Source organism: Empedobacter stercoris (assembly GCF_025244765.1).
Taxonomy (GTDB): Bacteria; Bacteroidota; Bacteroidia; order Flavobacteriales; family Weeksellaceae; genus Empedobacter; species Empedobacter stercoris.
The window spans coordinates 2,492,228-2,549,898 of sequence record NZ_CP104209.1 but is presented as its reverse complement, the minus strand read 5'-3'; the positions used below and the strand labels follow the sequence as shown (position 1 = coordinate 2,549,898).

55 protein-coding genes (1 of these 55 cut by a window edge) are annotated in these 57,671 nt (G+C 32.4%); 22 read left to right on the top strand and 33 right to left on the bottom strand.

Features of this window, described 5'->3' with window-relative positions; translation table 11 throughout:
• Positions 1-283, bottom strand: partial view of a head GIN domain-containing protein gene (locus NZD85_RS12080; protein ID WP_260542007.1) — the start only. It extends 470 nt beyond the left edge of the window; 283 of the gene's 753 nt are visible here — the first part of the coding sequence; it begins with the start codon at positions 281-283; its stop codon lies off the left edge, out of view.
• A 113-nt stretch (positions 284-396) separates the two neighbouring features.
• Between NZD85_RS12080 and NZD85_RS12075 the strand changes: the two genes are divergently transcribed.
• The 4 genes from NZD85_RS12075 (at position 397) to NZD85_RS12060 (ending at position 3,007) form a co-directional block, all read left to right on the top strand.
• The gene (locus NZD85_RS12075; RefSeq protein WP_171621866.1) at positions 397-1,161 is read left to right on the top strand and encodes an exodeoxyribonuclease III; all 765 of its coding nucleotides are present in this window, start codon (positions 397-399) and stop codon (positions 1,159-1,161) included.
• 10 nt (positions 1,162-1,171) lie between these two features.
• A complete protein-coding gene (locus NZD85_RS12070) occupies positions 1,172-1,687 on the top strand; it encodes a hypothetical protein (RefSeq protein ID WP_260542004.1) in 516 nt (171 codons plus the stop codon).
• A gap of 80 nt (positions 1,688-1,767) precedes the next feature.
• Positions 1,768-2,241, top strand: a complete 474-nt coding sequence (locus tag NZD85_RS12065; protein ID WP_260542002.1) for a GNAT family N-acetyltransferase — start codon at positions 1,768-1,770, stop codon at positions 2,239-2,241.
• A gap of 115 nt (positions 2,242-2,356) precedes the next feature.
• Complete coding sequence (locus NZD85_RS12060; RefSeq protein WP_225542175.1) at positions 2,357-3,007, top strand: peptidase associated/transthyretin-like domain-containing protein; 651 nt, start codon at positions 2,357-2,359, stop codon at positions 3,005-3,007.
• Positions 3,008-3,163: 156 nt separating this feature from the next.
• Here the strand turns inward: NZD85_RS12060 and NZD85_RS12055 are convergent, their stop codons facing one another.
• The 9 genes from NZD85_RS12055 to kdsB all read right to left on the bottom strand — a co-directional run bounded on the left by NZD85_RS12055 (position 3,164) and on the right by kdsB (position 11,471).
• The gene (locus tag NZD85_RS12055; RefSeq protein WP_260541997.1) at positions 3,164-3,688 is read right to left on the bottom strand and encodes a DUF4136 domain-containing protein; all 525 of its coding nucleotides are present in this window, start codon (positions 3,686-3,688) and stop codon (positions 3,164-3,166) included.
• A gap of 67 nt (positions 3,689-3,755) precedes the next feature.
• On the bottom strand, positions 3,756-4,271 hold the full coding sequence (locus tag NZD85_RS12050) for an NUDIX domain-containing protein (RefSeq protein ID WP_171621862.1): 516 nt from the start codon (positions 4,269-4,271) through the stop codon (positions 3,756-3,758).
• A 17-nt stretch (positions 4,272-4,288) separates the two neighbouring features.
• Positions 4,289-5,176, bottom strand: coding sequence for a site-specific tyrosine recombinase XerD (gene xerD, locus NZD85_RS12045; protein ID WP_171621861.1), 888 nt, complete (start codon positions 5,174-5,176; stop codon positions 4,289-4,291).
• Positions 5,177-6,760 (bottom strand): S41 family peptidase, encoded by a 1,584-nt coding sequence (locus NZD85_RS12040; protein ID WP_188319210.1) that lies wholly within the window; start codon positions 6,758-6,760, stop codon positions 5,177-5,179.
• Complete coding sequence (locus tag NZD85_RS12035) at positions 6,761-7,204, bottom strand: deoxycytidylate deaminase (RefSeq protein WP_171621859.1); 444 nt, start codon at positions 7,202-7,204, stop codon at positions 6,761-6,763.
• A gap of 8 nt (positions 7,205-7,212) precedes the next feature.
• The gene (locus NZD85_RS12030) at positions 7,213-9,174 is read right to left on the bottom strand and encodes a site-specific recombinase Gcr (protein WP_171621858.1); all 1,962 of its coding nucleotides are present in this window, start codon (positions 9,172-9,174) and stop codon (positions 7,213-7,215) included.
• A gap of 107 nt (positions 9,175-9,281) precedes the next feature.
• Positions 9,282-9,965: a LolA family protein gene (locus NZD85_RS12025; protein WP_171621857.1), complete on the bottom strand. Its 684-nt coding sequence runs from the start codon at positions 9,963-9,965 to the stop codon at positions 9,282-9,284.
• Between the two features lie 65 nt (positions 9,966-10,030).
• Entirely contained in the window at positions 10,031-10,582 is a 552-nt protein-coding gene (locus NZD85_RS12020; RefSeq protein WP_171621856.1) for an HNH endonuclease, read from the bottom strand.
• Positions 10,583-10,727: 145 nt separating this feature from the next.
• The gene (gene kdsB / locus NZD85_RS12015; protein ID WP_260541994.1) at positions 10,728-11,471 is read right to left on the bottom strand and encodes a 3-deoxy-manno-octulosonate cytidylyltransferase; all 744 of its coding nucleotides are present in this window, start codon (positions 11,469-11,471) and stop codon (positions 10,728-10,730) included.
• A 199-nt stretch (positions 11,472-11,670) separates the two neighbouring features.
• Between kdsB and NZD85_RS12010 the strand changes: the two genes are divergently transcribed.
• From NZD85_RS12010 to NZD85_RS11995, 4 genes are all read left to right on the top strand, one after another.
• The gene (locus tag NZD85_RS12010; RefSeq protein WP_171621854.1) at positions 11,671-12,462 is read left to right on the top strand and encodes a DUF3822 family protein; all 792 of its coding nucleotides are present in this window, start codon (positions 11,671-11,673) and stop codon (positions 12,460-12,462) included.
• A complete protein-coding gene (locus NZD85_RS12005; protein ID WP_260541991.1) occupies positions 12,438-12,980 on the top strand; it encodes an RsmD family RNA methyltransferase in 543 nt (180 codons plus the stop codon). Before NZD85_RS12010 ends, NZD85_RS12005 begins: the two co-directional genes overlap by 25 nt.
• 133 nt (positions 12,981-13,113) lie before the next feature.
• Positions 13,114-15,342, top strand: a complete 2,229-nt coding sequence (locus NZD85_RS12000) for a TonB-dependent siderophore receptor (RefSeq protein WP_260541989.1) — start codon at positions 13,114-13,116, stop codon at positions 15,340-15,342.
• Positions 15,343-15,461: 119 nt separating this feature from the next.
• Positions 15,462-15,950 carry a TlpA family protein disulfide reductase gene (locus NZD85_RS11995; protein WP_260541987.1) on the top strand — a complete coding sequence of 163 codons (489 nt, stop codon included), beginning with the start codon at positions 15,462-15,464 and terminating at the stop codon, positions 15,948-15,950.
• Positions 15,951-16,019: 69 nt separating this feature from the next.
• Here NZD85_RS11995 and NZD85_RS11990 read toward each other — a convergent pair whose 3' ends face one another.
• The 4 genes from NZD85_RS11990 to NZD85_RS11975 form a co-directional block, all read right to left on the bottom strand.
• The gene (locus tag NZD85_RS11990) at positions 16,020-16,967 is read right to left on the bottom strand and encodes an FKBP-type peptidyl-prolyl cis-trans isomerase (protein ID WP_260541985.1); all 948 of its coding nucleotides are present in this window, start codon (positions 16,965-16,967) and stop codon (positions 16,020-16,022) included.
• A gap of 41 nt (positions 16,968-17,008) precedes the next feature.
• Positions 17,009-17,635: a hypothetical protein gene (locus tag NZD85_RS11985; protein WP_260541983.1), complete on the bottom strand. Its 627-nt coding sequence runs from the start codon at positions 17,633-17,635 to the stop codon at positions 17,009-17,011.
• Positions 17,636-17,652: 17 nt separating this feature from the next.
• On the bottom strand, positions 17,653-18,741 hold the full coding sequence (gene dnaX / locus NZD85_RS11980; protein WP_260541981.1) for a DNA polymerase III subunit gamma/tau: 1,089 nt from the start codon (positions 18,739-18,741) through the stop codon (positions 17,653-17,655).
• Positions 18,742-18,822: 81 nt separating this feature from the next.
• Positions 18,823-20,454, bottom strand: a complete 1,632-nt coding sequence (locus tag NZD85_RS11975; protein WP_225542186.1) for an ABC1 kinase family protein — start codon at positions 20,452-20,454, stop codon at positions 18,823-18,825.
• A gap of 242 nt (positions 20,455-20,696) precedes the next feature.
• Between NZD85_RS11975 and rpsA the strand changes: the two genes are divergently transcribed.
• The 3 genes from rpsA (at position 20,697) to NZD85_RS11960 (ending at position 24,212) form a co-directional block, all read left to right on the top strand.
• Complete coding sequence (gene rpsA / locus NZD85_RS11970) at positions 20,697-22,526, top strand: 30S ribosomal protein S1 (RefSeq protein ID WP_171621846.1); 1,830 nt, start codon at positions 20,697-20,699, stop codon at positions 22,524-22,526.
• Positions 22,527-22,723: 197 nt separating this feature from the next.
• Positions 22,724-23,191 (top strand): Lrp/AsnC family transcriptional regulator, encoded by a 468-nt coding sequence (locus NZD85_RS11965; protein WP_210766915.1) that lies wholly within the window; start codon positions 22,724-22,726, stop codon positions 23,189-23,191.
• Positions 23,192-23,204: 13 nt separating this feature from the next.
• Positions 23,205-24,212 (top strand): EamA family transporter, encoded by a 1,008-nt coding sequence (locus tag NZD85_RS11960; RefSeq protein ID WP_171621845.1) that lies wholly within the window; start codon positions 23,205-23,207, stop codon positions 24,210-24,212.
• A 66-nt stretch (positions 24,213-24,278) separates the two neighbouring features.
• On the opposite strand, the gene ribB is transcribed toward NZD85_RS11960, so the two are convergent.
• From ribB to smpB, 6 genes are all read right to left on the bottom strand, one after another.
• Entirely contained in the window at positions 24,279-25,403 is a 1,125-nt protein-coding gene (ribB, locus tag NZD85_RS11955; RefSeq protein ID WP_225539734.1) for a 3,4-dihydroxy-2-butanone-4-phosphate synthase, read from the bottom strand.
• Positions 25,404-25,412: 9 nt separating this feature from the next.
• Positions 25,413-26,873, bottom strand: coding sequence for an LptF/LptG family permease (locus tag NZD85_RS11950; RefSeq protein ID WP_171621843.1), 1,461 nt, complete (start codon positions 26,871-26,873; stop codon positions 25,413-25,415).
• Between the two features lie 3 nt (positions 26,874-26,876).
• Positions 26,877-27,506 carry a LolA family protein gene (locus NZD85_RS11945; protein WP_260541975.1) on the bottom strand — a complete coding sequence of 210 codons (630 nt, stop codon included), beginning with the start codon at positions 27,504-27,506 and terminating at the stop codon, positions 26,877-26,879.
• Between the two features lie 33 nt (positions 27,507-27,539).
• Entirely contained in the window at positions 27,540-30,077 is a 2,538-nt protein-coding gene (locus NZD85_RS11940) for an FtsK/SpoIIIE family DNA translocase (RefSeq protein ID WP_260541973.1), read from the bottom strand.
• A 207-nt stretch (positions 30,078-30,284) separates the two neighbouring features.
• Positions 30,285-31,787 carry an OmpA family protein gene (locus NZD85_RS11935; RefSeq protein WP_171621840.1) on the bottom strand — a complete coding sequence of 501 codons (1,503 nt, stop codon included), beginning with the start codon at positions 31,785-31,787 and terminating at the stop codon, positions 30,285-30,287.
• A 66-nt stretch (positions 31,788-31,853) separates the two neighbouring features.
• The gene (gene smpB / locus NZD85_RS11930) at positions 31,854-32,306 is read right to left on the bottom strand and encodes an SsrA-binding protein SmpB (RefSeq protein ID WP_171621839.1); all 453 of its coding nucleotides are present in this window, start codon (positions 32,304-32,306) and stop codon (positions 31,854-31,856) included.
• Positions 32,307-32,372: 66 nt separating this feature from the next.
• On the opposite strand from smpB, the gene NZD85_RS11925 reads away from it, so the two are divergent.
• Positions 32,373-33,995: an ABC-F family ATP-binding cassette domain-containing protein gene (locus NZD85_RS11925; protein ID WP_188319217.1), complete on the top strand. Its 1,623-nt coding sequence runs from the start codon at positions 32,373-32,375 to the stop codon at positions 33,993-33,995.
• A 249-nt stretch (positions 33,996-34,244) separates the two neighbouring features.
• On the opposite strand, the gene gyrB is transcribed toward NZD85_RS11925, so the two are convergent.
• From gyrB to NZD85_RS11910, 3 genes are all read right to left on the bottom strand, one after another.
• Positions 34,245-36,188, bottom strand: coding sequence for a DNA topoisomerase (ATP-hydrolyzing) subunit B (gyrB, locus tag NZD85_RS11920; protein WP_260541967.1), 1,944 nt, complete (start codon positions 36,186-36,188; stop codon positions 34,245-34,247).
• A gap of 193 nt (positions 36,189-36,381) precedes the next feature.
• On the bottom strand, positions 36,382-37,011 hold the full coding sequence (rsmG, locus tag NZD85_RS11915; RefSeq protein WP_260541966.1) for a 16S rRNA (guanine(527)-N(7))-methyltransferase RsmG: 630 nt from the start codon (positions 37,009-37,011) through the stop codon (positions 36,382-36,384).
• 3 nt (positions 37,012-37,014) lie between these two features.
• Positions 37,015-37,461 carry a GAF domain-containing protein gene (locus NZD85_RS11910; protein ID WP_225539731.1) on the bottom strand — a complete coding sequence of 149 codons (447 nt, stop codon included), beginning with the start codon at positions 37,459-37,461 and terminating at the stop codon, positions 37,015-37,017.
• A 98-nt stretch (positions 37,462-37,559) separates the two neighbouring features.
• Between NZD85_RS11910 and xrtF the strand changes: the two genes are divergently transcribed.
• Positions 37,560-38,102, top strand: a complete 543-nt coding sequence (gene xrtF / locus NZD85_RS11905; RefSeq protein ID WP_225539730.1) for an exosortase family protein XrtF — start codon at positions 37,560-37,562, stop codon at positions 38,100-38,102.
• Positions 38,092-38,538: an exosortase F system-associated membrane protein gene (locus tag NZD85_RS11900; protein WP_260541964.1), complete on the top strand. Its 447-nt coding sequence runs from the start codon at positions 38,092-38,094 to the stop codon at positions 38,536-38,538. The genes xrtF and NZD85_RS11900 overlap by 11 nt, the downstream gene beginning before the upstream one ends.
• A gap of 33 nt (positions 38,539-38,571) precedes the next feature.
• Here the strand turns inward: NZD85_RS11900 and NZD85_RS11895 are convergent, their stop codons facing one another.
• Both NZD85_RS11895 and rlmB read right to left on the bottom strand, forming a co-directional pair.
• Positions 38,572-38,889: a hypothetical protein gene (locus tag NZD85_RS11895; protein WP_260541963.1), complete on the bottom strand. Its 318-nt coding sequence runs from the start codon at positions 38,887-38,889 to the stop codon at positions 38,572-38,574.
• Between the two features lie 15 nt (positions 38,890-38,904).
• Positions 38,905-39,654 carry a 23S rRNA (guanosine(2251)-2'-O)-methyltransferase RlmB gene (rlmB, locus tag NZD85_RS11890; protein ID WP_171621831.1) on the bottom strand — a complete coding sequence of 250 codons (750 nt, stop codon included), beginning with the start codon at positions 39,652-39,654 and terminating at the stop codon, positions 38,905-38,907.
• A gap of 337 nt (positions 39,655-39,991) precedes the next feature.
• Between rlmB and NZD85_RS11885 the strand changes: the two genes are divergently transcribed.
• The 3 genes from NZD85_RS11885 to NZD85_RS11875 all read left to right on the top strand — a co-directional run bounded on the left by NZD85_RS11885 (position 39,992) and on the right by NZD85_RS11875 (position 43,968).
• Entirely contained in the window at positions 39,992-40,786 is a 795-nt protein-coding gene (locus NZD85_RS11885) for a thymidylate synthase (RefSeq protein WP_260541962.1), read from the top strand.
• An 88-nt stretch (positions 40,787-40,874) separates the two neighbouring features.
• The gene (locus tag NZD85_RS11880) at positions 40,875-43,409 is read left to right on the top strand and encodes a M1 family metallopeptidase (RefSeq protein WP_260541961.1); all 2,535 of its coding nucleotides are present in this window, start codon (positions 40,875-40,877) and stop codon (positions 43,407-43,409) included.
• A 67-nt stretch (positions 43,410-43,476) separates the two neighbouring features.
• Positions 43,477-43,968, top strand: coding sequence for a dihydrofolate reductase (locus NZD85_RS11875; RefSeq protein WP_260541960.1), 492 nt, complete (start codon positions 43,477-43,479; stop codon positions 43,966-43,968).
• Positions 43,969-44,039: 71 nt separating this feature from the next.
• On the opposite strand, the gene NZD85_RS11870 is transcribed toward NZD85_RS11875, so the two are convergent.
• From NZD85_RS11870 to NZD85_RS11845, 6 genes are all read right to left on the bottom strand, one after another.
• Positions 44,040-45,374: an MFS transporter gene (locus tag NZD85_RS11870; protein ID WP_260541958.1), complete on the bottom strand. Its 1,335-nt coding sequence runs from the start codon at positions 45,372-45,374 to the stop codon at positions 44,040-44,042.
• Positions 45,375-45,392: 18 nt separating this feature from the next.
• Positions 45,393-46,025 (bottom strand): bifunctional nuclease family protein, encoded by a 633-nt coding sequence (locus NZD85_RS11865; RefSeq protein WP_225539727.1) that lies wholly within the window; start codon positions 46,023-46,025, stop codon positions 45,393-45,395.
• Positions 46,026-46,134: 109 nt separating this feature from the next.
• Entirely contained in the window at positions 46,135-47,091 is a 957-nt protein-coding gene (locus NZD85_RS11860; RefSeq protein ID WP_260541957.1) for an electron transfer flavoprotein subunit alpha/FixB family protein, read from the bottom strand.
• 26 nt (positions 47,092-47,117) lie between these two features.
• On the bottom strand, positions 47,118-47,864 hold the full coding sequence (locus NZD85_RS11855) for an electron transfer flavoprotein subunit beta/FixA family protein (RefSeq protein ID WP_260541956.1): 747 nt from the start codon (positions 47,862-47,864) through the stop codon (positions 47,118-47,120).
• Between the two features lie 68 nt (positions 47,865-47,932).
• The gene (gene tatC, locus NZD85_RS11850) at positions 47,933-48,766 is read right to left on the bottom strand and encodes a twin-arginine translocase subunit TatC (RefSeq protein ID WP_171621823.1); all 834 of its coding nucleotides are present in this window, start codon (positions 48,764-48,766) and stop codon (positions 47,933-47,935) included.
• Positions 48,767-48,770: 4 nt separating this feature from the next.
• Positions 48,771-49,736, bottom strand: a complete 966-nt coding sequence (locus tag NZD85_RS11845) for a KpsF/GutQ family sugar-phosphate isomerase (RefSeq protein ID WP_260541955.1) — start codon at positions 49,734-49,736, stop codon at positions 48,771-48,773.
• Positions 49,737-49,900: 164 nt separating this feature from the next.
• On the opposite strand from NZD85_RS11845, the gene recQ reads away from it, so the two are divergent.
• From recQ to NZD85_RS11820, 5 genes are all read left to right on the top strand, one after another.
• Entirely contained in the window at positions 49,901-52,102 is a 2,202-nt protein-coding gene (recQ, locus tag NZD85_RS11840; RefSeq protein ID WP_260541954.1) for a DNA helicase RecQ, read from the top strand.
• A 66-nt stretch (positions 52,103-52,168) separates the two neighbouring features.
• Positions 52,169-53,704 carry a 2,3-bisphosphoglycerate-independent phosphoglycerate mutase gene (gpmI, locus tag NZD85_RS11835; RefSeq protein ID WP_260541953.1) on the top strand — a complete coding sequence of 512 codons (1,536 nt, stop codon included), beginning with the start codon at positions 52,169-52,171 and terminating at the stop codon, positions 53,702-53,704.
• A 24-nt stretch (positions 53,705-53,728) separates the two neighbouring features.
• A complete protein-coding gene (locus NZD85_RS11830) occupies positions 53,729-54,151 on the top strand; it encodes a BT0820 family HAD-type phosphatase (protein ID WP_260541952.1) in 423 nt (140 codons plus the stop codon).
• Positions 54,148-54,957: a type I methionyl aminopeptidase gene (gene map / locus NZD85_RS11825; protein WP_225542198.1), complete on the top strand. Its 810-nt coding sequence runs from the start codon at positions 54,148-54,150 to the stop codon at positions 54,955-54,957. The genes NZD85_RS11830 and map overlap by 4 nt, the downstream gene beginning before the upstream one ends.
• Before the next feature lie 34 nt (positions 54,958-54,991).
• The gene (locus NZD85_RS11820; protein WP_221411924.1) at positions 54,992-55,741 is read left to right on the top strand and encodes a class I SAM-dependent methyltransferase; all 750 of its coding nucleotides are present in this window, start codon (positions 54,992-54,994) and stop codon (positions 55,739-55,741) included.
• Positions 55,742-55,768: 27 nt separating this feature from the next.
• On the opposite strand, the gene NZD85_RS11815 is transcribed toward NZD85_RS11820, so the two are convergent.
• Together NZD85_RS11815 and NZD85_RS11810 are read right to left on the bottom strand one after the other, a co-directional pair.
• Positions 55,769-56,536 carry a GLPGLI family protein gene (locus NZD85_RS11815; RefSeq protein ID WP_260541950.1) on the bottom strand — a complete coding sequence of 256 codons (768 nt, stop codon included), beginning with the start codon at positions 56,534-56,536 and terminating at the stop codon, positions 55,769-55,771.
• An 18-nt stretch (positions 56,537-56,554) separates the two neighbouring features.
• On the bottom strand, positions 56,555-57,589 hold the full coding sequence (locus tag NZD85_RS11810; RefSeq protein ID WP_260541949.1) for a hypothetical protein: 1,035 nt from the start codon (positions 57,587-57,589) through the stop codon (positions 56,555-56,557).
• Positions 57,590-57,671: the final 82 nt, after the last annotated feature.

Here is a 57,671-nt window from a genome sequence, read left to right as displayed (position 1 = left end):
AAATACCTTTTTCTACTTCGGTTACAATTCTATCCAATATATTATCTGGGGCTTCAACAGAAATTTCGCCATCATAATTACCATCAGAAACCGTTACATTTATTGCACTACTGACATCAATTCCTTCAAAAGAAGAAATTTTCCGTACCTCTTTGATCGTATTATCACTTGCTTCTGCGCGATCTAAATAATTAGAAGCAGGAGATTTAGAATTTAAATCTACCGAACAACTCGCTAATCCAAACGAACTGACTATTAAAATGGGAAGAACAATGTATTTCATATTGATGCTTTTTATTATTAAGACGTATTAATTTCTAAAAAGTTACAAAAAATATTCACTTTATTTATCATTCTAAATCAATCCGTCATAAATATTTATTAATTTCGCTTTCTATGAAAATCATCAGTTACAATGTAAATGGAATTCGCGCTGCGATAACCAAAGGTTTGGTTGATTGGTTAGAAGCCGCACAACCAGATGTTTTTTGTATTCAAGAAACAAAAGCGATGCAAGAACAAGTAGACACAAAACCCTTCGAGGATTTGGGCTACCATATTTATTGGCATGCTGCAGAGAAAAAAGGATATAGCGGTGTCGCAATTTTTTCTAAAATAAAACCTAATCACGTACAAATCGGAACTGGAATAGATTATATTGACAGAGAAGGACGTGTTTTGAGGCTTGACTTTGACAATGTTTCCGTCATTAGTTTATATTTACCAAGTGGAACTAATATTGATCGATTAGATTTTAAATTACAGTTTTGTGATGATTTTAAGGATTACATCAAAGAGCTTAAAATATCACATCCTAATTTAGTAATTTGTGGTGATTACAACATCTGTCACGAAGCAATTGATATTCATGATCCTGTTCGTAACGCAAAAGTTTCGGGATTTTTACCCATCGAAAGAGAATGGATGTCAGCTTTTATTGATGAGTGTAACATGATTGATTCTTTCCGATATTTTGTAAAAGAACCTCATCATTATTCATGGTGGTCTTATCGAGCAAATTCTCGCAACAATAATAAAGGTTGGAGAATAGATTACAATATGGTAAGTACTACTTTAGAAGAAAAAATGACGCGTGCTACAATTCTACCAGATGCAAAGCACTCGGATCATTGTCCTGTTTTATTAGAGTTAGACGTTTAAGATTATAGAAATGAAAAAAATTGTACTTTGTTGTTTTACCCTTTTCGCAATTACAAGTTGCGTACCTCAGAAACAACACCAAGAATTAGAAATTAATTACTACAAAGCTTTAGACGATCAGTCGAATACATCGAAAGAGTTGAAATTAGCAAATCTTAAAATAGAAACTCTTGAAAAAGATTTAGCTAAAACGAAGAGTGAGTTGCACATCAAAGATACCGCTTTATCGAATGCGCAATCTATGATTAGAATTGCTCAAAAAGAACACGATACGAATTTGCAAGAATTGTATTCAGCTTTAAATAGTACTGGAGAAAAATCTAAACTTTTCTATGCGCAATTAAACGAAAAAGAAAAGCAAGTTGCCGAATTAACGCAAAAAGTAAACGATTTAGAAGCTAAGATTGATCAAAAAGATACAGAAATTTTCAATCTAAAAAGACAAATCTTGACATTGGAGATTAACCAAAAAGTTTCGGAAGCAACAGCTACACCTCCAAAAACTAAAACACCGAATAAAAAGTAACTATAAAAGTCTTATCTGAATTGGTAAGACTTTTTTTATTCTCTAAATCGAATTAACTTTGCATCAACTAAAACGTTTTAATGAAAGTTATTTGCGAAACAAAAAGTTTGGTATTACGAGAGTTTTTCGAAATTGATGCATTCGAATTATTTCAATTAAATTCGGACAAAGAATTGATGAAAATCGTTAATGAAAAACCTTATAAATCTGAAGACGAAGCAAAGTTTTTTATAGAAAGCATGGAAAAACATTACCAAGAGCATGGTTTTGGTCTTTGGGGTGTGCATGAAAAAAAGAGCGGACGATTTGTTGGATGGGGCGGTTTACGCCAAACTAAATATGGTCCTGTTATTAACATTCGTTTGAAACGTAAATTTCAAAACAAAGGTTATGGAACAGAAGTGCTAAATGCTATTGTGGATTACGCAAAAAATGAATTAAAATTGGATAAAATTGCTGCTAAAGCTAATGCGAATCAACCTGAAACATTGAAACTATTACAACAATCTAAACTTCAACAATCAGAGGAAAACGAATTGATTTTCAATTTATAAATAAAAAAATCTCTATTAATCACGAATTAGTATAAGTTAATCAGTTTTACATAAACATATAACGAAATTAAAAAAATTATAGTATTTTTAAAATTAATTAAAAATCATAATGATTATGAAAAACACTTTATTAATTGGAGCTTTTCTACACCTTAGTTTTTTTATTAATGCTCAATATGTTGAACCCGAAAAATCTGTAAAGGATGCTCAATTAAAAAAGCAAACTGAGATTATTACTCAACCCAAAACAAAATTTGATTCTATAGCCACTAAAAATATGCTCGCAATTGGTAATGGAAAAATTACTGGAGTTGCATTTACAAGAGCACGATCTAATTCTCATTTTGGTCTTAAAACAGGAAATAAAATATATGCAAATAAAATCAAAGTAATCTTATTTCCTGTAACACCTTATTTTAATGATTACTATACCTTATGGAAAGATAAAGCTAAACATAATCCAAAAAAAAATAGATTTGTTTATATGGAACCTGCTGCTTACAGATATAGAATAGAGGCTATTACCAATAGTAGTGGAGAATTTACATTTCCGAATATGAAACCTGGTAAGTATTATTTATATGGAACTTTAAATTATACTACAACTTTTTCAGGAAATCAATATACTGGAAGTGCATATAACGGATATGGAGGTAGAACAGATTATTATAAACCTTATGAATATTATAAAAATAGTAGCGAATTTCTTGAGTTATTTGTAGAAGTTAAATCTGACGGAGAAGAAGTAAAAGTTAAGCTAAAATGATATTGATAATTCGATCCTTGAATTAAATCATTTAAAAGAAGAAGTCTCACAACTTAATGATGTTAGGTAAAAATCTTCTATTTAAAACTTTTCTCAGATTGGAGTCTAAGAAAAAACACAAAAGAGACTGTTTTCTCAAATTGTGATACAGTCTCTTTATTTCTTTTTCGGTGGAAACTTTTGTAATAACTTGGTAACCCCTTTATGTATATTTGCTGCACGCGTTTCTGGAGAAGCCTTTAAAGGCATTTGAATTTTAAGTGTTCCTTCCCACACCAATCGACCAGCATTAGTCATCGAAATCATAAAGTTTTGATTCAACTTCTGTGACATGATCGGAATCCCGACAGAAACTCCTCCACCAAAACCGTAACCACCTGTTCCCATACCGATACCTACATTAGAATTTTGTTGTGTCGAAACAAATTCTTCTGGTTTAATATCAACCATTAAATTCCCTTCATTGGTTTTCTGAAAACCTCTATACAACATTCCTTTTTCGATTGAAGAAAATAATCGAGCAGAATCTAAATCATTTAAACCTAAATTCACTGATTGAGAAAACGTATAGGTCTTGTTCTGTTCAAAGTTAAAATTTCGATCATAATCAACCGCTACATTTTGCGTACTACATGAAACTATTGTTAGGAAAATAGCACTTAATAAAAGTATTTTATTCATTGTTTATTTTTTTAAGATGTGAAGCTGAAATATTATTTTTAAATGTTTCAATATCACATTATGTTAGTTATTTCAAAGAATTTATATACGTTTCAACTACTTTTCGTAATGAATCAAAACCGATATCACTTAAATTAATATCCTTAATAGCAATCCACTTTACAGCTGCAATTTCTTCTTTTTCAAGAATAATATCTTCGTCAGGAAAATCAGCAATAAAAGCTAAATCACAGGTCTTATAAGGGATTCCCTTGTATTCGTAATCATTGGGTTGCGAAATAAAATAGTTGAATTTTTCGATTGGAATTGTAATTCCTAACTCCTCCTCTATCTCGCGCTGGCATGTTCTTTCTGCCGATTCATCAGGATCTGTAAACCCTCCTGCCAAATCTAACATTCCTTTCTTTGGCTCTTTATTACGAACGGTAAATAAAATCTTATCTTCTCTTATTAGAATAACTGCCACAGCCGCAGCTACGTTTTGATAATAAACTAAATCGCAGTTGTTGCATGTCATTTTTCTAAAATCAAAGTGATTGATTGCATGTCCACAGTTAGGACAAAATTTGAATGATTTTATCATCTTATTTAGGTTGATGGTTATTTATTTCTTGGATGAAATTTGATAATCGCATCTCGAATAAATTCTTGATCAACATGCGTATAAATTTCTGTCGTCGTAATACTTTCATGTCCTAACATCAGCTGAATTGCACGAAGATCTGCTCCATTTTTTAATAAATGAGTGGCAAAAGAATGACGAAATGTATGTGGACTAATTGTCTTTTTAACTCCAGCAATTATCGACAACTCTTTTACAATTGTAAAAATCATGACACGTGTTAGATTTTTCCCTCGTCTATTTAGGAATAAAAAATCTTCGTATCCAACCTGAATAGGAATATGAATACGAATACTATCCTTGTACAAGTTAATATATTTTATCGTATAATCGCTTATCGGAACAAGTCTTTGTTTGTTTCCTTTTCCTATGACACGAATAAAACCATCGTCAAAAAAAAGATCAGAAATTTTAAGATTAATCAATTCCGAAACACGTAAACCACAACCGTATAGCACTTCTATAATAGCACGATTTCGCTGTCCTTCTGGTTTTGATAAATCAATTACTTCGATCATTTTATCAATTTCTTTTTCTGATAGTACATCAGGAAGTTTCATTCCTATTTTTGGTGTTTCGAGTAAAGAAGTTGGATTATCTTCTCTAAAATCTTCGAGTTGTAAGTAACCAAAGAAACTTTTCAGGCCAGATATTACACGTGCTTGCGAACGAACGCTATAATCGCTCGAGGCAAAATCGTGCACAAAATCCCTCAAATCATCTTGTGAATAATCTAATGGTTGTTTATCCGAATAATTAATTAATTTTTGAATATCGCGTAGATAACCTTCAATCGTATTGTCAGAAACTCTTTTTTCTAATTTCAGATACATTTGATAGTCATACAAAGCATCTTTCCACAGCATTTACTTCGTTATTTTTTCAAGTTCAAAAATACGCTTTATCATTTCATCTTCGGGCATCCAAACTTGATAAAATGCACGCGAACCATATAAACTACCTGCGATTGTTGCTTTCATATAGTTATCAACAGTTGTTGAAAACACAGGATTGAACTCATTAGAAGGAATTCCTAAAACACCTAAAAACTCATCTCTATACATTCCGGCACTAAAATATTTTAGAAAAATCGCCTCGTTATGAAACATAAAGAAATCGCGAATTGAATAGATTTTTTTAAATAAAAAATCATTAAAATAATTGGAGTCTTGGTTATAATACAGCCAATTTGCTACAGAATTTGTATCTAAAGCAACAAATTCGTCAGGTATAATTCCACCGCCACCATACACTTTTTTACCAGATGGCGCTGTAAACTCTAACTCTTTATTGATTTTGATTGAATCTTTATTGTATAGCTCTCCTGACTTCAATCGTTTGTATAAGTCATCGCTGTATTTTGCTGTTTTCTTATCGAATGGTTTTTGGATAGATCGTCCCGAAGGTGTGTAATAATTAGCAACCGTTAACCGAACTTTTGTGTCATCACCTAAATTAATTTCGCGCTGCACCAAACCTTTACCAAAAGAGCGACGCCCCACAATAATTCCTCTTCCATAATCTTGTAAAGCTCCTGCAACAATCTCACTCGAAGAAGCCGAATTTTCATCCATTAAGACATAAATTTTACCTTCTTCAAAAAGACCTTTATTGGTTGCGTAAATGTATTTTTTTCGTTTTTGTTTGTCTTGTGTATAAACAATCAATTCATTTTTAGTCAGAAACTCATCCGCTATTTCTTCTGCAATATGCATTAAACCACCAGGATTACCTCGTAAATCGAATACCAAGGTTTGCATCCCTTGATCTAACAAATCATTTAAACCTTGATGAACTTCTTTAGCCGAATTTTCAGAAAAACGGGTTAATTTTAGATACCCAATTTCGTTTGTCAACATATGTTTTCCTGTAACAGTTGGCAACGGAACAATTGTCCGTTTTATCGAAATTGTAAGAGGTTTCTCCTCTCTAATCACAGAAAGTTTAACCTCAGTCCCTTTTTTACCTTTCAATAGATTTTCTATCGTTTTGTTATCTTTACCGATTAACGACTGATTGTCTGCAGCTATTAATTGATCCCCAAATTGAAGTTTTCCAAAATTTGAAGTTCCAGGTAAAGTTCGTTCGATTACAATCGTATCATTCAACATTCGAAATTGCACACCAATCCCTACAAATTCACCTTTCAATTGTTCTTCAGCCTTTTGTACAGAAGCTTTGTCTATATATTTGCTGTGAGGATCTAATTTACCAACCATGTAGTTGATTGCATCATCCACTAAACTATCCGAATTAACATCGTTTACATATTCGTTGTCTATCAAAGAAACTAATCGACGAATTTTCTGTTCATTATCCGAATATTGCAAACCTACAATATCCTTGTTTTCATCGAACGCAAAGTCGTATTTTTTCCCAACCATAAATCCGATCAAGAAAATAATCAGTACGATTAATACGACATTAATAACTTTGAAAAAACTTCTCATTTACTTGTATAATTCTTCTTCTGTAATCTGTTGAATTGTTATTCCTGCTTTTTCTAAAAAATCTAACCCTGAAAGGTCTTTATATTGTTGAATGTAGACAATACGCTTTATACCTGCCTGTAAAATCAATTTGCTACAATCTGTACAAGGCGAAAGAGTAATGTACAAAGTTGCTCCTTCAGCAGATTGAGTTGACGTTGCACATTTCAGAATTGCATTTGCTTCAGCATGCAGAACATGCCATTTGGTGTTTCCTGCTTCGTCTTCACATTTGTTCTCGAATCCACTTGGTGTACCATTATAACCATCAGAAATAATCATTCGATTTTTAACAATAATTGCACCAACTTTTTTGCGTTCGCAATAGGATAAATTTGCCCACTCAAAAGCCATTTTAAGATAAGCTTTATCGTATCGTAATTGTTTGTCTAAATTTGTTTCCATCTTTCAGCTTATACTTCTTCTTTTCTTTTTGTCCAAAGAGGTGGAACAAAAAATGGGAGAGGATTACGAATAAATGCTTTTATAGTGTGTGCAATCATCGTAAAAATTTTATAAAAAGGAATATTATTTGATCTCATTGCCATCAACAGTGAAAATGTAAAACTCACCAAAAAGTTACACCAACCTACCATAAAGATTGCAATAAAACCAATAATCATAGGTCCAATATCAAAATGATATCCCATTCCTCCAATTCCGATTGCAAAGTTTCCTGAAACGAATGTAATATGTCGAATATCGAAAGGTTGTCCAGTGAAATCACCTATCAAAAAAGCACATCCCATCATAAAACCGAAAGCTACATTTCCGACCACTCCACCCAAATTTTTCTCAAACCAATTCGAAATTCTTCTTCTTCTACGTTCTGAGAATGATTTTTTTAGAATAGGATGATTGTAAATACGTTCAGGAATATTATGAAAGCGTTGACTGTTAATCGTCATTCCTGAAATTAATCCAGAAAGGAACAAGAAAACACCTGCTATAGCTCCAAAATAGAAAATATGCCAATCCATTATCACTACTTCTTCCCAATAATGATAAGCCTTAGAATACTTAATTACCTCGAAGCCTAAAATTTGATTCAACAAATAAAAAATCCCCAATGAAACTACGAAACCTGCTACAACATTTCCTAAAAAAGCAATCATTTGGCTTCTTACCAATTGTGCAAATAAGGTTGTAAAATCTTTGACATTTAGCTCCGATCCTGAGGTTGGCACGAGCGCACGAGCAAGTCGGGCAGCAGTCATAGAAGGTTGCTTTGTAGCCAGTGTCATATGAGTAAGGTAAATTGTACAAAAACCAACAGCGTAATTTATACTAAAGAAAAATGCTTTAAATAGCGGTGAAGTGTCAGGTATATTCCCTATTCCTGTTTTAATAAAACACAAAAAAGAAACGATTAAACCTCCACCACAAGCCGTCCAAAACATTTTATTGTATTCTTTGGCTGTTTGCGTGATATACTTCTCGCCTGTTTTTCCATTATGGTAAGTTACTAAAAATGTAATCAAATATACCGTAGAACTCAATTGATTGCTCATAAAATTCTTTGGCGCATAAAACTCAACCCATTTCTTAGTAGCAAAACTGTAAAAAGAAATCAAACCATGAAGCTTTAACTCATTGAAACTATTAAGTATTATTTGCAAACGTGCCAATTGTTGTTGCAAACGATTTATCTTTGAAGCTACTTTCAAGGAGATTCCTTTGTAATCTTTTTGAGTTAAAATGTCATTTAACAAATGTTTACATTTGGAAATACTTTCTTTAATTTCTAACATATCAAATCCAGCTTGTGGACTTTCAATAATGTTACTAATTTGCATTGAAAGTTTAGAGAATGGATTGTTCAAATAATTTACTTCATTACTATAACGCATCATTTCTTTGTCCGAAAACCCTCCCGTAATACGAACTGTAAGAATAGAAATAGCTTGTAAAAGTTGGTTTTGTATATTATTGGTATTCCCTTTAAAATTTTCTATTTCAACGTCTTGATACAAGACTTCGAAAAGTTTTTTCCATCGATCACGAGGAATTATTCGAATTGCTTGTAGATTTTTTGAATTGTAAAAAATTTCGTTCACAACAGAAGTCAATTCATTGTTATCCTCGATATCTGGCAAAAGCGAATCCATAATTTTTTTACGAAAAATAGAAAATAAATTATCTTCTAAATGAATTCCACTGTCTACTAAATAGCTTACGATATTAATTTTTCCGAATGTTTTTTGAAGTTCCTCTCGAAAAATTAAACGATAAGTTGAGTTATTTTGAAGTTTTGAGATTAAATCATCGATAAAAGAAATTGAATCTGGATAATCTTTTCTTGCTTTTTCTAATAACCTTAGTAAAAACCTCTTCTCGTATTTTCTATTTTGATCAAATATAGAGTCTAAAGCCATATTTTAATTTCTTCTTTAAGAGTACAAAAATAAAAAACTTATGTTACTAAGTTGTATAAATTAATCGAAATAAAAAAGTGATCCTTTGTTACGAATCACTTTTTTAGTTAGAATTTAAAATGTTTCTTATCAATGGCTGGATTAATTTTAATATCATTGAATTTTATGATATATTCTCCTCCTTCGGTAGGTTTTCCTACCACTTTTGTCGCAAAGGATAATCCATTGAATGTTTTAAAATTAGAGTAATAAAGGGTTTCTTCTTTATTCTTCTCCATTACAATTTCGTAAGAATTTTTATCAAAACAATAAATTGTTGAATTTGTATTTTTGGTTAATTCAACTTTATAACAGCTATTATTTTGATCATATTTATCTATGCCTAAGTATTTTATCTTAAATCCTTTTTGTTTATACTTTAAAATATCCGAATCAAAAGAGTCTGGTTTATAATTTTTTACAGCTACATTTTTCTTTGCAACTTCACTATAAGTCCACCCTATTTTGCCATCATAACCTTCATTTAATATTTCTTTTCCGTTCATCACAAACACCACTTTCTTGTTGTATGGTCGTTGGTGATAAACAATCATAGGATAAGAATCTCCTACATTAATGATGGCTTCTCCTTTTAGGATAATACTGTTCAAATTATTCCAAGCTGCTTCTCCTCCTGTTTTCTGAATATGATTTTCAATAATTTGTTCTGCTTCTTGTGCGTATGTTGCTACAGAAAATAACGAAATCATAAGCATACTAAATGTCAATTTCAACATAAGAACTTTTTTCATTTTTTTTGAATCTGTTGAACAAGATATAAAAACTAATTTAAAGTTCTATTATGAGAGAATGATTTTTAGTCTTTTTTAACTTCTATATGTGACCAGTTTTCACCTCTTAAAATACGGTAAACTTGTCCTTGAGAAATATTAAATTGTTTGGCTAAAGTAGAAATTTTAGTCTTTCTATTAGGATCGAGTAATTTCTTTTTCAAACGAATTACTTGTGCTTCTGTTAATTTACTATTCGGAATGCTGTCTAAACGAGAACGTCCCTTCATCATTCTAAATAAATGTTTGTTATGCTCTTTCCATTCTTCCAACGTTGCCCATTGCAAATTATTCATTGCATTGTTTAATTTATTATGGTCTAAATGAACGACATATTCTTTATTTTCTTTATTAGGCAAAAAAGTTTCCGCTACCATTTTGTGGACATATTTTGCTGTACGTTTTCCGTCTGCTTTTGTTACCCAAATTGCGCGATAACCATTATTGATAGCTCCTTCTAAAATTTTATATTTATCTTGTCCTGTGTATAATTTTTTAACAAGACCATCTTTTGATACCAAGAAAGATCTTTTTTCAATTAATCCTTCTGCTTCGTATTCTTTCCATGAATCACTCATAATCACTATTTTAACTTATTTCTTCATTTTACAACAACATTCATACCGAAATAATTATTTTAAAGTTAATTAACTTAATTATTTCATTTTCATCAATCAGAATAGTCGATTTGAGTGCAAATATAACGGATAATAACGAGTTAGATTATTTTTTAACAATAACGGATAAATATTCTTTTGCACGTTCTAAATCTTCAGGTGTATCAATTCCAACTCCAATTGATTCTGTTTCGATTACTTTGATTTTCATCCCATATTCTAAGTAACGCAATTGTTCCAATTTTTCTGCTTTTTCATTTTGACGCATTGCTAATTTAGAAAAGTTCAATAAAGCATTCTTTCTAAACGCATATATTCCTAAATGACGAAAATAATTTGGTGTAAAATTCGATTCGCGAGCAAATGGAATCGCTGAGCGAGAGAAATAAAGTGCAAAATCATTGATATCCGTTACCACTTTTACAAAATTTGGATTATTAATTGCTTCTTGTGTTGAAATTGCTTCTTTTAGTGTCGCTACATCTACAGTTTTTCCTATTTCTCCATCAAAAGAAGAAAGAATATCAGCCAAGGCTTTTTCATTAACAAATGGTTCGTCACCCTGAACATTCAAAATAATATCACATTCTATATTTTCGATCGCTTCAGCAATTCGATCACTTCCAGTTTCATGTTCTTTTATACTCATAATTGCTTTTCCTCCGTGGTTTACTATTTCTTCAAAAATCAATTTAGAATCTGTCACCACAAAAACATCATCAAACAAATTGGTTGCCACAACATTTTCGTAAGTCATTCGAATGACAGTTTTATTACCCAATAGTTGCATCAATTTCCCAGGAAAACGAGAAGCTGCATATCGTGCTGGAATAACGGCTATTTTTTTCACTACTTTTTATTTCAAATTTCTGTAAATTTAAGTAGATTCGGCTGAAATGCATTTTTATTCAACAAAATAATTGTAGTATCTTTACAGAAATAAATTTTCTGTATGAAGATTGCTTTCAAAATTTTGTTATTTTTGATTTCATTAGGATTGATTTTCATCTTAATCAGCGAGTTAAAAATTCAAGGATAAAGAAAAATTTATGTCAAAACCAACTCAACGTTCGTTAGCGATTTTATTATCACACGATATGCTTAGTTATATTACCAAAACAACCGACGGAATATCGACTTCGTATTCGGATGTGTATGACTATTCGGTGGATTTTACAAATCTTAACAAAACGGAGATTGAAATTGAACATGAATTGCGTTCTAATTTGACTCTATTGCAAGAATACGACCATGTGCACATTTGTTTTTTATCGACTACAATCAATGTCGTTCCCTCACATCTTTCGCACAAGCCTTTCGAAGATTTGTTATCTCTTTCGGATTATAGTCCTATCAAATTAGCAATTGATTGTCCATTAGAAAATGTAGATGCTTCTATTGTATACAACATTCATTATCCGTTAAAAGATATTTTGCTTTCTTTACCCAATTTGCAAAATGCTCGCTTGTATCATTCGGGCAAATTCTTGATTGATTATGGGTTGATTAATTCGAAAAACAATGAAGTTTACATCAATTTGATGCACCAAAAATTAGAAGTTTGTGTGTTAAGCAATGGAGAATTTATTTTTTATAATCTATTTGAAACAAAAACGAAAGAAGACTTTTTGTTTTACATTTTGTACACATTAAATCAATTAAATATTAGTTCAAACGAAGTTTCATTATATGCTTTTGGAGACGTTTTAACTTCACCAAATTACTACGAAACCTTAAAAAAATATGTTCGTCATATTTCGTTTAACGAAGATGATAAACAACTTGGACAATATTTTACATTATATAAATTATTCGAATGCGAATCATTTCAGGAACATTAAAAGGAAAACGAATCACTGCACCAAACAATTTACCGGTGCGCCCTACAACAGACTTCGCAAAAGAAGCTTTATTTAATATATTAAACAACGAATGGTATTTTGATGAAATTACTGTGCTGGATTTATTTTCAGGAATAGGTGGTATTTCATTAGAGTTTGCTTCTCGTGGAGCTAAGAAAGTAACTTCTGTAGATAACTTCTATGGTTGTGTAAAATTCTTAGACGAAACGGCTAAACAATTAAAATTAGATGATATCATTACAACTGTAAAAGGTGATGTTTTGAAATATTTAGATAAACAACCTATCAAAAAGTTTGATATTATTTTTGCTGATCCACCCTACGATTTAGATGAAGAAGCTTACAAAAAAATTCCTGATTTGGTAATGAACAACCAATGGTTAGAAGAAGGAGGAAATTTTGTATTAGAACATCCTTCTAATATTTCTTTTGTAGATCATCCAAATTTTATACAACACAAAAAATACGGAAACGTACACTTCTCTTTTTTCGAGTAAGACAAAAAATCTTAAAATATTTATCAAAATCGACTAATAGATGACATCTATCAGTCGATTTCTTTTTTTTATTTAGATTAAGTCTAATTAAATTTGCGTAAATAATTTTATTTAGATTAAATATAGATAACACATGAGAAAGAATATATATTTATTATCAACTCTTACACTACTTAGTTTATCAACTGCCTTTGCACAAGAAACTAAAAAAGAAAGAAAAGATTCTATCAACACTTTACAAGAAGTTGAAATTTTTGGAGATCGAGCAAAAAAACAACGAGGATTAGAAGCTATCACTCGTTTTCCTGTCACTCCTAATCAACAAATACAAACTATATCTACTATTTCAGAAAAATTAATTGAAGAGCAGGGCGCACTAACCGTTACTGATGCTGCTCGTAATGTACCAGGAGTTACCTTATTTGGTTCTTACGGAGGAAATAGAGAATCGATGTCGATTCGTGGATACAGAGGTACTCCTGTTTTAAGAAATGGAGTTCGTATGGATTCTGATTTTAGAACTGCTGGTGCAATAGCTGATATGCAAGGAATAGAATCTGTACAAGTAATAAAAGGATCTGCTGCAATTACTCAAGGAGTTGGTAATAGTTTAGGTTCTGCAGGTGGAGTTATTAATCTAGCTACAAAAACTCCACGTTTTATAAATGCAGGTAACATAGGTTTACGTGTTGGATCTTGGAATCAAGTTCGTACAACTTTTGATGTTCAACGCGTAGTTGATCAAGCAAAAACCTTTGCATTTCGCTTAAATGGTGCTTATCAACAAGGTGATAGTTATAGAGACATTGTAAATAATAAAAGATTCTATATACAGCCTTCTCTTGCCTGGAGACCTGATGAAAAAACTGAAATTATTGCAGAAATGGATTATTTAAATTTTGAAGGCGTTCCAGATGTAGGTACAGTAAATTTAAATAATGACTTTACACAAGCATTAGCTAACATGGGACATCGCTTCTTAGGTTTTGATACTGACTTTGACAAAAGTAAAGCAACAACATATTCATTACGTGCTACACGTCAATTAACTGATAAAATTAATATACGTGCCGCTTACTATGGCTCTATTAATGATAGAAATCAACAAAGTACATCTTTAGCAACAATTAAAGACAAAGCAGGTAATGTAGATAATTATGCTTTGAGAACAAGATCGTTAGGACATTCAACTAGAAATGATCGTAATACAACAGTTCAAATTGATGTAATGGGAAAAGATTTTCAAACTGGAATTCTTAAATGGAGTTGGCAAGCAGGCTATGATTACACAACTTATCGTGTAGATTCTCGTAGTGCTCAAATAGACTCAGGAAGAAAAGATAAGGATGGTAACCCTATAATGACATCTACTATTCCAGTTGTAGAAGATCCAATTAATGTACTACAAGATATCAATCATAAATTACCTAATAATTTTGATTTTTCTCAATTAACAATTAACACATCGAGTCCTATTGATAATGGTTATTACTACGGATTTATGACTCAACATCACCTTAATATTACTGATTATGTAAAAGTTGTTGGAGCTTTAAGATGGTCATATTCTGGTGTAAATTCAAAAGATGTTTTAGATCCAATGATTGGATTAATGGTTTCTCCTATTAAAAACATTAATTTATTTGGCTCATATACAACAACATCTTCTTTACGTTCTGCTTCAAACCCTTTACAAGGAGGAGGAACGGTTGGAACTTCTCGTACAAAACAATTTGAAACTGGTATTAAAACAGATTGGTTTAATGATAGACTTAGAGCAAACATTACATATTTCGATATGATTAATGAAAACTTAGCATACGAGATTGTAAATGGAAATACAAGAACTGGTGAATATCTTCTTGCAGGAGATTTAAAAAGAAAAGGCGTAGAAGTAGAAGTAACTGGACGTCCTTTACCAAATGTTCAAGTATTATTAGGATATTCATATTTAGATACACAATACCAAGGTTCTCCTACTTATGTAGATGGATCTCGTCCAATGAATGCTCCACGCAATACTGCCAATGCTTGGGTACAATACAAATTTCAAAAAACAAATACTTTTATTGATGGTTTATCTATATCAAGTGGCGTTTATTATGTTGGTTCTCGACCAGTTAATGACAGAAGCACATCAAAAGATGCACATGGAAATATAATGAATGGACAAGCTCCTTTCTTAATGCCAGAATACACAACGCTTAATGCACAAGTTGGATATTCAATGAAAAGATTTGATTTCCGATTATTCTTTAATAATATTACAGACGAAATTGGATACAACTCATACTACAGAGGAGGTTACATCAACCAAATCGATCCATTTAATATGGCTGCACAAGTTGTATTTAAATTCTAATTTCTTTTCTCAACTTTAAATTTTTAGCATTTTTAAAATAGGAAAACGACAGTTTTATTAACTGTCGTTTTTATTTTGAATAGAATTGATTAACTTCCGTCAAAATTTTTCTTAACAACATGAAAACAAAACTTACTGCTTTAGTCATATTCTTTTGTTCGATTTTTACATTCGCACAAACTGAAAATACATTAACAACTATTCCAGAATTTTCTTTTGTAAAAATGCAATCCGATGGAATTTTCGATTCAAAAGAAATCAAAAAAGGAAAACAAACTTTGATTGTTTTATACTCACCAACATGTATCCACTGTCAATTAGCGTTAAATCACTTTAACAACAATTACGAAGAACATTTCAAAAACACACAAATTATTTTAGTTTCCGAATACGAAGCAAAAGATGCTATTCCATTTTTAAATCAACATGCACCAAAATTTGTAAACAATAAAAATGTAGAATTATTATACGATTCTAATTATGAGTTTGGTCCTATTTTTCAACCAACTTCAATTCCTACATTCTATTTATTCGACAAAAATAAAAATCTTGTAACGATTAGAAAAGGCTCTGTTGAAGCCAATAAAATTTTTAATTATCTGAAATAAATTAAAATATAATGCATAAAAAAATCCCACTCATCGAGTGGGATTTTTAGTTTGTATGTAACCTATTGATTATTTACCTTGTTGAGCTTGCGCTTCGAATTGTTTTTGTAATTCTTTAATTTGCTCTTCTGATAAACCTTGTCCTTGCGCACCTGGTTGACCTTGTGGAGCTGGTTGACCTTCTTTAAAGTCTACTAATTCAACTTCGAATTCTAACGCTTGGTTTGGTCCAATTTGTCCACCTGGAGCTCCCATTTCACCGTAACCTAAGTTTGCAGGAATATAGAATTTGTATTTTGCGCCTTTAGACATTAATTGTAAACCTTCTGACCATCCTGGAATAACTTGATTCAAAGGAAATTCTACACCTCCTTTAGCTTCTGGATTTTTGTCTGTACTATCAAAAGTTTTACCAGTAGCTAAAATTTTACCAGTATATTTTACTTTAACAATACTATTAATGTTTGGTTTAGCACCTGTTCCTTCTTTTTCTACAACATAAACTAATCCTGAAGCAGTCGTTTTAGCACCAGAAGCTTTTTTCTTCTCGTCTACTAATTTTTTAGATTCGTCTGCATTTTTCTTTACCAAATTTTGTTGATGATTCTTTGCATAAGTATCTAAAATTCCCATTCCTGCTTCTTGTGTAATCAACAATTTTTTGTGACGTACAACATCCATAATCCCTTGAACAATAATATCCTTGTCCATTTGATCTAATTGTTGTTGGTTGATAACCGTCTCAATTTGTTGACCAACTTGCTGTCCAATCGCGTAAGATTCTCTACTCTCTTTTCCAGCTTTTAAATAATCTCTGATCCCTTTTTCTAATTGATCGTAGTTGATACTATCTGTCTCAACTAAACGTCCTCCAAGACCTTTGATTTGCTCACCAAGACCAGTTCCGAAAGCATAAGAAGCTTTTTGATCTTCGCTTTCTAATTTGTCTACAGATTTTCCTTTGTTACAAGACACTAACGACGCAACAACAAAAATCCCTAAAAGAACTTTTTTCATTATTTATAAAAATTTATTGCAAGTTTAATAAGAAACTTTCATTAATCATACAAATCTAACCCAAATTCTTCTTTTAATTTTAACAAAACAGGGTTTTTGTCTGATAATAGTTTAAATTTCTCTTTATTCGATAAGATATGATTTGTAGCTTCCTTCTCCGAAAATTTGATTTGAATCGTGAAATAATGATTCTTTAGAAATGCTCTTAAACTATTTCTAATTCGATCACGGTATTCCTCAAATTCCTGTTCAGATGAATGTGAAGAAAACTCGAAAATAATTTCATCCCCTTCCAAACCAAGCTCTGTTGTCATCAATGCATTATAAGACGGAATGTTATGTTCGATTTTCAAACGATCCAAGAATCTTTTCCATCCTTCATTTACTTGTTCTAATGTAAATTTTTCTCGTGGCAAATCATCTCGTAGTATTTCTTCTTGATGTTCTTGTACTTTTGCTCCAGGTAAAGCCATTTTCAAACTAAATGATGAATTACCGCTGATTTTAATTGGTTTTGAAGCACGTGTATATGCTTTGACCTCTTCCGAAATCACCGATTTTTTCACATTAAAATGTACCTGCGATTGAGACTCTTCATTTTGCTGTACCATGTTGTTTTGATGAACTGAAGGTACCGCAATTGTAGTCGTTTGTTGTTCTTTTGACAAATAAAAAGATGGAGGAACTATACTATACTTTTTTTTTTAAGACCGTTTTCTTCAGCAGTTAAAGATGCTAATTGCATCAAAGCAATTTCAACTGTTAAACGTGGATTCTTACTCGATTTGTAATTTAAATCTGCTTCATTACAGATTTCTATCGCACCAAATAAAAATGAAGCCGAACATTTTTGAGCATGTTCTAAGTATTTCGCTTTGATACGTTCTCCTACTTCTAACAAACTAACGGTATTAGCTGTTTTAGACATCAACAAATCGCGGAAATGTGCACCTAAGCCACAAATAAAAAGATGGGCATCAAATCCTTTATTTAAAATATCGTTCAGTTGCAACATTGCTTGTGGAATATCATTTTCCAAACACGCATCTGTCATCTTGAAATAATAATCGTAATCCAATACATTCAAGTTTTCTGCAACAGCGGAATACGTCAAATTTTTATTTGTAAAAGTTGCCATTCGGTCAAAAATCGACAACGAATCACGTAAAGCTCCATCTGCTTTTTGCGCAATCAAATGCAGCGCATCATCTTCGAAAGTTACTTGTTCTTTATCTGCAACATTTTTGAGATGTCCTTTGATATCTTCAACTCCTATTCGTTTGAAATCATAAATCTGACATCGAGAAAGAATCGTAGGAATAATTTTATGTTTTTCCGTTGTTGCTAAAATAAAAATAGCATGCGCTGGTGGCTCTTCTAATGTTTTCAAAAAAGCATTAAAAGCTGCTGTTGATAACATATGAACCTCATCAATAATATACACACGATATTTTCCAATTTGAGGAACAATACGTACTTGATCGATTAGATTTCGTATATCATCCACCGAATTATTTGATGCTGCATCTAACTCGAAAATATTGAAAGCAAAATCTTGATCACCTTCTACTCCATTTTCTTCGTTAATTTTACGTGCTAAAATTCTGGCGCATGTTGTTTTCCCAACACCTCTTGGACCACAAAATAAAAGTGCTTGTGGCAATTGATTAGACTTTATCGCTTGTTCTAAAGTATTTGTAATAGACGCTTGTCCAACTACATCTTCAAAATTTAGTGGGCGATATTTTCTGGCTGAAACAACAAAATTTTCCATACAAATGCAAATATAATAGTTTTAAGTTTCTTATAAAAATACTTTCTTTTTGATGCTTAATTTTAAAGTTAAATTTTAAATCTACTTTTTTCTAAAGACTAAAATAATAATACAACTCGCCGTAAAAACAGATAATAAATACCCAACCCAAGAAAGCATTGGCATGTCTAAAATCATGGGACGAACGGTTGTATTGGCTAACATACTTCCACCAATTCCAAAAGTTAATGTTAATAAAGCTAACACTATTTTATTGACACTGTCTTTTATTAGTTTCTGAATATTATCGATTTCATCAATCTTAAAATTAAGCGCTAATTTATCGTTGTTTATTTTTTCGATTAGCTTTAATGTATCTTCAGGTAAATCGTTGATTAAATCTTGAATATCCTTGAAATTATCAATCGTCTTTTTACTCAAATATTTAGGATGAAATTTCTGACGAGCTAATTTTATTGCATACGGACGCATCGAACGTTGTACATTAAGATCAGCATGCAATTGTTGACCAATCCCTTCTATAAGCGCAATTCCTCTTAATAAGATATAAACATATTCAGGTAATAACACATGATTACGCTGTAGAATATGATTAAATTTTTTGATGATTACCTGAACTTCAATGGTGTCAACTGTATTGTATTCTAAATAGTCAAAAATATCAGCAATATCACGTTCCAATTGTTTATCATTTTCGATATAATGTTTAATCGCCATTTTTTTGAGTGAACGAACAATACGTTTTGGATTTTTCAAACCAAAATCAATGACAACATTTTCTAATGCTTCTTTTTCGTTGATTGCTAAAATTCCCATCGAGCCAAAATCGATGAAAGCTATTCGACCGTCTTGCAAAATAAAAATATTACCTGGATGAGGATCGGCATGAAAAAAACCATCATCTAACAATTGTTTCAAATAAATATCAAACCCTTTTTGCACGATTTTTTTTGGGTCAAGTCCCAACGCTTCCAATTGCTCAACATCATTTACTTTAAAACCCTCGATTAATTCCATACAAAGAAAATTATTGTTCGAATAGTCTTCGTATGTTTTAGGCACGTAAACATCTTTACTTTTCTCGAAATTTTTTCTAAAACGTTCGATATTTTGAAATTCGTTCGTTAGAGAAAGTTCTTTTAGAATTGAATTTTCGAATGATTTTTCAATTTCAGAAATGAATAACTTTTGTAACTTCTCGTATTTCTTTTCTAAAAAAAGAACGATATCACGAATCAAGGCCAAATCTGATTCGATGATATGTTGAATGTTTGATCGCTTCACTTTGAACACGACTTTTTCACCATTCAATAATGTAGCGCGGTAAACTTGTGAAATACTGGCTGCAGCAAAAGGTTGTTGTTCTATTGAAAGAAAATGTTCGTCTGGTTCTATTCCAAATTCATCTTTTATTCTTTGATAAATATCAATCTCTTCAGGCGGGACATTATCTTGTAATTTTTTCAACTCTTCGACCAATGATTCAGGAACCAAATCTTTTCGATTACTTAATAATTGACCAAATTTTATATAGGTTGGTCCGAGTTCTTCCAAAGCCATTCGAAACCTTTGATTGAAAGAACTATTGAAGAAATCAGTATTTTGGTCAGAATGAAACAAATCATTTCCACGAGAAAGGATTTCTTCAAAACCATATTTAGAAACGACTTTTACGATTTTCGAAAAGCGTTTTATTTTCTTTAAACTATCCATAAGATTTAGATTCGTTTACAAGTTACAAATAAACAAACGTGTATTGAGTTTATAAAAACTTAAATTTCTTTGAGTTGAAGCGAAAATTATTCCAAAAAATTAATTTTTATTGTTTATCTTTGCACTCGCTTAAATGAATTAGGAATCAAGCGATTAATTATTAAGTTAAACATCTCTCGGTCATTTATTTGCATTTTAAGATTCCAAAAATAAAATTGATTGAGATACAAATTTTTAGAATTATGTCTAAAGAAACAAAACAAGAGGAGGTAAAAGAAGTTGTATTAAACACTCCAGTATTAGATGCGTCTGCTAATGCAAACGTAGCGCCAGAATCATTTGATTGGGAATCTTTCGAATCAGGATTAAACGAAGAAGATCGTAAAGAAAAAGCTGAATTAGAGCAAATGTACGATACAACTTTAGAAGACTTACATGAGAATGAAGTATTCAAAGGACAAGTTGTACGTATTACAGATAAAGAAGCTATCGTTGACATCAACTTCAAATCAGAAGGTGTTATTTCATTAAACGAATTCCGTTACAACCAAGATTTAAAAGTTGGAGATATCGTTGAAGTAATGGTTGATCAACGTGAAGATAAAAATGGACAATTAATTTTATCTCACAAAAAAGCTCGTACATTAAATGCATGGGATGCTGTGAACAAAGCACACGATTCTCAAGAAATCGTTAACGGTTACATCAAAGCTCGTACTAAAGGAGGTATGATTGTTGACGTATTCGGAATTGAAGCTTTCTTACCAGGTTCTCAAATCGATGTTAAACCAATCCGTGATTACGAACAATTCGTAGGAAAAACTATGGAGTTCAAAGTTGTTAAAATCAACCCAGAATTCAAAAACGTAGTTGTTTCTCACAAAGCGTTAATCGAGGCTGATATCGAAGTTCAGAAAAAAGAAATCGTTGCTCAATTAGAGAAAGGACAAGTATTAGAAGGTGAAGTTAAAAACATCACATCTTACGGTGTATTCGTAGACTTAGGAGGTGTTGACGGTTTAATCCACATTACAGACTTATCTTGGTCTCGTATCAACCACCCATCTGAAATCTTAGAAGATGGACAAAAAATCAACGTTGTAATCTTAGATTTCGACGAAGATAAATCTCGTATCCAATTAGGTATTAAACAATTAGAAGCTCACCCATGGGATGCTTTAGATGCTGATATCAAAGTTGGTGATAAAGTTAAAGGAAAAGTAGTTGTTTTAGCTGACTACGGTGCATTCGTTGAGGTTGCTCCAGGTGTAGAAGGTTTAATCCACGTTTCTGAAATGTCATGGTCTACTCACTTACGTTCTGCTCAAGATTTCGTAAAAGTAGGTGATGAAGTTGAAGCAGTAGTTTTAACTTTAGATAGAGAAGAAAGAAAAATGTCTTTAGGTATCAAACAATTAACGCCAGATCCTTGGACAGATATTACAACTAAATACCCAGTAGGTTCTACTCACAAAGGTAAAGTTCGTAACTTCACTAACTTCGGTGTATTCGTAGAATTAGAAGAAGGTGTTGACGGATTAATCTACATCTCTGACTTATCTTGGACTAAGAAAATCAAACACCCATCAGAATTCTGTGCAGTTGATGATATCTTAGACGTAGTAGTTTTAGAATTAGACGTAGAAGCTCGTCGTTTATCTTTAGGTCACAAACAATTAACTGAAAACCCTTGGGATCAGTACGAAGCTAAATATGCTGTAGGTACAACTCACACAGGTGTTGCAGTTGACGTATTTGACAAAGGTGCTACAGTTCAATTCGAAGATGCTGATGTTGAAGCTTTCGCTCCAGCTCGTACATTAGAGAAGGAAGACGGATCTCGTATCAAAAAAGGTGAAGAAACATCTTTCAAAGTAATCGAATTCAATAAAGAATTCCGTCGTGTAGTAGTTTCTCATACAGCAACTTTCCGTGAGGAAGAAGTTAAAGCTGAAAGAACTTCTAACAACAATAACAACAACAATTCATCTAACACAATTGAAACATCTACATTAGGAGATATCGATTCATTAGCTGCATTGAAAAAGAAAATGGAAGAAGGAGGAAACTAATTCTCTAACGGAAATTTTTAAATAACATAAGCTGTCCAGTATTGGGCAGCTTTTTTTTATGAAGAATGGTTTAATACTTGGCAGGAATACTGAATTTAATTTATGGTTTAAAATCATATCAAGAATAAAGTACATTTATTAATATATTTTTTGAATATTATTCAAAAAACCTTAATTTTGCAGTCGAAATGGAAAAAATAGAATTTAATTTAGACGCTACTGATTTGAAAATCATGCGATTAATGCAAGAAAATGCGCGTATTAATAATGCCGATATTGCAAGAGAATTGGGAATGGCACCTTCTGGTATATTAGAACGTGTAAAGAAGCTTGAAAACAAACAAGTTATTTTAGCTTATCATGCAAAAATAAATCCAGTGGCAGTTGGTCAAAAATTACTTTCATACATGTTTATCAAAACGGTAGATATTATCGGAGATGAAACAGTAGGAAAACAGCTTGCTCAAATTCCAGAAGTTTTAGAAGTTCATGATATCGCTGGAGATGATGGTTATTTAATCAAAGTAAGAACTTCTGATAACGAAGGTTTAGTAGAATTAATGCGTAAACACCTTAGCAAAATTGGTGGAATCACCTCTACACGAACAACTATCGTTTTACAAACAATAAAAGAAGAACAAAATATCGTTATACCAACGAATTAAAATTGAAGATTGAATGAAAGGGAATCAACCAAGCAAGTGGCTGATTATTGCAGCGTATTTCGTGGTTTATGTCGTTTGGGGGTCAACTTATTTTTTTATAGATAAGGCATTACATGGCTTTAGTCCATTTATTTTGGGCTCGTTTCGTTTTATTGGAGCGAGTACATTATTGATGGGGTATTGCAAATTAAAAGGCTATAAACTTTGGGATAAACAAATCGTAAAACAATGCATTTTTACGGGATTTATGTTACTTTTTATTGATATGGCCGGAATTATTTGGTCTGAGCAATTTTTACCAAGTGGAATTGTTGCGATTATGGCAGCTTCGGCAGCTATTTGGTTCATTGTATTAGATAAACCAAAATGGAAACAAAATTTTTCAAGTATTCCCACTGTATTAGGTGTACTGTTTGGTTTTATAGGTGTTTTGATGCTATTCTACGAACAAACGACTACTGTACACGCAGACGCAGATCAGCAATTCTTAAATATGATTGGATTGATTGTTTTAATCTTTTGTTCTATCGCTTGGACATTGGGTTCTTTGTATTCTAAATATGTGACGGACAAACAGAAAAAAGAAGTTACAAAACCAAAAGAAGAGTTGCATATCATGGTAAAAACAGCTTGGCAAATGATTACTGCTGGTGTATTATTCAATACTGTTGCCATATTCAATGGAGAGTATGCCAATTTCAATCTTGCGAATGTAACGACAGAAGATTGGTTAGCAATGGCTTATTTAACAACTTTTGGCTCTATTCTTGCATTTGGATCTTATGTTTGGCTGTTACAACATCGTCCAGCCGTAGAAGTTTCTACTTATGCTTACGTTAATCCAATTGTAGCAGTAGCGTTAAGTTATTTTTTCTCAGATGATGTCATAACTCATTTGCAGATCTATGGATTAGCAGTAATTTTATTCAGTGTTTTATTAATGAATTGGAATCTTTACAAAAACACAAAATCAGTTCAAAAAATTCTGCATCTTGTTTCTCGTAAACATTATGCCCATTAAATATTATGATGATTAATAAAAAAAGCTTCTCTTGTGAGAAGCTTTTTTTAGTTCTATATTATTTTCTTACAATTTTGTACATTTTACAATCTCTAAACCATATTGTGTAGTATGAGGCTCTTCGACTGTTCGTGTAATTAAATTCATTTTTTGGATACCTAAATCTTTGATAATTTGCGATCCAATTCCATGATCTTTTTCGTCTGCTGGTAAAATCCCCGATTTAGATTTTCCTTCAGAATAGCTTTTGAAAATTTCTAATTTCTGTTCAACTAATTCAGAATTCTGAATATTATTGATAAAAATAATAACTCCTTTTTCTTCTTCGTTGATAATGTTCATTGTTTTTTCTAACAATGGCGTTTCTCCATTTTGTAAAGCGCTAAATAAGTCATAATAACTGTTTGTCGATTTTACACGTACAGGAACAACATCATCTTTTGACCATTTACCTTTTTTTAGTGCAAAATGAATTTGGTTGTTTGTTGTTTGTTGATAAGCAACTAAATCATAATCTCCGAATTTCGTTTTTGCAGGAAATTCTTCAATACGTTTTACCAACGATTCGTTTTCTAATCTATATGCAATTAAATCTTCAATCGAAACGATTTTAAGATCAAAATTTTTCGCAATCTCCAATAATTCAGGAAGACGAGCCATCTCTCCATCTTCTTTCAATATTTCAACAATACATCCAGCAGGATAATGTCCTGCCATACGCGCCAAATCAACAGCTGCTTCTGTATGTCCCATGCGAACTAAAACCCCTCCATCTTTCGCTATTAAAGGAAAAATATGTCCTGGTTTACCTAAATCATCAGGATTTGTATTTTCATCAATTAAGGCTTGAATAGTTTTTGAACGATCCGAAGCCGAAATTCCTGTTGTACAACCATGTCCTTGTAAATCGACAGAAACGGTAAAATTCGTTTCATAAATCGCTGTATTGTGACCAACCATAAGATCTAAGCCTAAAGCTTTACATCTTTGTTGTGTAAGTGGTGTACAAACCAATCCGCGTCCATGCGTTACCATAAAGTTAATGACTTCTGGCGTAGCAAACTCGGCTATACATAGGAAATCTCCTTCATTTTCACGATCTTCATCGTCAACTACAATGATAACTTTTCCTTGTTTTAAATCTTCTAAAGCTTCTTCAATTGTGTTTAATTGAGATGATCTATTTTCCATTGTTTTATATTATTGATAACGAGAATGCTCCTCGTTTTTGTTTGTTTTCTTAAACTTATTAAAGTATTTTATAATCGGATCGATGTAAATACTTATGTCAAATAATCCTGAGTCTTGGTTGGCTTTATAACTAAATAAAATAGAGAATGGAAGTGCTATAATATTCGCTGCCCAAGCAGCAAAAGTTGAGTCTAATTTACCATTTTTCGCCATGTTTTCTGCGGAGAAATTTAGAATAAAATAGATAACGAATATGACAATAGAAATAACAACCGGCATTCCAATTCCTCCTTTTTTAACAATTGCTCCTAACGAAGATCCTATCAAAAAGAAAATAATACACGTTACTGCGTACGAAAAGTTTCGGTTGTAATGAATGTTTACTTTTGCATATAGTTTTTCTCGACCTATAATTTCTTGTTCAGAAAATAACATATTTTCTTGATCTCGATTTACCATTTGTATCGATTGATTGATAATTCTGTCTTGATCTTGAGCAGAATGTTCTTTTATATCGAAAATCATTTTGGTATTTACAGAATCAATCTCTTTCATTTTATGAAAGTAATAATAATTCTGATTGAACATATTTGTTTTTAAATCTGAATAATACTTTTTATAGTCTACATTTAACGAATCTATCAAATGTCTCAGACCTTTTCCATCCAAATATTTATATGAGTTTCCTGGATCTTCGTCTTTCCCTGAATTTAAAATATCCGAAATATCAATGTAATAATTAAGCGTATCAAACTTTGTATATTGATTTTCTTGACGTAATCGTTGATCTAAATTTTTATTCTTAATATTATCTGTATAAGCAATTCCATCAAAAAGCTCCATTTTCATGTAATGGTTATCGTTTTTATCAGGAGCAAGATTTCCTCTTTTGGCAATTATTGTCATTCCATCTTCTCCAAAAGCTGCATTTTGATGAACAAAAACATCTTCTAACTTTTCAGAATTTTCACCAGAAACTTTATTAATTTTCATCTGAAAACCAGGAACCGTTTCAATAAAAACACCTTCTTTCATATTTACAGTAGGTTTTGTCTGTAAAATACTATAGAGCATTGTTCTTGCTTTTCGTTGAGAATAAGGCATTACTTTGTCTCCAAAATAATACAACCCTATTGACATTAACATAATTAATCCAAAAAGTGGGGCAAGAATTCTTGTTAAAGAGATTCCAGACGCTTTCATTGCTGCCAACTCGTAACGCTCACCAAATCCTCCCATTGTCATAATCGACCCCAAAAGAATGGTAAGTGGCAGTACAAGTTGCACCACGTTAATACCAAAATAAAAAAGTAATTCCGCTATAGTGTACCATTCTAAACCTTTTCCAATAAATTTTTCCATTTCTTGCCATGCAAACTGCACAATAAAGATGAAAAATAGAACACTAAAAATGAAAAAAAATGGACCTAAAAAGGTCTTAATTAAATACCAGTCAAGCTTTTTTAACATTGATTATAATTGTGTAATAATATAGCCTTGCGACTTATATTTCTTTTGGTCAAAGTTAAAGTAACTTTTGTGAATAAGTAAATTTTGAACGTAATCTTTTACAACGATAGACATTGTATCTCCATTTTTACCATATTCTTTATAATCATGGATTTGATTATTTGCTGTATTAACTCCTAAAATCGAATATTTAATTGAAGATGTTTTAGTTGGCGTTAATTTTATATACTGAATCGACTTACCTCCTACTGTTTTTTTATCTGTTAACGCATAACTAAAATCTGTGCGATAGGTATTCAAAACTTTAGTTGGATTTAAAAAATCATCTGTATTTGACGCATCAGAAACTGTTACTTCTTTGTCATCTTTTGCTATCGTATATAACTTTGTTCCTGTGTATATTTGATTGATGTCTCCTACATTCAAATTAAATTTTTGTTTCATCGAGAAAACTTCTCCTGTTTGATTCATCGATTTTCCATTATTCGAATGACTAAAATCAAACTTAATATAATACGAGCTTGCGTTGGTATATTTTGCGTAAACTTTGTCTAAGATTTGTTTTGCTGATTGAGCGTTTAATGTTCCAACCCCTACTAATAAGAGTATGAAAGAATAAATTATCTTTTTCATACAATTTAAATTTCTATCTGTTTTTAATAAATTTTAGTTCAAATTATTCAACAACTGTTCCAAACTCATGTCATCTTGTATCAATACTTGACGTGCTTTGCTTCCTTCAAAAGGTCCAACAATTCCAGCGGCTTCTAATTGATCAATTAATCGTCCTGCTCGGTTATATCCTAATTTTAATTTTCGTTGTAATAAAGATGCAGAACCTTGTTGATTCATTACAATCAATCGTGCAGCATCTTCAAATAACACATCACGATCAGATAAATCAATATCTAAATTAGAACCTCCATCTTCGCCAACATATTCTGGTAAATGTAAAGCATCTGGATAGCCTCGTTGTTCTCCAATAAACTCGGTGATTTTATCAACTTCTGGTGTATCCACAAAAGCACATTGTAGTCGCACTAAATCATTTCCAGTCGTAAATAGCATATCTCCTTTTCCAATTAATTGATCAGCTCCAGGTGAATCTAAAATTGTTCTCGAATCTATTTTAGATGTTACACGAAACGCTACACGAGCTGGAAAGTTAGCTTTAATTGTACCTGTAATAACATTTACTGAAGGTCGTTGTGTAGCAACAATCAAGTGAATTCCAACAGCACGAGCCAGCTGAGCTAAACGAGCAATAGGTAGTTCTACTTCTTTACCAGCTGTCATAATCAAATCTGCAAACTCATCTACGATTAAAACGATATATGGTAAAAATCGATGTCCAGCTTCTGGGTTTAATTTACGTTCTTTAAACTTCGCATTGTATTCTTTCAAATTACGAACGAAAGCATTCTTAAGTAATTCGTAGCGATCATCCATTTCTATACAAAGCGAATTCAGTGTATTGATTACTTTCGTATTATCTGTGATAATTGCTTCTTCTGCATCAGGTAATTTAGCTAAGTAATGACGTTCTATTTTCGAGTAAAGTGTCAACTCTACTTTCTTTGGATCGACCATTACAAATTTCAATTCTGATGGATGTTTTTTGTACAACAACGATGCAATAATTGCATTCAGTCCTACCGATTTTCCTTGTCCAGTTGCTCCCGCCATTAACAAGTGAGGCATTTTAGCTAAATCAGCAACAAACGTTTCATTCGTAATTGTTTTACCAAAAGCAATAGGTAATTCCATATCAGAATTCTGAAATTTTTGAGAAGCTATTACAGAATGCATCGAAACCATAGATGGATTAGAGTTCGGAACTTCGATACCAATGGTTCCTTTTCCTGGAATTGGTGCAATAATACGAATACCAAGTGCAGCTAAACTTAATGCTATATCATCTTCAAGATTCTTAATTTTAGAAATACGAACTCCTGCTTGCGGCACAATCTCGTAAAGTGTTACAGTTGGACCTATCGTTGCCGTAATTTGTGAAATACCGATTCCGTAGTTACCTAAAGTTTCGATAATTTTATTTTTATTGGATTCTAATTCTTTTTGATCGATTAATGTATTTCCTGAATCATATTTTTTCAATAATGAAATCGGTGGAAATTGAAAATTTGGTAAATCTAAACGTTGGTTATATTCGCCTTGTTCTTGAACCAATCGTGCAGAAGTAGCTTCAAATTCTTCTTCTTCGTCAATTTTTTGAACTTTCAATTCTAAATCATTAGAACCTTCTTGTTTAGAACTTGTAACTGAATTTTCTGTTATTGGTTCAACTTCAATTTCACTATTTTCTTCTATCTCATCAACCACCAATTCGGTTATATTAACAGGACTTTCTTCAATTTGCTCTTCCTCCTGTGGTTGATTTATAGTAAACTCTTGCGAAAAAGATTCATTTGGACTAACTGTATGTGATTTGATTGCTTCTTTTTCAAAATTCTCGACCAATTTCAACTCTTCAATCGATTCATTTTCTTGTTGTTTTTCAACTTCTTGATTGAATTTATTAATTTTTTCCTGCTCTTCTTCTTCTTTACGTTTTCTTAATTCGAGTTGCTCCTTTTTAATTTTTTCTTGTTCTTTTTCAATGCGATCAAGTTCTTTTTGTTTCGCGCGTTCCTCCATTTTTTGTTGGATAGATTGATATGTCATTCTAAAATGAATCACACAATAAATCAATAAACTAACAAATAACAATAAAACAACACCCAACTTACCGATGAAACTATTTAAAAAATCATTGACTTCAAACCCCATTACACCTGAAAGCATATGTTGTTGTGGAAGAATACATCCGAAGAAGATCGGTAGCCAAATCATAAAAAATATACTTTGATAAAGTGTTTTAAATGGTTTAATTTTTTTCCAGTTCGTAGCCACTTTTATTCCTAACAACATAAAGAAAATTGGGATAAAAAAAGACACAATACCAATGCCTTGTAAGATGAAAGTTTCTCCCAATAAAGCGCCGAACTTACCAAAAATATTTTCAGCAGTTTCACTTTTATCCAATAAATCGGAGATTTGACTCTGATCGATTAAACCATTAAAAAAATAAGATAAAAACGAAACAAACAACAATAATCCAAGTACTAAAAATATAATACCTACAATTGTTTTAATAATTTGTTTCTTAGAAGTTTTAGGTGTTTCTTGAGTATTTTTTATAGCCATTTTAAGGTTGAGTATAATTGAAGCAAAAGTAATAAATCTTTGAAAGACTAATCTAACGAAAAGTATTTTAATTTACTAAAAATCATTGCCAATTTTAAACATCAAGCTTATATTTTTTATATAAAATAATTTACTAATTCTGATAGAATATAAATAAAAAGCCACCTCAAATGAGGTGGCTTTCATTATTGTAAGCTTTTTAAAGAATTATTTTTTCTTTTTTGTAGCTGGTTTTACAACTTTAGTTTCAGTAACTGTAGCGTTTTTAGGTAAAACTTCAACGCGTCTGTTTCTTTGGTAACATTCTTCTGTTTCCTCAGTACATAATAATTGAGACTCTCCTAATCCACGAGCAGTTAAACGGTTAGCGTCAACTCCACCTCTTTCAGATAAAATCTTAACTAATGCTTTAGCACGTTTTAAAGATAAAGTTTTGTTGTAAGCCGCAGAACCTCTTTGGTCAGCATGTCCATCTAAGTAGAAGCTTTTAGCTTTTAAATCATCAGAATTTAAAATTTGAGCTGCTACACGTACGTCTTCGTAAGAAGAAGGAACAATTTTATCAGAGTTGTACTCGAATAAGATGTTAGATAAACGTTTTGCTACGTGAACTTCTGTCCATGGACATCCGTTATTTTCTTTTGGTCCTTTTTCTGTTGGACAAGCATCATCTTTATCAGGAATACCATCTCCGTCTGTATCAGGACAACCTTGGAATTCAGCTAAACCTGGTTCGTTTGGACAAGCATCATCTTTATCTAAGATTCCATCACCATCTGTATCTGGCCAAGGACATCCGTTATTTTCTACTGGACCAGCAACTTCTGGACAAGCATCATCTTTATCTGGAACTCCGTCACCATCTGTATCTGGACAACCTTGGAATTCAGCTAAACCTGGTTCGTTTGGACAAGCATCATCTTTATCAAAGATTCCGTCTCCATCTGTATCTGGACATCCGTTTGTAGCAGGATCTCCTGTAGCGATACCTGGAGTATCTGGACATGCATCTTCGTCATCAGGAATACCATCATTATCTCTATCTTGTTTTCCGAAACGGAAAGTAACACCTACTGTGTGTTGGAAGAAATCGAAATAATTGTTTCCTCCGTAAGCTGGTAACCAGTTGTAATCAGAAGCAACATTTAAACCAAAATTTTTAGTAAACCAAAAGTTAATTCCAGCTCCTAAAGATGCTACAAAATGATTTTTCTCTAAATCTTCAACTTCAGTTAATTGGTATGTTTCGTTTCCATCTCCATTACCATAATAAGCAGTTAATGGGAATTGTAATCCTGTGTAATCATATCTATGGTAACCAGCACCTACACGGATATATGGGTCAAACCAAGAATCTTCTTTTAAGATATAGCCATTAGCTAATTTATAACGTAAACCTAAACCTGCATTGATGAATAATTCATCTTTAACACGTAATCTGTTGTTGTCAACTTCACCTACAGAAGCAGTTAAATCAACGTCAAAAGATCTGTTTAAGTTACGAATAATAGACAATTTAGATAAAGGAGGAACGATATCCCAGTTATCTGTTTTGAAATACTGGTTGAATGGTCCAGTTATTGAGTTGTGGTCAACTGCGTGAGCACCAACTGTAAGAGCCCAAGGATTCTTAGAATTTTGAGCATCTACAAAAGAATTACCCGCTACGAATAATGCTACTGCAGATAATAATAGATTAAACTTTTTCATTATCAAATATTTAGCGTTTTAAATATATTAAATTTTATGTAATTTTTATACAATTATAAGACAAATTTAAGAATTCTTTATCATTCTATCCAAATCTCTTTTCAAATCTTTTCCTTTTATTGTATTTCTTTTATCAAAAAGTTTCTTCCCTTTTGCTAAATAAATCTTCAATTTTGCCAACCCTTTGTTGTTTATATACAGCGTTGTTGCTACAATTGTCAAACCTGTTTCTTTAGTTTTACGTTCTAATTTTCGCAATTCAGATTTTTGCAATAAAAGTTTTCTGTCTCTTCTTGTCTTATGATTAAAGTATGTTCCCCAATCATATTCATCTATAAACATATTAATGATATAGAGTTCACCATCCTTCATTTGACAAAAACTTTCTGTAATAGAAGCTTTTCCCATTCGGATAGATTTTATTTCAGTCCCAAATAATTGGATGCCGGCATCGTATGAATCTAATAGTTCATATTCAAACCTTGCACGTTTATTCTTTATCGTAACTTCTTTTTGCACTTTATTTTATTCCAATTAAAATTTGTAACTTTGCCGGAAGGTCAAACAAACATCATACCAAAAATTATGTTAAATGTTTCTAATTTATCGCTTCAATTCGGAAAGCGTGTTCTTTTCGACGAAGTTAATATAAAATTTACAAATGGCAACTGTTACGGGATAATTGGTGCCAATGGAGCAGGAAAATCAACTTTTTTAAAAATATTATCTGGTGAAATCGATCCTACTTCTGGACAAGTTAGTTTAGAAAAAGGGAAGCGTATGTCTGTCTTAGAGCAGAATCACTTTAAATACGACGAGTACACAGTATTGGATACTGTTTTACGTGGAAATAAAGTATTATACGATATTAAAGAACGTATGGATGCTTTATATGCAAAAGAAGATTTCTCTGAAGAAGATGGTATCAAAGCAGGAGAATTAGGCGTTGTTTATGAAGAAATGAATGGATGGAATGCTGAATCTGATGCAGCTACATTATTATCTAATGTAGGAATTGATTCTGATATGCATTATACGTTAATGGGAGATTTAGATAATAAAGCGAAAGTTCGTATTTTGATTGCGCAAGCTTTATTTGGAAATCCAGACGTGTTAATCTTAGATGAGCCTACCAACGAATTGGACGTTAATACAATTCAATGGTTAGAGGATTTCTTAGGTAATTTCGAGAATACAGTAATTGTAGTATCACACGACCGTCACTTCTTAGACGCGGTTTGTACACATATCTGTGATTTAGATTTCTCTAAATTAAATCTTTATTCTGGTAACTATACATTCTGGTACGAATCATCTCAATTAGCGGCAAAACAACGTGCTCAACAAAACAAAAAAGCAGAGGAAAAGAAAAAGGAATTACAAGATTTCATTGCTCGTTTCTCATCTAACGTTGCTAAAGCAAAACAAACAACTTCTCGTAAGAAAATGATCGAGAAATTAAATATTGAAGACATCAAACCATCTTCTCGTCGATACCCTGCAATTATTTGGGAACAATCACGCGAAGCTGGAGATCAAATCTTAGAAGTGAACGATTTATCTGCGTCTGTAGATGGAGAAGTTTTATTTAAAGATGCAAACATCAACCTGAAAAAAGGTGATAAAATTGGTGTTTTCTCTCGTAATTCGAAAGCTGTTTCTCAATTCTTCGAAATTCTATCAGGTAAAGTTCAACCAGATTCTGGTGATTTCTCTTGGGGTATTACAACAACACAAGCGTATTTACCATTAGATAATACAGATTTCTTCAAAGAAGATATCAACTTGGTTGATTGGTTACGTCAATATACTGATTCTGATGAAGAACGTCACGAAGAATTTATGCGTGGTTTCTTAGGTAAAATGTTATTCTCTGGAGACGAAGCATTGAAAAAATCTTCTGTTTTATCTGGAGGTGAAAAAATGCGTTGTATGTTCTCTCGCATGATGTTATTACGTGCAAATGTATTATTATTAGACGAACCAACAGGTCACTTAGACTTAGAATCGATTACAGCATTAAATAATTCTTTGGTTAATTTCAAAGGAACAATTTTAATGGGCTCTCATGACCACGAATTGATTCAAACAACATGTAATCGTATTATCGAGTTGACACCAAACGGAATCATCGATCGTTATATGACATATGATGAATTCTTAGACGATCCTAAGGTAAAAGAATTAAAAGCAAAATATTACGCTTAAGATTTCTTACACAATATTTCTCAAATCCAGAAGGTTCTACTTTCTGGATTTTTTTTATTCTTATTCAATTGATTTTACAATTTATAATTCAATAGAACAACCTTTTCAGTACCTATTATTTATTCATAGATAATATGAACTATACAATTCCTTGCTATACATTCATTAAATTTTCTAAATAAATTATTAACAAAAAAAATCCAGCCTTAAAAAAAGCTGGATTTATTTTTTGTATTATTTTAAAACTGATTAAACATCAATTTTTGCGTAGTGTGCATTTTTCTCGATAAACTCACGACGAGGTGGTACATCATCACCCATCAACATAGAGAATACACGATCTGCTTCTGTCGCATTATCAATTGTTACTTTACGTAACGTTCTATGTTCTGGATTAAGAGTCGTTTCCCATAATTGCTCGGCATTCATTTCCCCAAGACCTTTGTATCGTTGAATCGTTACACCTTTTCCTGAACCATCTGTAGAGAATTCAGCCGTTAAACGTTCACGATCTTTTTCGTCCCAAGCATATTCTGCTTTAGCTCCTTTTTTAATTAAATATAAAGGTGGTGTTGCAATATAAATATGTCCGTTTTCAATTAATTCTTTCATGTAACGGAAGAAGAAAGTCAAAATTAATGTCGCGATGTGAGAACCGTCGACATCGGCATCGGTCATAATTACTACTTTATGGTAACGTAGTTTTGCAATATTAAGTGCTTTCGAATCTTCTTCAGTTCCGATTGTTACCCCTAAAGCTGTATAAATATTTTTGATTTCTTCGTTATCTAAAACTTTATGCGCCATCGCTTTTTCAACATTTAAGATCTTACCACGTAATGGTAAAATTGCTTGAAAATGACGATCACGTCCTTGTTTTGCCGTTCCTCCGGCAGAATCACCCTCGACTAAGAATAATTCCGATTCTTCTGGTTTACGAGAAGAACAGTCTGCTAACTTCCCTGGTAATCCGCTTCCTCCCATAGGATTCTTACGTTGTACCATTTCACGAGCTTTCTTAGCTGCTTGGCGCGCTTTTGCTGCTAAAATTACTTTATCAACAATTATTTTCGCTTCAGCTGGATTTTCTTCTAAGAAATTTGTTAACATTTCTGCAACGATTTTATCAACCGCAGGAGAAACTTCAGAGTTTCCTAATTTCGTTTTAGTTTGACCTTCGAACTGAGGTTCCATAACTTTCACCGAAATTACAGCTGTTAATCCTTCACGGAAATCATCACCTACAATCTCAACTTTTTCTTTTGCAAGATTAAAGTTTTCTTCAGCGTATTTTTTCAGCGTACGCGTCAATGCACGGCGGAAACCAGACAAGTGCGTTCCTCCTTCGTGTGTATTAATATTATTTACATACGAATGTACATTTTCGTTATATGACGTATTGTATCGCATTGCAACCTCAACAGGAATTCCATCACGCTCACCTTCCATAAAGATGACTTTATCCATGATAGATTCTCTGTTTCCATCAACAAATTCAACAAATTCTTTTAATCCTTCTTCTGAATGAAAAGTTTTTGAGAAAGGATTTCCTTCTTCATCTTTTTGACGTTCGTCAACTAATACAATATTAATTCCTTTATTCAAGAAAGCTAACTCACGTAAACGATTTGCTAAAGTAGCATAGTTATACTCTCTAATCTCTTGGAAAATTGTATCATCTGGAGTAAAAGTAACAGTCGTACCGCTTTTATCAGTTGTTCCGACTTCTTTTACATCATACAAAGGCTTACCTTTCGAATATTCTTGAATATATTGTTTCCCGTTCTTAAAAACTTCTGCCGATAAATGGTTAGAAAGTGCATTAACACACGAAACTCCAACACCGTGCAAACCTCCAGAAACTTTATATGTATCTTTATCAAACTTACCTCCTGCACCAATCTTTGTCATTACAACTTCTAATGCAGATTTTCCTTCTTTTTTATGTAAGTCGACTGGAATACCACGTCCGTTATCTTCGACACGAATCGAGTTTCCCTCTAAAATTGTTACCTTGATTGTATCACAGTATCCTGCTAAAGCTTCATCAATAGAGTTATCAACAACCTCGTAAACTAAGTGGTGTAATCCTCTAACTCCGACGTCACCAATGTACATCGATGGACGAAGACGTACGTGCTCCATTCCTTCTAACGCTTGGATATTATCCGCCGTATATGTGTTATTACTCATAATATGTCTCTAACTTTTTAAAACAAACAAATATAGTGAATTTTGACGAGAAAACCTCTTAAAAAGAACTTAAAGTATTGGATAAAATAACGATTTTATGCACTTTTTTCTTAAAATCTAATAATTGAACTCATAAAAAAACCAAAATCATTTTTAATCTGATTTCGGTTAATTATTTATTAAATACTTAAAATTAAATATCTTTCTTTTCTAAGTAAACTACTTTTTTTGTTTCGAAAAACTCTTCTTCAAAAAAGTTTTGAATATCAAACAGTACAGCATTAGGAAAATCTGCTAATTCTTCTGTTAAATCGCCTCCTTTTAAATATAACAAGCCATTTGGAAAAGGATTAATCGCTTCTTTCTTGAATTTACCACGAATCCATTCTGCAAATCTTGGCATTGCTGTAACCGCACGTGAAACTACGAAATCGTACTTTTCTGTTAATTCTTCGGCGCGTTTTTGTTCTGCTTTTACATTCGTTAATCCTAAACCCTTTGCTACTCCTTGTACCACTTTGATTTTTTTACCAATCGAATCGACTAAATGAAAATTAACATTAGGAAATAAAATAGCCAACGGAATCCCCGGCAAACCTCCTCCTGTTCCTACATCCAACACATCAGAACCATCTGCAAATTCCATCACTTTGGCAATTGCTAAAGAATGTAGAATATGATTGGTGTAAATTTCGTCGATATCCTTGCGAGAAACCACGTTTATTTGATCATTCCATTCTTTGTACAAATCTCCCACTTTTGAAAATTGCTCGATTTGCTTTTCTGTCAAATCTGGAAAATAGTTTAAAATAAGTTCTACCATCGATTAAATAATTTCTGAAACACGATTACAAACATAATCTAACAACTTGATATCTTCTTCCGTAAAAGGATCTATTGTATGCGAATCGATATCAATTTGCCCAATATTTACACCATTTTTGAAGATTGGGATTACTATTTCGGCTTTTGTTTCGATAGAACATGCCAAATAATTATCTTGTGCATACACATCTGGAACAACAAATGTTTGATTCGATTCAGCTACTTGACCACAAATTCCTTTTCCGTAAGGTATAATTGTATGATCCGTTGCTGCACCAACATAAGGCCCAAGTTTCAACTCGTTCTTATCTCCATTTTTGAAGTAAAACCCAACCCAATTGTAATAGTCTACTTCATCACTCAACAATTGACAAATCTTTTGTAACTTATCTTCTGTCGAAATTGCGCTATCAAAAATGACATCTACGCGTTTATGTAAATTTTGCATTTATTTAAAAATCTTGTGAAGCAAATTTATTGATTAATCATTACTTAATCAAAAGATGATGATTTTCATTTATATTTGTTTGAAATTATTTAACCTTAATGAAAGAATTTAAACCATTGTTGTTATTCCTTGCACGATTTTTAGGAACCTACATTATTCTAAGCATTGCGTACAAACTATATTTGGATCAATATTTACCACACAATATACCAGATCCATTTACAAAATTCACTTCAGATATCACCGCTTTTTTCTTAAATAAGTTTGGTTTCTTTTCTTTCTCAAACATCGCAGAAAATCAACCTTGGATGCGCTTGATTGTTGATGGACAAGTCGCCTCAATTGTTAATGAAGGGTGCAATGCAATTTCAATTTTGATTATTTTCGTCTCATTTATCGTTGCTTTTTATACCAATTTAAAACAAACAATTTTATTTATTTTAGCTGGATTAGTCATATTATTTGTGATGAATATTTCGAGAATTATGTTACTCAACTATATATTTAGATACCACAACGAATACGGAAAAATGGCGCATGACTATTTATTTCCTGCTATAATTTATGGATCTATTGTTGTTCTTTGGATTGTTTGGATTAAATTTTTCGTTACAAAATACAATAAACAACATGCCAAATAAATACTTACGCTACGGAATTGCAGCTTTATTGGTTTTTGGATTAGTATTGGTCAGAAAATTTGAAGATACGTTGTTTTACGATCCTTTTATTCAATACTTTCATCTTGTTGGATATTCTAAGTTTCCTGATTTGGATATGGCTCAACTAAATGCAAGTCTTATGTTTCGTTACCTTATCAATACGTTATTAACAGTATTAATTGTTTGGTTTATTTTCTGGAAAAAGAATTATGTTAAATTCTCTATCATTATTATGATTATTGGATTAATCGTTCTTTTACCAATTTACAATTACCTTATTTCAACACAATTTTCTTCAGGTGAAATGGTTTTCTTTTACGTCAGACGATTTCTCATTCAACCCATGTTTTTATTGATTTTGATTCCTTGTTTTTATTACCAAGAAATACAATATAAAAAAGCGGTCGAAAATTAATTTTCGACCGCTTTTTTATGTTGTAAATTAGAATTATAGTAATCCCGATTCTTCTTTTTCTTGTTGAGCATCTAATTTAGCTTGCTCTTTTGCAACTTCTTCTTGCGCTTTTTGTTCTGCAACTTTACGTTTTTCTTCCTCTGCGATTTTAGCATTTGCTTTATTCACAGATTTATATTTGTACAACCATCCCAAAAAACCTCCAAGAATAAATCCAATTCCAGCACCTCCTGTTATTCCAACCAGAAATTCTTTGTCCGAAAATAATCTCGAAACATCCAAATTTGTAAAGTAGTACATTGCCGCACTCAATGCGATCAATAAAATTCCGATAAGTGTAGAATAGCTCATAAATTATATTTTTCGTTAAAATAAATCTTGTAACATTCTTTGACGAACAGCTTCGTATAAGATTGCACCAGCCGCAACAGAAACATTCAATGATGCTGTTTGTCCAGCCATAGGCAATTTAACAATTTTATCTGAAATTTTCAAAATAGAATCCGAGACTCCATCTTCTTCACTTCCCATTACAACTGCTGCTGGAACGGCAAAATCTGCATCATAAATGTATTCTGCTGATTTTTCTGAAGCACTAAAAATAGTTATTCCTGATGATTGTAAATACTTGATTATATTAACTAAATTTCCTTCTTTACAAACAGGAATATTATATAACGCTCCTGTCGAAGTTTTAACTGCATCTGCATTTACAGAAGCTGAACCTTTTGTTGGAATAATTATCGCATCTACACCAACACATTCCGCTGTACGAGCGATAGCTCCAAAATTACGAACATCAGAAACGCGGTCTAAAATTAAAATAAATGGTGTTTTTCCTTTTTCCCAAATTTGAGGCAATACATTTTCGATTGAATCGAATTCGATTGGAGAAACAAACGCATAAACGCCTTGATGGTTTTTTCCTGTAAAACGATTTAGTTTTTCTACAGGCACATAACTTACAGGAATTTCATACTCAGTCACCAATTTTCTCAATTCTGAAAAAATCTCTCCTTGTAAACCTTTTTGAATAAAAATTTTATCGATTGTTTTACCTGCTTCAATCGCTTCTATTACTGGTCTTAAACCAAAAATTCCTGCTTCGTTTTTCATAACTGCAAAGATAAAAAAATTATACGTAACTATTTACCTATCCTTCTCCTCAATTGTTGTAAATAATTTGGAAAGCTCATATATAACATACATCCAATGATAACAAGTGAAATCATTGACATTAAATGTAGCTTGATGTGAATGATTTTTGATACAAAAACGACAACCAAAACAACGTTGAATAACGTTTGAAAATAAAAATGTTGCGCAATTTTTCGTCCAAAATCTGATTTGCTATACGAAGCAAAAAACATAAAAATCACTAAAATCGATAAGATCAAGCTAAACTTCATTCTAAAAAAAATTCTTAAATTTGAAAGGTTAAATATAATGAGAAATGCAACAGTATCACGATTTATGTAAAAAGGTTTTAGCAGAAGGTTCTTTCAAAGAAGATAGAACAGGAACAGGAACGAAAAGTATTTTTGGTTACCAAATGCGCTTCGATTTATCGAAAGGATTTCCTTTGGTGACGACAAAAAAAATACATTTAAAATCGATTATCTACGAATTGTTGTGGTTCTTGAAAGGTGATACAAATATCAAATATTTAACAGATAATGGCGTAAGAATTTGGAACGAATGGGCAGACGAAAATGGAGATTTAGGTCCTGTTTATGGACATCAGTGGCGTTCTTGGGGAAAAGAAAACGGAGAAGTTGTCGATCAAATAAAAGTTGCGATTGATCAAATAAAAAACAATCCAGATTCGCGCCGAATTATAGTTTCTGCTTGGAATGTTGGTGAATTAGACCAAATGGCTTTGGCACCTTGTCATGCCTTTTTCCAGTTTTATGTAAATGACGATAAATTATCTTTGCAATTGTATCAGCGTAGTGCAGATATTTTCTTAGGTGTACCATTTAATATTGCATCTTATGCTTTATTACAGATGATGGTAGCGCAGGTTTGTGATTTAGAAGTAGGCGATTTTGTTCACACATTTGGAGATGCGCATATTTACAAAAATCATTTCGAACAAGTTGAATTACAATTAACTCGTGAACCTTATCCATTACCAACAATGAAAATAAATCCGAATGTAAAAAACATTTTTGATTTTGAATACGAAGATTTCGAATTAGAAAATTATCATGCACATCCACATATCAAAGGGATTGTAGCTGTCTAATCATAAAATATACTTAAAGTCTCCTATTTGGAGGCTTTTTTTGTAACTTTTTGAGAAATTTATCAACCAATAAAAATAAAATTTTACGATGAAAAAACGAATCCTTTGGCTTACATCAGCCTTTATTATATCAAGTCTTACTCATGCTCAAGTCATGACTCCACCACCGAGCTACAACGAAAAACAAACGAATCAAATCGATATTTACCGTGCAGAAGCAGAACGTATCAATAACCTTGTTCATACAAAATTAGATTTGAAATTTGATTATGCGAAAGAACACGTTTTGGGTGAAGCTTGGGTTACTTTAAAACCACATTTCTATTCAACTTCTAAGGTTACTTTGGATGCAAAAGCAATGTTGATTCACGAAGTTGCTTTGGTAAATGGTGCAACAAAGAAAAAATTAAATTACAAATACGACGATTTACAATTAGTCATCGATTTAGACAAAGAATACAAAAAAGATCAAGAATACACTCTTTACATCAACTATACAGCGCGACCAAATGAAGTAAAACAAGAAGGAAGTGCAGCTATAAATGATGCAAAAGGAGTTTATTTTATCAATGCTAAGGGAGATCGTGCAAACTATCCAACTCAGATTTGGACACAAGGCGAAACTGAATCTTCTTCTTGTTGGTTCCCAACAATTGACAAAACAAATCAAAAAACTTCGCAAGAAATTACCTTAACATATCCTGATAAATACGTTTCATTATCAAACGGAACGATGAAATCTTCGAAGAAAAATACAGACGGAACAAAAACTGATTATTGGAAATTTGATAAAAAACATGCGCCTTATTTATTCTTTTTCGGAATTGGAGATTATGCAGTAATCAACGATAAATGGAAAAATATCAATGTTGATTATTATGTAGAGCCTGAATATAAAGATGTTGCGAAGCAAATTTTTGGAAATACGCCAGAAATGATCCAGTTCTTTTCTGATAAACTAAACTATCCTTATCCTTGGGACAAATATGCACAAATGACCGCTCGCGAGTACGTTTCTGGAGCAATGGAAAATACAACTGCATCGTTGTTTCATGATGGTGTTCAACAAAAAGCGGGGCAATTAATCGACGAAAACACGGCTGAATATGTAATTGCCCACGAATTATTTCACCATTGGTTTGGTGATTTAGTAACGGCTGAAAGTTGGGGAAATCTAACTGTTAATGAATCGTTTGCAAACTATTCAGAATATTTGTGGTTTGAACATAAATACGGGAAAGAGAAAGCAGATGAACATCGCTACAACGAAATGTTTGGCTACAAACAAGGCGATGGACCAACAAAAAAATTGGTTCGAATTCACTACAATTCGCGCGAAGATATGTTTGATGGCGTTTCGTACAACAAAGGAGGGTTAATCTTACATATGTTACGAAATTTCTTAGGTGATGACGCTTTCTTCAAAGGATTGAATAAATACCTAAAAGACAATGAATACGGAAAAGCAGAGGCTGTACAATTACGCTTAGCTTTAGAAGAAGTTTCAGGACGTGATTTGAATTGGTTTTTTAATCAATGGTATTTCGAAAATGGACATCCAAAATTGACGTTTGTATCAGATTATTCTTCAGTAAATAAAAAGGTAAAAGTGGTTGTTCGTCAAGATACTTCGAAATTGTTTGAATTTCCGTTCGCAATTGACATCGTTGAAAATGGAAAAACAACTCGTCAACAAGTTTGGGTTCCGAAAAAAGCCGAAACTGTGTTTGAATTTGATGTAAATCAAAAGCCTGAAGTTGTTATTCCAAATGCTGATCAAGTTTTATTAGCAGATATCGACGATAAAAAACCTGTTGAAGATTTTATTACGCAATACAAAGCTGGAAAAGGAAATTACACAACGCGTTTATTAGCGATTGAAGCAATGGCAAATGCGCAAGCAACTAATCCAAAAGCGGCTGATGCGTTGATTAATGTATTAGACGATTCATTTGATGGGTTACGAATTTATGCCATTCAGAGATTAGATACAAAATCGAAAACAATCATAGATAAAGCCACTTCGAAATTAAAACAATTGGCTTCCAACGATCCAAAAACATTGGTACAATCTGCTGCGTTAAATGCGTTAAATGACGCATCGATATATGAAGCAGCACTTTTTGAAAAGGCTTCTAAAAGTCCATCGTTCAGTGTACAAGGTGCTGCATTAACAGGAATATTAAAAAATAATCCTTCAAAAATTAATGAAATAACAACAAATCTTGAAAACGAAGTGATCAAAAGTTCACCTGATTTAGCAATGGCTTTAGTTCCGACTTGGATAAAAAATAATCAATTTGATAAAGCAGTTTTAATTTCAGAATCTGCTGCGATGTATGAATTCGTAAAATTCCAAGATATAGAAAAAGGAAAAGTTGCAGAACAAGCTTTTAATTGGATTATGAATAATGACACACCCGATGCAACTGCTGAAATTACAAAAACGTATGCTCGTTACTATCCGTATTTGAAAGAGCAAAATCCACAAGCTGGACAAGCGATAAAGATGATGGCAGAAAAAGCACTTCAAATTAAAACGAACACTGCTAAAACAATGAAATCGGCATCTATTCTAAAACAAGTAGAACAATTACAAGAAGCAATAAATAAAATGAAATAATTCTTTAAAATTATTATATTTGTTAAGCTATCCTCGCAAAAGGATAGCTTTTTTTACCTTAAAGCTTATGATAAACATTGTAGTAGCAAAAGCAAGTAACAACGTTATTGGCGCAAAAAATAATTTGATTTGGCATTTACCTAATGACTTGAAACATTTCAAAAATTTAACAACTGGACACCCTATCATTATGGGAAGAAAAACGTTTGAATCACTTGGACGTCCTTTACCTAATCGCACCAATATTGTCGTCACAAGAGATTTAAATTGGAATGCAGATGGAATTCTAAGAGTGAATTCTTTAGCAAATGCCTTAGAAGAAGCTCGAAAGATAAATGATGAGATTGATATAATTGGCGGTGGAAACATCTACAAACAAGCGATGGAATTTACAGATGTTTTATATGTAACAGAGGTTCATTATGAATTTGATGGTGACACTTATTTTCCAGAAATTGATTTGGATGAATGGGAAGAAGTAAAACGAGAAGATTTTAAGAAAGACGAAAAACACCCTTATGCTTATTCGTTTGTGACGTATAATAGAATTGAAAAATAATAAACTCTTATCCATAAAAAAAAGCAAGAATTAACATTCTTGCTTTTTTATTTTATTTCTTAAGTTACAACTTAGTGTTTAACTTCTTCTACTTCGTTTGGATTGTGTTTGTACTTGAACACAATTGCAAATAAAATTGTTACAACTAAAGCATATCCAGCAAAAATAAACCAAGAATGCCTCCATCCTTCTAATTGCAAATTCAGATCTGTTTGGCTATATACATAATGATTGACAATATACTGTGCAATCAACATACCTATTGTTGCCCCAAATCCATTTGTCATCATCATAAAAACTCCTTGTGCCGAGGAACGAATCTCTTCATCTGTTTCCTTGTCAACATATAATGAACCTGAAACATTAAAGAAATCGAAAGCGATTCCATAAACAATCATAGATAGAATAAACATCCAAACACCTGGTCCTGGATCACCTAATCCAAATAATCCAAAACGTAACACCCAGCCTACCATTGCCATTAACATAACGATTTTAATTCCGAAACGTTTTAATACGAATGGAATTAACAGAATACACAACGTTTCAGAAACCTGAGACAAGGAAATTAACGCATTAGCATTACTTGCTCCCCATGTATTAGCATAATCTGGAATATCCTTAAAAGTTGTAATAAACGGATTTGCATATCCATTGGTAATTTGCAATGAAACCCCTAACAACATTGAAAAAATAAAGAAAATTGCCATCTTTCTATCTTTGAATAATGCAAAGGCCTTCAAGCCAAATGCATCTGAAAGTGATTGTTTTTCTGAACTTTTGTTTATAGGACAGTTTGGCAATAAAAAGCTAAATAGAAACAATACAACTCCTAAAACTCCTGAAACAAAGAATTGAAAATAATTGGATTGAAAACTAACGAATGTAGGATCATTTGAAAAATTAAACCCAAAAACACCGTCTTTAAATCCAGAAAAATTAACAAACAACATCGCTACAATAAACCCAATTGTACCAAACGTTCTGATTGGTGGAAAAGCTTTGATTGTGTCTAAATTATTTTGTTTTAAAATTGTATAAGCTGTAGAGTTAGAAAGGGCGATTGTTGGCATAAAAAACGCCACACTAACTGAATAAAGTGTAAAGATCGTCGTAAAATCTACATTGTTTCCAGCTGTCATTCCATAATAACCTGCTGCAAACATAAAAATAGCAGCTAATAAATGATTTAATCCCAACAAACGTTGTACAGGAATCCACCTATCCGCTACAATACCCATAATGGCGGGCATAAAAATTGATACAATACCTTGCATCGCGTAAAAAAGACCAATTTTTGGACCTAAGCCAACTGATCCTAAGTAATTTCCCATCGAAGTAAGGTATGCTCCCCATACCGCAAACTCAAGGAAACTCATGATTGTAAGTCTAAGCTTTACAGACATAATTATTTGAAATAGTTATTAGTTTTCCATGTTATCTATCTGATCACGAAGGCGAGCTGCCAATTCGTAATCTTCATTTTTCACAGCTTTTTCCATCTCAGCTTCAAGCTCAGATTTTGTCCAACCTTCATATTCGTTGATATCAGACAAATCACTTTCCAAACCTGCTAAGATATCTAAATCATCTTCGAAGTTATTTGCTGCGCGACGTATATTTTCTTCTTCTTCAATAACGTCCAAATGAATTCCAGCTTTTTCTACAACATTTTCGTAGGCATAAATAGGTGCATTGAAGCGAACTGCTAATGCAATTGCATCAGATGTTCTCGAATCTATTTCAGCACGACCTCCCTCTTCATTCAAAAAAACAATATTCGAATAAAAAACGCCATCTTCTAATTTATAAATATAAATTGAATCAACATTCAAACGAAATTCTTTTCCTAACGAGACAAACAAATCGTGTGTTAATGGACGAGGTGGATTAATATCTTTCTCTAAAGCTAATGCGATCGACTGTGCCTCGAAGCTCCCAATAATAATCGGCAACTTTCTTCCTCCTACACTTTCCTCTAAAATCAAAGCATAGGCTCCGGTTTGAGTTTGACTGTAAGAAATTCCCTTAATATTTAATCTAATTAAATTGTCCATTTGGGCGTAAATCTATGAAAAACTGACGAATATTTAATATTTTTTTAATAGATAAAAAAAATCCGAATCACCTAAATGATTCGGATTGAATTTATAATCTTTAAAATGATTAAGCTTGACCTTTGTATTTTTTTAACTCTTCTGTTAATTTAGGTACAATCTCAAAAGCGTCACCTACTATTCCGTAATCGGCAGCTTTAAAGAAAGGTGCTTCTGGATCATTGTTAATGACAACAATCGTTTTAGACCCGTTTACTCCAGCTAAGTGCTGAATTGCACCTGAAATACCAACTGCGATGTATAGATTTGGTGCAATTGCTTTACCTGTTTGTCCTACGTGTTCTTCGTGAGGTCTCCAGCCGATATCTGCAACTGGTTTAGAAGAAGCTGTAGCCGCTCCTAAAACTTTTGCTAAATCTTCGATCATTCCCCAGTTTTCTGGACCTTTCATTCCACGGCCAGCAGAAACTACGATATCCGCTTCTTTCAAATCAATTTTATCAGAAGAAGCCATTTCTGTTGAAACAACTTTTACTTTTACATCTGCATCAGAAACTGCAACTGTAGCTGACTTTTCTGAACCTGAAACTGCATTTTCTTTAGCTCCAAAAGCATTTTGCAAAACTGTTACAACTACTTTTCCTGAAACTGCAACTGTTTCGATTCCTTTACCAGAAAATGCTTTGCGTGCAACTGTAAAAGGAGAAACTGCAGTAGGTGCTTTTTCTACGTTAGTTACTAAGGACGCTCCTGTTTTGAATGCTAAAACTGGTGCTACCGTTGCTCCTTCATTTGTTGATGGTAATACCACAACATCTCCTTGAGCAACTTCAGCCAAAGCTTTTGCATAAGAATTTGCATCAAATTTTGCTAAAGCTGCATTATCAACTTTAACTACTTTAGATGCTCCATATTGATATAATTCGTCAGCAGCAGCATTTCCGAAAACGATTGCTGTTACAGTATCTCCTGCAACGTCTGCAGTAGCTTTAGCATAAGAAACTGCTTCTAATCCTGCTTTTTTATATTTTCCGTCGTGTGACTCAGCGTATACAAAAATTGCCATTTTTTAATTTCTTTTTAGGTGAATAATTAGATTACTTTAGCTTCTTCGTGTAATAATCTTACCAATTCTGCTACGTTGTCTTTGTCAATTAATGTTACATTACCTCTTTCAGCAGGTTTTACATAACCAACAACCTCAACTTTTGTTTCTGTCGCTTCTGCAGCAACAACATTGATTTGTTTTGTACGAGCTTGCATAATTCCACGCATGTTAGGAATACGTAAAGCTGATTCTTCTACCAAACCTTTTTGCCCTGCGATTACAGCTGGTAAAACAACTTCTACGGTTTCTTTTCCGCCGTCAATTTCACGAACTGCTTTTGCAGAAGAACCTTCTACATCAAGACCGATACATCCGTTTACAAAACCGTAATCTAACATTGCTGCAACTAATCCTGGTACAGAACCTCCGTTGTAATCAATTGATTCTTTTCCTGTCAATACCAAATCGAAACCACCGTCTTTAGCAGCTTTTGCAATTTGTGTAGCAACGAAGAAATCATCGCGTGCATCAGCATCAATTCGAATTCCATCATTCGCACCAATAGCTAAGGCTTTACGCATAACTGGATCTACTGTTGCATCACCTACCGTTAAAATTGTAACAGTAGCACCTTGTTTTTCTTGTAATTCTACTGCTTTATTTAAACTAAATTCATCATGCGGGTTAATAACGAACTGAACCCCATTTTTATCAAATGATTTTCCGTCAGCTGTGAAGTTGATTTTTGCTGTAGTATCTGGTACACTACTAATACAAACTAATATCTTCATAATTTTGTGTTTACTTTTTCTTTTATGTAAAAATAACTAATTTATTTTATTATGCAAGCATAACATTGTTAATTCTTTACTAAGTCGTTACTTTTTCCTTTCAATTGAGTTTTATAAACTGATTGTGAAATTATTATACTCAATTCGTACAATAACCAAAGTGGTATTGTAACTAAAACCATACTATATACATCATTTGGTGTAATTACTGCTGCAATCACTAATACAACGATAAAAGCATGTTTACGATACTCTTTTAAGAATGTTGGAGTTAAAATTCCAATACTCGTTAAGAAGTACACAAAAATTGGCATTAAAAACATGACTCCCATCGATAATAATAATTGAACAAATAAATCAATATAACTTGGCAAAGTCCACGTGTTTCCTACACCAAAAGGGTCATATGTAAATAAAAATTGTGTACATAAAGGCAATAATAAATAATAACTAAACAACACACCCAACACAAAGAAAAAAGAAACAGCAAAGATGGTAAATCCAGCATATTTGCGTTCTGATTCTTTTAAGGCTGGTTTTACAAATCGCCATATTTCGAAAATAATATAGGGAATAGCAATAATAATTCCGCAAACTATAATAGCAAAAAATTGAGAGGTAATTTGCCCTGAAGGGTTAAGATTGGTCAAATCTTTTGAGATATCGAATGACTCTGTATAGATTTTTCCAAAACCTGTTAATTCTCCAAATTGATTAAAAATGTCAAACGTCCGAAAATTTGATTTCAGCGGAGCCATAATTACATGCTCAACCAACTCGTCCCAATAAAGTGCAACAGCAATTGACGTGATAATAATCGATAATATTGAACGAACCAAATGTCCTCTTAACTCACCTACATGAGCCAAAAAAGACATATTCGATGTTGAATTATTTGCCATACGCTTATTCGATTCCTTCGTTTAAAATTGAGTGAATATCCAAAATACCATAATAGTGATTTTCTTCATCCACTACGACCAATTGACCAATACTATTGTGACGAAGAATCGCTAAAGCCTCGCGTGCTTTCTCAGTTTTTTGAATTGTTTTCGGATGCATTGAAGCGATATCTTTCGCTTTTAAATGTGTAAATGTCTCATTATTCAATAACATTCGGCGCAAATCTCCATCTGTAATAACTCCCACAATTTTATCTTCATCCAAAATCACAGTGATTCCATGACGCCCCGAAGTCAATGAATTGATCACTTCTGAAATTGAAGATTCTGGCCCTACAAAAGGTTTTCTTTCTGGATCAACAATATTTTCCACCGTCCACAAAAGTCGTTTTCCTAAGGCTCCTCCAGGATGATATTTTGCAAAATCATTTTGTGTAAATGCTCTCATTTTCATCAAAGCAACAGCCAAAGCATCTCCCATTAGTAATTGTGCTGTAGTAGAAGTTGTCGGCGCCAAATTAACTGGACAAGCCTCTTTTTTGATATTCACATCCAAAACAATGTCAGAATTTTTAGCTAATTCTGACTTCAAGTTTGAAGTTAATCCAATCAAAACAGCAGCATACTGTTTAAGTATCGGAGCTAAATACGTAATCTCTGGTGTATTTCCACTTTTCGAAATACAAATCACCACATCTTCTGGTCGTACAAGACCTAAATCGCCATGAATAGCTTCTGTCGCATGTAAAAATTGACTTGGAGTTCCAGTAGAATTTAGTGTTGCTACAATTTTATTTGCAATATGCGCACTCTTTCCCACTCCTACAACTACCAATTTTCCTTTCGTGTTATATATCGCATTTACCGCATCAACAAAAGACTCGCTAATACGAGAAGCTATCGCTTCTAACTCAAGAATTTCTTCTCTAAAAACTTCCTGAGCAATTTGTATTATTTCTGAATTTTTCACAATAAAATTTCTATTGTCTATTTTTAAAATTTGTCGTACTTTTACTCTCCTTTTTTATTTACACTCAATTATATATAAAACATATCAAAATTTTGTGTATATTTAAGAGTTATCAAATATAGGAACTATTTAATTTATAATATTAATTTTAGTCTTTTGTGTAGATGGAAGCCACTTCGAAAAACTTAACATCTTACCTAAAAAAATATTTTGGTTTCGACCAATTTAAAGGACAGCAGCACGAAATCATTACAAGCTTACTAAATAAAGAAGATGTATTTGTTTTGATGCCAACTGGCGGAGGTAAGTCTTTATGTTATCAACTACCGGCATTAATGTCAGATGGAGTCGCGATTATTGTTTCACCTTTAATCGCCTTAATGAAGAATCAAGTAGACGCAATACGAGGAATTTCTGAAAATGATGGAATTGCGCACGTATTAAACTCATCTTTGAATAAGTCAGAAACAAAAACTGTGATGACTGACATCAAAAATGGAGTAACAAAAATGTTATATGTTGCACCCGAATCTTTGACAAAAGAAGAATACATCGATTTTTTTAAATCGGTTCAAATTTCTTTTTTTGCTATTGATGAAGCGCACTGTATTTCTGAATGGGGACACGATTTTCGACCAGAATATCGTAACCTAAAATCTATTATCAACAGAATTGGTGATGCGCCAATTATTGCGTTGACTGCAACAGCAACACCTAAAGTACAAGAAGATATTCAGAAAACTTTGGGAATGCAAAGTGCAAAAGTATTTAAAGATTCTTTTAATCGTACGAATTTATTTTACGAGATCCGTCCAAAAGTTGATCAGGACAAACAAATTATCAAATTTATCAAACAAAACGATGGTAAATCTGGTGTCATTTATTGTTTAAGTCGTAAAAAGGTTGAAGAAATTACTCAACTTTTACAAGTAAACGGGATCAATGCAATTCCTTACCACGCTGGTTTGGATGCAAAAACACGTAGCAAACACCAAGATATGTTCTTGATGGAAGATGCAAGTGTTGTTGTTGCAACAATTGCATTTGGAATGGGAATCGATAAACCTGACGTACGTTTTGTGATGCATTATGATATGCCAAAATCGTTAGAAAGTTATTACCAAGAAACTGGTCGTGCTGGTCGCGATGGCGGTGAAGGTATATGTATTGCTTTCTACGATTATAAAGATATCGAAAAACTGGAGAAATTCTTAGCGAGCAAACCTGTTGCTGAACGAGAAGTTGGAATGCAGTTACTTTCTGAAGTGGTTGCCTATGCCGAAACTTCGATGTCTCGTCGTAAATTTTTGTTGCATTATTTTGGTGAAAATTTTGACGACAAAAATGGTGAAGGCGCAAATATGGACGACAACATGCGCAATCCGAAGAAAATGACAGAAGCAAAAGAAGATGCAATAATCGCATTAGATGTTGTTCAGAAAACGAATCAAAAGTTGAAACTTAATGATATCGTTAATGTTATTGTTGGAAAAGAAACTTCAATTACAAAATCGTATAATTTAAGTTCTGAAAAATTCTTCGGAATTGGAAAAGAAAAAGAAGATTATTATTGGAAATCTATCTTACGTCAATTAATTGTTCATAATTTATTAGAGAAAGAAATCGAATCTTATGGTATTTTAAAAATAACCAAAGACGGAAAAGATTTCATCAATAAGCCAACTTCGTTTGAAATTGCTGAGGATATTGATTTCAAAAAATTATTATCAGAAGGTAGCTTCGATAAAGAAGAAACGTCTACTGCTCCAATTGCCTTTGATGATGTTTTATTGAAACAATTAAAAGATTTACGTAAAAAAATCTCTAAAAAACATCAAATTCCTCCTTTTGCAGTATTTCAAGATTCGAGTTTAGATGACATGACGATGCAATATCCAACAACGGTTAAGGAATTAACAAATGTGTATGGAGTTGGAGAAGGAAAAGCTCAAAAATTCGGAAAAGATTTTGTTGATTTTATTGCACAATATGTAAAAGACAATGACATTATTCGTCCAGAAGACATGGTGATTAAACAAGTAGCTGACAAATCAAGCCACAAAGTTTACATTATACAGTCAACTGATAGAAAATTGAATTTGGAAGATGTTGCTGAAGCAAAAAACATGTCGATGAGCGATTTACTCTCTGAAATGGAAAGTATTGTTTATCAAGGAACAAAATTAAATATCAATTATTATATTGACGAAGTATTGGACGAAGACCAACAAGAAGAAATCTATGATTTCTTGATGGATGCAGATACGGATTCAATGACTTCATTGTTAGATGAGTTTGGTGACGATTATGATGAAGAGGAATTACGTTTAATGCGTATCAAATTTATCAGTGAAGTTGCAAATTAATCCTCATTAAAAATAAACTTTTCAGCCCAATGATTGTTATCTTTGGGCTGAATTATTACAAAACAAATGAACAACAAAGCAATATTAATGATTTTAGACGGTTGGGGAATTGGACCAAACCCTGCTGTTTCTGCAATCGCTCAAGCGAATACACCTTTTATAGATAGCTGTTTCGAAAAATTTCCTCATTCTACTTTAGATACCTTTGGCTTAGCTGTTGGTTTACCAGAAGGTCAAATGGGAAATTCGGAAGTTGGACACATGAATTTAGGTGCTGGACGCGTCGTTTTTCAGAACTTAGTTCGTATCAATATGGCAGTTGAAAATGGTACATTACAAAATGAACCTATCTTAAAAGATGCTTTTCAATATGCTTTAGACCATAACAAAAAAGTACATTTCATCGGATTAGTTTCTGATGGTGGTGTACATTCGCATATCAATCATTTGAAAGGCTTGTTAGATGCAGCCAATCAATCTGGTTTAAATCAAAATGTTTTTGTTCATGCTTTCACAGATGGTCGCGATACTGATCCTAAATCTGGCGAAGGATTTATCACAGAATTGATGAATCACATGACAAAATCAACGGGAGAAATCGCTTCAATTACAGGTCGATATTATGCGATGGATCGTGATAAACGTTGGGAACGTGTAAAATTAGCCTACGATGCAATGGTAAATGCGGTTGGTACACCAACAACAAATCCATTAGAAGCCATTCGTACATCATATACTAATGAGGTGACTGACGAATTCATCAAACCAATTATTATTACAGATGATACAGGACAACCAAAAGCCAAAATAGCAAATGATGATGTGGTAATCTGTTTTAATTTTAGAACTGATCGTGGTCGTGAAATCACAGAAGTTTTAACACAGCACGATTTTCCTGAATTTGAGATGCATAAATTAAATCTAAAATACATTACACTAACTGAATATGATGCAACATATACTGGAGTGGATGTTATTTTTGATGAAAAAAACATTGTAAACACCTTAGGTGAAGTAATTGCAAACGCTGGACGTAAACAAATTCGCATCGCTGAAACTGAAAAGTACCCACACGTTACATTTTTCTTCAATGGCGGACGAGAAGAACCTTTTGTAGGCGAATCTCGTATATTATGTGCTTCACCAAGAGATGTTGCAACTTACGATTTGAAACCAGAAATGGCGGCTTATGATATTACAAATGCAATTGTACCAGAAATAGAAAAAGAATCAGCAGATTTCATTTGTCTTAACTTCGCTAATACAGATATGGTTGGACATACAGGTGTTATGTCAGCTGCAATAAAAGCGGCTGAAGTGGTAGATACTTGTGCAGAAAAAATCGTGAATACAGCGTTGCAACATGGTTATAATGTAGTTATTTTAGCAGATCATGGGAATTCAGATTTTATGATGAATGAAGATGGATCGCCAAATACACAACACACCACAAACCTAGTACCATTTATTTTAGCTCAAAATAATATAGAATGGAATGTTGAACATGGTAAACTTGGTGATATTGCACCAACAATCTTAACTTTAATGGGAATTGAAATCCCAACAGAAATGACAGGAAATATTATAATTCATAAAAAATAACCCAACTATTTTATACTTATAAATATGATTAATAAAATTATTGCAGTTGACTTTGACGGAACTGTTGTCGATGACAAATATCCAGAAATTGGTAAAGCAAAAATCTTTGCTTTCGAAACATTGAAACAATTACAAAACGATGGCTATAGACTTACCTTATGGACATATCGTAGTGGAAAAGCCTTAGACGAAGCAGTAGAGTTCTGTAAAAAAAATGGAATTGAGTTTTATGCAATTAACAATAGTTTTGACGGAGAAGATTTTGATAAAAATACACAAAGTAGAAAAATAAATGCCGATATCTTTATCGACGACAGAAATTTAGGTGGTTTCCCTGGTTGGAGTGACGTTTATCAAATCATTACAAAAAAGATTGAATTAAATGTACACGCTAATGGGCAAGAAGCGCCTAAGAAGAAAAAGAAAAAAGGATTTTTCGGATTATGATACATTTAAAAAGTAAAGAAGAATTAGAACTAATGTACCTAAGCGCTCAATTGGTTTCAAAAACCTTGGGTATGTTAGCCAAAGAAGTAGTGCCTGGTGTTACAACCAATCATTTAGATAAATTAGGAGGCGAATTTATTCGCGACAATGGCGGATATCCAGCATTTTTAGGAATGTACGATTTCCCTAAAAACCTTTGTATCTCACCTAATCAACAAGTTGTTCACGGAATTCCAAACGATAAACCTTTACACGAAGGTGATATTGTATCTGTAGATTGTGGAGTTTATATGAACGATTTTTACGGAGATCATGCTTATACATTTGCGGTTGGAGAAATTGATGCTGAAACAGAAAAATTACTTCGTGTTACAAAAGAATCTATGTTCAAAGGTATTGAACAAATGAAAAAAGGTAATCGCGTAGGTGATATTGGTTTTGCCATTCAACAACATTGTGAAAAAGAAGGTTACGGTGTCGTGCGTGAATTGGTAGGTCATGGATTAGGTCGCAAAATGCACGAAGAACCTCAGGTTCCTAATTATGGACGTCGCGGATCAGGTAAAAAAATAGAAGAAGGTTTAGTATTAGCAATCGAACCAATGGTAAATATGGGAACTGAAAAAGTTTTCTTTCACCCAGATGGTTGGACAGTTACTACACGCGATGACAAATATTCGGCTCACTTTGAGCACGATGTCTGTGTAGTAGATGGCGAACCAAAATTATTGTCAACTTATCAGTTTATTTACGATGCTTTAGGTATCAAATCTGACGAAGAAAAACCATTTTTATTCAAACCTTAAGAAAACTTTTGTGAAAAAGCTTTTAAAAAAAATCATGAATATTCTACCTCGTCCTTTACTGATTCAAGGTAGTTATATTATTCGTCCAGTTTTGGTTTGGTTCATGAAAGGAAATCGTTTCGTAGACCCAATAGATGGACAAGGTTATTACAGTTTGTTGCCTTATGGTTACGAAAAACAACGCGATAACGTGCTTTCTCCAGGAACTTTTTCGTTAGAAAGACATCGTTTGATGTGGTTATACCTCAAAAATGAAACTTCTTTTTTTACAGAAAAAGCAAAAGTTTTGCACATCGCACCTGAACAATCTTTTATCAAGCGTTTTCGCTCAATGAAAAACCTTGAGTACATTACAAGTGATATCGAGTCGCCTTTAGCCGATGTAAAAGCTGATATTTGCGATTTACCTTTTGGAGATGATACATTCGATATTGTTTTTTGTAATCACGTATTAGAACATATTCCTGATGATCACAAAGCCATGAGTGAATTATTTCGTGTGATGAAACCTGGTGGTTGGGGAATTTTTCAAGTTCCTATTTCGTATCAACGTGATGTGACTTATGAAGATCCAACGGTAACATCGAAAGAAGAACGAAAAGAAAAATTTGGACAATATGACCACGTTCGTGTCTATGGTTTAGATTATTACAAACGTTTAGAAGATGTAGGGTTTATCGTAGAAAAAGTTGATTATACCAAACAAATTCCGTCAGAAGATGTTCAAAAATACTGTTTAGAAAAAGGAGAAATTTTACCAGTTGTTCGCAAACCAATGGTATAATTCAAAAAAATAGTCAAAACTAAAGCGTTACCTTTTATGGGTAACGCTTTTATTTTGGAAACTATTTTCTACACCCTCATTTGATGATTTTCTTATCGAGTTTAAATCATCTTGCATTTCTTGAAAGGTTAAGATTTTACCTTTTGTTGGTAAAGTGATATCAAGTTTTTTAGTCAAAATTTCCAATTGATTAATTTTAAAAATCGTTTTGAAATATGGTGTAATAATTTCAGTTTGTAGAATCAAACCTGGCAAATTCGCAAAATTATACGGACCATCTTTGTACTTTATTTCTGGCGAATACCAAGCTATAAATGTATTTCCTTCCTTATCTTCTCCAATCGCTTTCACGACATTATAACCATTAATCACCGCTTTTTCTTTCGTTAATTGCCAATTAAAATCAGGTATATTTTCTTTAACCAAATACGTTTTGACGTTAATATCAAATTGTTTATAATATTCATTTTTTGAAAAATCTTTGTACAATGGATTTTTTTCAGAATCCAAAATCTCTTGCAAAACCATATCCGATTCATCTTGTGCATTATTTATTTTCGTATCAGCTTTGAAAATAGATAACACATTGTTACTTTCTAAAATAAAATCTACAAAAATACCTCGGTCAATTGCAGACTTGAAAGCGGCTTGTAAATTTTTGGGAAACATATCTTTGGATTGTTCGTAATCAAAAATAAATTCGGCTTTATACGTCGCTCTAATACTTTCTTTTTCTGATTGAGCCAAAAGATTTACTCCTAAAAACAGTGTAATTCCTACAATTATATTTTTCATTTTATTGTAATTTTTTTATTATTTAAAACTTCTACGGATATCCATTTTTTCATTCACCGATTTATTGAATTCTGGAAATGGTTTTAAACTATAATCATTTACAATTATATTAAAACTCATGTCTAAATCTATTTTTATATCATCTTTTTCGTACGTAGTATTCCAAATTGCAGACGTTTCCTTTAATACCCAATTTCCGTTGTGTGGTCGATATCTATAAACAACTTTCGCTTCTCTTAAAAATTCATTACCTGAATATTTTGTTTCGGGAATATTTGTTTCCCAATAAAACTCTACAACAGCAAAGGATTCTTTATCGATCAGAAGAAATAAATCTCTTGACTTTGTTTTTATTGTAACTTCATAAATAAAACGATCTCCGTATTTTGTTAATGATAAATTAGCCTCTTCATATTTCTTCTCTTTTAATAAGCCTAAAAATTGCTTAATATATTTTTCTTTCAAATAAATACTTTCTAAATAATAAATCAAACGAATATTTGAATTTGGCTCTCTTCCGCTTTTTATTTCGTTATTTACATTTCCTTTCGATTTGATTTTCAAATCTCCACGCTTAAATTTAAATTGTAAATCTGCATCAATAAAATCTCTATCATTTTTATTGTACCATAAATCTTGTTGAAAGTTGACTAAAAAATAATATTCATCAACCTTAAAGTTCTTATCGTAATTTTCGATTACTTTTTGTAAAATATCCTCAGCTTTCAGATTTGTAACAAAAGCTTCTTTCAACTCAACTTCGGAAACTTTCTCAAGTTTGATGATCATTTCTGGTTTCAATTCTGAAACCTTAATTATCGCATCTTGATAATCTTTTTTCGAAACGATTAATTCATCATTTTGCAAAACATTATTCAAATCAACAACAGCTTTTCCTTCTTGATCCGAAACAAAATTCTTTGTCGAATTCTTAAAGTATACATCTGCATCATCAAGCGGTAAATTACTCGAAAAGTCTGTAATTTTTATATTTACGATTTGAGCATTTACACATATCGCAAATAATGTAAAAAGTAGTATAAGTCTCTTCATATAGTATAAAATCAATAATGAATTAAAGATATATTTTAATCTCGTTAAGATTTTGTTAATCAGAATATTTTACAAATATTTT

What these genes read in the sequence shown, in the direction of transcription:
- rlmB (WP_171621831.1), bottom strand. Translation starts at nt 39,654, where the DNA reads ATGAAAAACGAAGCAGGAATTTTTGGTTTAAGACCAGTAATAGAAGCG.
- NZD85_RS11830 (WP_260541952.1), top strand. Translation starts at nt 53,729, where the DNA reads ATGATTAATAAAATTATTGCAGTTGACTTTGACGGAACTGTTGTCGAT.
- rsmG (WP_260541966.1), bottom strand. Translation starts at nt 37,011, where the DNA reads ATGGTAGAACTTATTTTAAACTATTTTCCAGATTTGACAGAAAAGCAA.
- NZD85_RS11975 (WP_225542186.1), bottom strand. Translation starts at nt 20,454, where the DNA reads ATGGATAGTTTAAAGAAAATAAAACGCTTTTCGAAAATCGTAAAAGTC.
- gpmI (WP_260541953.1), top strand. Translation starts at nt 52,169, where the DNA reads ATGAACAACAAAGCAATATTAATGATTTTAGACGGTTGGGGAATTGGA.
- NZD85_RS11950 (WP_171621843.1), bottom strand. Translation starts at nt 26,873, where the DNA reads ATGTTAAAAAAGCTTGACTGGTATTTAATTAAGACCTTTTTAGGTCCA.
- NZD85_RS12060 (WP_225542175.1), top strand. Translation starts at nt 2,357, where the DNA reads ATGAAAAACACTTTATTAATTGGAGCTTTTCTACACCTTAGTTTTTTT.
- NZD85_RS11895 (WP_260541963.1), bottom strand. Translation starts at nt 38,889, where the DNA reads ATGAGCTATTCTACACTTATCGGAATTTTATTGATCGCATTGAGTGCG.
- NZD85_RS11910 (WP_225539731.1), bottom strand. Translation starts at nt 37,461, where the DNA reads ATGCAAAATTTACATAAACGCGTAGATGTCATTTTTGATAGCGCAATT.
- gyrB (WP_260541967.1), bottom strand. Translation starts at nt 36,188, where the DNA reads ATGAGTAATAACACATATACGGCGGATAATATCCAAGCGTTAGAAGGA.
- NZD85_RS11885 (WP_260541962.1), top strand. Translation starts at nt 39,992, where the DNA reads ATGCAACAGTATCACGATTTATGTAAAAAGGTTTTAGCAGAAGGTTCT.
- xrtF (WP_225539730.1), top strand. Translation starts at nt 37,560, where the DNA reads ATGAAAGAATTTAAACCATTGTTGTTATTCCTTGCACGATTTTTAGGA.
- NZD85_RS11945 (WP_260541975.1), bottom strand. Translation starts at nt 27,506, where the DNA reads ATGAAAAAGATAATTTATTCTTTCATACTCTTATTAGTAGGGGTTGGA.
- NZD85_RS11940 (WP_260541973.1), bottom strand. Translation starts at nt 30,077, where the DNA reads ATGGCTATAAAAAATACTCAAGAAACACCTAAAACTTCTAAGAAACAA.
- NZD85_RS12020 (WP_171621856.1), bottom strand. Translation starts at nt 10,582, where the DNA reads ATGAGTGATTCATGGAAAGAATACGAAGCAGAAGGATTAATTGAAAAA.
- NZD85_RS12040 (WP_188319210.1), bottom strand. Translation starts at nt 6,760, where the DNA reads ATGAGAAGTTTTTTCAAAGTTATTAATGTCGTATTAATCGTACTGATT.
- map (WP_225542198.1), top strand. Translation starts at nt 54,148, where the DNA reads ATGATACATTTAAAAAGTAAAGAAGAATTAGAACTAATGTACCTAAGC.
- NZD85_RS11880 (WP_260541961.1), top strand. Translation starts at nt 40,875, where the DNA reads ATGAAAAAACGAATCCTTTGGCTTACATCAGCCTTTATTATATCAAGT.
- NZD85_RS11925 (WP_188319217.1), top strand. Translation starts at nt 32,373, where the DNA reads ATGTTAAATGTTTCTAATTTATCGCTTCAATTCGGAAAGCGTGTTCTT.
- tatC (WP_171621823.1), bottom strand. Translation starts at nt 48,766, where the DNA reads ATGGCAAATAATTCAACATCGAATATGTCTTTTTTGGCTCATGTAGGT.
- NZD85_RS11900 (WP_260541964.1), top strand. Translation starts at nt 38,092, where the DNA reads ATGCCAAATAAATACTTACGCTACGGAATTGCAGCTTTATTGGTTTTT.
- NZD85_RS11870 (WP_260541958.1), bottom strand. Translation starts at nt 45,374, where the DNA reads ATGTCTGTAAAGCTTAGACTTACAATCATGAGTTTCCTTGAGTTTGCG.
- NZD85_RS12065 (WP_260542002.1), top strand. Translation starts at nt 1,768, where the DNA reads ATGAAAGTTATTTGCGAAACAAAAAGTTTGGTATTACGAGAGTTTTTC.
- NZD85_RS11960 (WP_171621845.1), top strand. Translation starts at nt 23,205, where the DNA reads ATGAAAGGGAATCAACCAAGCAAGTGGCTGATTATTGCAGCGTATTTC.
- NZD85_RS12035 (WP_171621859.1), bottom strand. Translation starts at nt 7,204, where the DNA reads ATGGAAACAAATTTAGACAAACAATTACGATACGATAAAGCTTATCTT.
- NZD85_RS11990 (WP_260541985.1), bottom strand. Translation starts at nt 16,967, where the DNA reads ATGAAAAAAGTTCTTTTAGGGATTTTTGTTGTTGCGTCGTTAGTGTCT.
- NZD85_RS12010 (WP_171621854.1), top strand. Translation starts at nt 11,671, where the DNA reads ATGTCAAAACCAACTCAACGTTCGTTAGCGATTTTATTATCACACGAT.
- NZD85_RS11855 (WP_260541956.1), bottom strand. Translation starts at nt 47,864, where the DNA reads ATGAAGATATTAGTTTGTATTAGTAGTGTACCAGATACTACAGCAAAA.
- ribB (WP_225539734.1), bottom strand. Translation starts at nt 25,403, where the DNA reads ATGGAAAATAGATCATCTCAATTAAACACAATTGAAGAAGCTTTAGAA.
- NZD85_RS11810 (WP_260541949.1), bottom strand. Translation starts at nt 57,589, where the DNA reads ATGAAGAGACTTATACTACTTTTTACATTATTTGCGATATGTGTAAAT.
- NZD85_RS12000 (WP_260541989.1), top strand. Translation starts at nt 13,114, where the DNA reads ATGAGAAAGAATATATATTTATTATCAACTCTTACACTACTTAGTTTA.
- NZD85_RS12025 (WP_171621857.1), bottom strand. Translation starts at nt 9,965, where the DNA reads ATGAAAAAAGTTCTTATGTTGAAATTGACATTTAGTATGCTTATGATT.
- recQ (WP_260541954.1), top strand. Translation starts at nt 49,901, where the DNA reads ATGGAAGCCACTTCGAAAAACTTAACATCTTACCTAAAAAAATATTTT.
- NZD85_RS12030 (WP_171621858.1), bottom strand. Translation starts at nt 9,174, where the DNA reads ATGGCTTTAGACTCTATATTTGATCAAAATAGAAAATACGAGAAGAGG.
- rpsA (WP_171621846.1), top strand. Translation starts at nt 20,697, where the DNA reads ATGTCTAAAGAAACAAAACAAGAGGAGGTAAAAGAAGTTGTATTAAAC.
- NZD85_RS12005 (WP_260541991.1), top strand. Translation starts at nt 12,438, where the DNA reads ATGCGAATCATTTCAGGAACATTAAAAGGAAAACGAATCACTGCACCA.
- NZD85_RS12055 (WP_260541997.1), bottom strand. Translation starts at nt 3,688, where the DNA reads ATGAATAAAATACTTTTATTAAGTGCTATTTTCCTAACAATAGTTTCA.
- NZD85_RS11860 (WP_260541957.1), bottom strand. Translation starts at nt 47,091, where the DNA reads ATGGCAATTTTTGTATACGCTGAGTCACACGACGGAAAATATAAAAAA.
- dnaX (WP_260541981.1), bottom strand. Translation starts at nt 18,741, where the DNA reads ATGGAAAATTTTGTTGTTTCAGCCAGAAAATATCGCCCACTAAATTTT.
- NZD85_RS11995 (WP_260541987.1), top strand. Translation starts at nt 15,462, where the DNA reads ATGAAAACAAAACTTACTGCTTTAGTCATATTCTTTTGTTCGATTTTT.
- NZD85_RS11935 (WP_171621840.1), bottom strand. Translation starts at nt 31,787, where the DNA reads ATGAAAAAGTTTAATCTATTATTATCTGCAGTAGCATTATTCGTAGCG.
- NZD85_RS12050 (WP_171621862.1), bottom strand. Translation starts at nt 4,271, where the DNA reads ATGATAAAATCATTCAAATTTTGTCCTAACTGTGGACATGCAATCAAT.
- NZD85_RS11865 (WP_225539727.1), bottom strand. Translation starts at nt 46,025, where the DNA reads ATGGACAATTTAATTAGATTAAATATTAAGGGAATTTCTTACAGTCAA.
- NZD85_RS12070 (WP_260542004.1), top strand. Translation starts at nt 1,172, where the DNA reads ATGAAAAAAATTGTACTTTGTTGTTTTACCCTTTTCGCAATTACAAGT.
- NZD85_RS12075 (WP_171621866.1), top strand. Translation starts at nt 397, where the DNA reads ATGAAAATCATCAGTTACAATGTAAATGGAATTCGCGCTGCGATAACC.
- xerD (WP_171621861.1), bottom strand. Translation starts at nt 5,176, where the DNA reads ATGCTGTGGAAAGATGCTTTGTATGACTATCAAATGTATCTGAAATTA.
- NZD85_RS11820 (WP_221411924.1), top strand. Translation starts at nt 54,992, where the DNA reads ATGAATATTCTACCTCGTCCTTTACTGATTCAAGGTAGTTATATTATT.
- NZD85_RS11875 (WP_260541960.1), top strand. Translation starts at nt 43,477, where the DNA reads ATGATAAACATTGTAGTAGCAAAAGCAAGTAACAACGTTATTGGCGCA.
- NZD85_RS11815 (WP_260541950.1), bottom strand. Translation starts at nt 56,536, where the DNA reads ATGAAAAATATAATTGTAGGAATTACACTGTTTTTAGGAGTAAATCTT.